The organism is Plantactinospora sp. BC1 (assembly GCF_003030345.1).
Taxonomy (GTDB): Bacteria; Actinomycetota; Actinomycetes; order Mycobacteriales; family Micromonosporaceae; genus Plantactinospora.
Window position 1 is genome coordinate 6,261,856 of sequence record NZ_CP028158.1, and the last position, 57,671, is coordinate 6,319,526.

At 72.8% G+C, this 57,671-nt stretch carries 47 protein-coding genes (2 of these 47 only partly in view); 20 read left to right on the forward strand and 27 right to left on the reverse strand.

Annotation, left to right across the window (positions count from 1 at the left end; translation table 11 throughout):
- A protein-coding gene (locus C6361_RS27540; protein ID WP_234359037.1) for an ABC transporter permease crosses the window boundary here: on the forward strand, positions 1-758 show its 3' portion. It extends 67 nt beyond the left edge of the window; 758 of the gene's 825 nt are visible here — the last part of the coding sequence; its start codon lies beyond the left edge, outside the window; it ends in the stop codon at positions 756-758.
- Positions 755-1,840, forward strand: coding sequence for an ABC transporter ATP-binding protein (locus C6361_RS27545; RefSeq protein WP_107269478.1), 1,086 nt, complete (start codon positions 755-757; stop codon positions 1,838-1,840). The genes C6361_RS27540 and C6361_RS27545 overlap by 4 nt, the downstream gene beginning before the upstream one ends.
- A gap of 78 nt (positions 1,841-1,918) precedes the next feature.
- Here the strand turns inward: C6361_RS27545 and C6361_RS27550 are convergent, their stop codons facing one another.
- Positions 1,919-3,505 carry a bifunctional NAD(P)/FAD-dependent oxidoreductase/class I SAM-dependent methyltransferase gene (locus C6361_RS27550; RefSeq protein WP_107269479.1) on the reverse strand — a complete coding sequence of 529 codons (1,587 nt, stop codon included), beginning with the start codon at positions 3,503-3,505 and terminating at the stop codon, positions 1,919-1,921.
- A gap of 75 nt (positions 3,506-3,580) precedes the next feature.
- On the opposite strand from C6361_RS27550, the gene C6361_RS27555 reads away from it, so the two are divergent.
- Complete coding sequence (locus C6361_RS27555; protein WP_107269480.1) at positions 3,581-4,162, forward strand: helix-turn-helix domain-containing protein; 582 nt, start codon at positions 3,581-3,583, stop codon at positions 4,160-4,162.
- Positions 4,163-4,177: 15 nt separating this feature from the next.
- On the opposite strand, the gene C6361_RS27560 is transcribed toward C6361_RS27555, so the two are convergent.
- Positions 4,178-5,377 carry a low temperature requirement protein A gene (locus tag C6361_RS27560; RefSeq protein WP_107261146.1) on the reverse strand — a complete coding sequence of 400 codons (1,200 nt, stop codon included), beginning with the start codon at positions 5,375-5,377 and terminating at the stop codon, positions 4,178-4,180.
- A gap of 199 nt (positions 5,378-5,576) precedes the next feature.
- Between C6361_RS27560 and C6361_RS27565 the strand changes: the two genes are divergently transcribed.
- Positions 5,577-6,572, forward strand: a complete 996-nt coding sequence (locus tag C6361_RS27565; RefSeq protein WP_234359038.1) for an LLM class flavin-dependent oxidoreductase — start codon at positions 5,577-5,579, stop codon at positions 6,570-6,572.
- Positions 6,573-6,837: 265 nt separating this feature from the next.
- Here C6361_RS27565 and C6361_RS27570 read toward each other — a convergent pair whose 3' ends face one another.
- The gene (locus C6361_RS27570; RefSeq protein ID WP_107271216.1) at positions 6,838-9,123 is read right to left on the reverse strand and encodes a cellulose binding domain-containing protein; all 2,286 of its coding nucleotides are present in this window, start codon (positions 9,121-9,123) and stop codon (positions 6,838-6,840) included.
- Positions 9,124-9,448: 325 nt separating this feature from the next.
- Between C6361_RS27570 and eis the strand changes: the two genes are divergently transcribed.
- Positions 9,449-10,648, forward strand: a complete 1,200-nt coding sequence (eis, locus tag C6361_RS27575; protein WP_234359039.1) for an enhanced intracellular survival protein Eis — start codon at positions 9,449-9,451, stop codon at positions 10,646-10,648.
- A 154-nt stretch (positions 10,649-10,802) separates the two neighbouring features.
- Here eis and C6361_RS27580 read toward each other — a convergent pair whose 3' ends face one another.
- Both C6361_RS27580 and C6361_RS27585 read right to left on the reverse strand, forming a co-directional pair.
- On the reverse strand, positions 10,803-11,276 hold the full coding sequence (locus C6361_RS27580) for a hypothetical protein (RefSeq protein WP_234359040.1): 474 nt from the start codon (positions 11,274-11,276) through the stop codon (positions 10,803-10,805).
- Between the two features lie 32 nt (positions 11,277-11,308).
- A complete protein-coding gene (locus C6361_RS27585; protein ID WP_234359041.1) occupies positions 11,309-13,384 on the reverse strand; it encodes a beta-galactosidase in 2,076 nt (691 codons plus the stop codon).
- 75 nt (positions 13,385-13,459) lie between these two features.
- Between C6361_RS27585 and C6361_RS27590 the strand changes: the two genes are divergently transcribed.
- Complete coding sequence (locus tag C6361_RS27590; protein ID WP_159079502.1) at positions 13,460-15,757, forward strand: glycoside hydrolase N-terminal domain-containing protein; 2,298 nt, start codon at positions 13,460-13,462, stop codon at positions 15,755-15,757.
- A 99-nt stretch (positions 15,758-15,856) separates the two neighbouring features.
- Positions 15,857-18,202 (forward strand): TIM-barrel domain-containing protein, encoded by a 2,346-nt coding sequence (locus tag C6361_RS27595; RefSeq protein WP_107261153.1) that lies wholly within the window; start codon positions 15,857-15,859, stop codon positions 18,200-18,202.
- Positions 18,203-18,262: 60 nt separating this feature from the next.
- Here the strand turns inward: C6361_RS27595 and C6361_RS27600 are convergent, their stop codons facing one another.
- The 5 genes from C6361_RS27600 to C6361_RS27620 form a co-directional block, all read right to left on the reverse strand.
- Positions 18,263-19,735 carry a DHA2 family efflux MFS transporter permease subunit gene (locus C6361_RS27600; RefSeq protein ID WP_234359042.1) on the reverse strand — a complete coding sequence of 491 codons (1,473 nt, stop codon included), beginning with the start codon at positions 19,733-19,735 and terminating at the stop codon, positions 18,263-18,265.
- A gap of 75 nt (positions 19,736-19,810) precedes the next feature.
- Positions 19,811-20,299, reverse strand: coding sequence for a MarR family winged helix-turn-helix transcriptional regulator (locus C6361_RS27605; protein WP_107269484.1), 489 nt, complete (start codon positions 20,297-20,299; stop codon positions 19,811-19,813).
- 82 nt (positions 20,300-20,381) lie between these two features.
- On the reverse strand, positions 20,382-21,317 hold the full coding sequence (locus C6361_RS27610) for a carbohydrate ABC transporter permease (protein WP_107261156.1): 936 nt from the start codon (positions 21,315-21,317) through the stop codon (positions 20,382-20,384).
- Positions 21,314-22,525, reverse strand: coding sequence for a sugar ABC transporter permease (locus C6361_RS27615; RefSeq protein WP_234359043.1), 1,212 nt, complete (start codon positions 22,523-22,525; stop codon positions 21,314-21,316). Before C6361_RS27615 ends, C6361_RS27610 begins: the two co-directional genes overlap by 4 nt.
- Positions 22,522-24,201 (reverse strand): extracellular solute-binding protein, encoded by a 1,680-nt coding sequence (locus tag C6361_RS27620; RefSeq protein ID WP_107269485.1) that lies wholly within the window; start codon positions 24,199-24,201, stop codon positions 22,522-22,524. The genes C6361_RS27615 and C6361_RS27620 overlap by 4 nt, the downstream gene beginning before the upstream one ends.
- A 274-nt stretch (positions 24,202-24,475) precedes the next feature.
- Between C6361_RS27620 and C6361_RS27625 the strand changes: the two genes are divergently transcribed.
- The 4 genes from C6361_RS27625 to C6361_RS27640 all read left to right on the forward strand — a co-directional run bounded on the left by C6361_RS27625 (position 24,476) and on the right by C6361_RS27640 (position 31,927).
- Complete coding sequence (locus C6361_RS27625) at positions 24,476-25,885, forward strand: ROK family transcriptional regulator (protein ID WP_234359044.1); 1,410 nt, start codon at positions 24,476-24,478, stop codon at positions 25,883-25,885.
- Positions 25,886-26,225: 340 nt separating this feature from the next.
- The gene (locus C6361_RS27630; RefSeq protein ID WP_107269486.1) at positions 26,226-29,273 is read left to right on the forward strand and encodes a glycoside hydrolase family 3 protein; all 3,048 of its coding nucleotides are present in this window, start codon (positions 26,226-26,228) and stop codon (positions 29,271-29,273) included.
- Between the two features lie 77 nt (positions 29,274-29,350).
- Positions 29,351-30,400 carry a LacI family DNA-binding transcriptional regulator gene (locus C6361_RS27635; RefSeq protein WP_107261162.1) on the forward strand — a complete coding sequence of 350 codons (1,050 nt, stop codon included), beginning with the start codon at positions 29,351-29,353 and terminating at the stop codon, positions 30,398-30,400.
- Positions 30,401-30,469: 69 nt separating this feature from the next.
- Entirely contained in the window at positions 30,470-31,927 is a 1,458-nt protein-coding gene (locus tag C6361_RS27640) for a pyridoxal-dependent decarboxylase (protein WP_234359045.1), read from the forward strand.
- Between the two features lie 60 nt (positions 31,928-31,987).
- Here the strand turns inward: C6361_RS27640 and C6361_RS27645 are convergent, their stop codons facing one another.
- The 6 genes from C6361_RS27645 to pyk form a co-directional block, all read right to left on the reverse strand.
- Complete coding sequence (locus C6361_RS27645) at positions 31,988-32,905, reverse strand: MerR family transcriptional regulator (RefSeq protein WP_107269487.1); 918 nt, start codon at positions 32,903-32,905, stop codon at positions 31,988-31,990.
- A 248-nt stretch (positions 32,906-33,153) separates the two neighbouring features.
- Positions 33,154-33,978: an ABC transporter permease gene (locus C6361_RS27650; RefSeq protein ID WP_107269488.1), complete on the reverse strand. Its 825-nt coding sequence runs from the start codon at positions 33,976-33,978 to the stop codon at positions 33,154-33,156.
- A gap of 8 nt (positions 33,979-33,986) precedes the next feature.
- Positions 33,987-34,970 (reverse strand): ABC transporter ATP-binding protein, encoded by a 984-nt coding sequence (locus C6361_RS27655; protein WP_234359046.1) that lies wholly within the window; start codon positions 34,968-34,970, stop codon positions 33,987-33,989.
- A gap of 108 nt (positions 34,971-35,078) precedes the next feature.
- The gene (locus tag C6361_RS27660) at positions 35,079-35,624 is read right to left on the reverse strand and encodes an Rrf2 family transcriptional regulator (RefSeq protein WP_107261168.1); all 546 of its coding nucleotides are present in this window, start codon (positions 35,622-35,624) and stop codon (positions 35,079-35,081) included.
- 23 nt (positions 35,625-35,647) lie between these two features.
- Positions 35,648-36,541: an acyl-CoA thioesterase gene (locus C6361_RS27665; RefSeq protein ID WP_369930591.1), complete on the reverse strand. Its 894-nt coding sequence runs from the start codon at positions 36,539-36,541 to the stop codon at positions 35,648-35,650.
- On the reverse strand, positions 36,538-37,989 hold the full coding sequence (pyk, locus tag C6361_RS27670; RefSeq protein WP_107261170.1) for a pyruvate kinase: 1,452 nt from the start codon (positions 37,987-37,989) through the stop codon (positions 36,538-36,540). Before pyk ends, C6361_RS27665 begins: the two co-directional genes overlap by 4 nt.
- A gap of 604 nt (positions 37,990-38,593) precedes the next feature.
- Here pyk and C6361_RS27675 point away from each other — a divergent pair.
- The 3 genes from C6361_RS27675 (at position 38,594) to lepB (ending at position 41,267) form a co-directional block, all read left to right on the forward strand.
- Positions 38,594-38,893 carry a hypothetical protein gene (locus C6361_RS27675; protein ID WP_107261171.1) on the forward strand — a complete coding sequence of 100 codons (300 nt, stop codon included), beginning with the start codon at positions 38,594-38,596 and terminating at the stop codon, positions 38,891-38,893.
- Positions 38,893-40,617 carry an amidase gene (locus tag C6361_RS27680; RefSeq protein ID WP_199853103.1) on the forward strand — a complete coding sequence of 575 codons (1,725 nt, stop codon included), beginning with the start codon at positions 38,893-38,895 and terminating at the stop codon, positions 40,615-40,617. The genes C6361_RS27675 and C6361_RS27680 overlap by 1 nt, the downstream gene beginning before the upstream one ends.
- Positions 40,618-40,724: 107 nt before the next feature.
- The gene (lepB, locus tag C6361_RS27685; RefSeq protein ID WP_107269490.1) at positions 40,725-41,267 is read left to right on the forward strand and encodes a signal peptidase I; all 543 of its coding nucleotides are present in this window, start codon (positions 40,725-40,727) and stop codon (positions 41,265-41,267) included.
- Here the strand turns inward: lepB and C6361_RS37200 are convergent.
- Together C6361_RS37200 and C6361_RS27695 are read right to left on the reverse strand one after the other, a co-directional pair.
- Positions 41,260-41,643, reverse strand: coding sequence for a hypothetical protein (locus C6361_RS37200; RefSeq protein WP_159079503.1), 384 nt, complete (start codon positions 41,641-41,643; stop codon positions 41,260-41,262). The genes lepB and C6361_RS37200 overlap by 8 nt on opposite strands.
- Before the next feature lie 213 nt (positions 41,644-41,856).
- A complete protein-coding gene (locus C6361_RS27695; protein ID WP_199853104.1) occupies positions 41,857-42,615 on the reverse strand; it encodes a glycoside hydrolase family 11 protein in 759 nt (252 codons plus the stop codon).
- A 375-nt stretch (positions 42,616-42,990) separates the two neighbouring features.
- Here C6361_RS27695 and C6361_RS27700 point away from each other — a divergent pair, with 375 nt between their 5' ends.
- The 4 genes from C6361_RS27700 (at position 42,991) to C6361_RS27715 (ending at position 46,584) form a co-directional block, all read left to right on the forward strand.
- The gene (locus tag C6361_RS27700; RefSeq protein ID WP_107261177.1) at positions 42,991-43,350 is read left to right on the forward strand and encodes a hypothetical protein; all 360 of its coding nucleotides are present in this window, start codon (positions 42,991-42,993) and stop codon (positions 43,348-43,350) included.
- A 150-nt stretch (positions 43,351-43,500) separates the two neighbouring features.
- Positions 43,501-44,040 (forward strand): PadR family transcriptional regulator, encoded by a 540-nt coding sequence (locus C6361_RS27705; RefSeq protein WP_107269492.1) that lies wholly within the window; start codon positions 43,501-43,503, stop codon positions 44,038-44,040.
- Complete coding sequence (locus C6361_RS27710; RefSeq protein ID WP_107269493.1) at positions 44,037-44,819, forward strand: ABC transporter ATP-binding protein; 783 nt, start codon at positions 44,037-44,039, stop codon at positions 44,817-44,819. The genes C6361_RS27705 and C6361_RS27710 overlap by 4 nt, the downstream gene beginning before the upstream one ends.
- Position 44,820: 1 nt before the next feature.
- On the forward strand, positions 44,821-46,584 hold the full coding sequence (locus tag C6361_RS27715) for an FtsX-like permease family protein (protein WP_107269494.1): 1,764 nt from the start codon (positions 44,821-44,823) through the stop codon (positions 46,582-46,584).
- Positions 46,585-46,612: 28 nt separating this feature from the next.
- Here C6361_RS27715 and C6361_RS27720 read toward each other — a convergent pair whose 3' ends face one another.
- From C6361_RS27720 to C6361_RS27750, 7 genes are all read right to left on the reverse strand, one after another.
- Positions 46,613-47,074: a hypothetical protein gene (locus C6361_RS27720; RefSeq protein WP_107269495.1), complete on the reverse strand. Its 462-nt coding sequence runs from the start codon at positions 47,072-47,074 to the stop codon at positions 46,613-46,615.
- 22 nt (positions 47,075-47,096) lie between these two features.
- Positions 47,097-48,002 (reverse strand): arginase family protein, encoded by a 906-nt coding sequence (locus C6361_RS27725; protein WP_234359047.1) that lies wholly within the window; start codon positions 48,000-48,002, stop codon positions 47,097-47,099.
- 112 nt (positions 48,003-48,114) lie between these two features.
- A complete protein-coding gene (locus C6361_RS27730) occupies positions 48,115-49,161 on the reverse strand; it encodes a hypothetical protein (protein ID WP_159079504.1) in 1,047 nt (348 codons plus the stop codon).
- The gene (locus C6361_RS27735; protein ID WP_107269498.1) at positions 49,158-49,658 is read right to left on the reverse strand and encodes a SigE family RNA polymerase sigma factor; all 501 of its coding nucleotides are present in this window, start codon (positions 49,656-49,658) and stop codon (positions 49,158-49,160) included. The genes C6361_RS27730 and C6361_RS27735 overlap by 4 nt, the downstream gene beginning before the upstream one ends.
- Positions 49,659-49,900: 242 nt before the next feature.
- On the reverse strand, positions 49,901-50,362 hold the full coding sequence (locus tag C6361_RS27740; RefSeq protein WP_107271224.1) for a tetratricopeptide repeat protein: 462 nt from the start codon (positions 50,360-50,362) through the stop codon (positions 49,901-49,903).
- A 150-nt stretch (positions 50,363-50,512) separates the two neighbouring features.
- Positions 50,513-51,448, reverse strand: coding sequence for an NADP-dependent oxidoreductase (locus tag C6361_RS27745; RefSeq protein WP_107269499.1), 936 nt, complete (start codon positions 51,446-51,448; stop codon positions 50,513-50,515).
- 122 nt (positions 51,449-51,570) lie between these two features.
- The gene (locus C6361_RS27750) at positions 51,571-52,209 is read right to left on the reverse strand and encodes an HD domain-containing protein (RefSeq protein ID WP_107269500.1); all 639 of its coding nucleotides are present in this window, start codon (positions 52,207-52,209) and stop codon (positions 51,571-51,573) included.
- A 589-nt stretch (positions 52,210-52,798) separates the two neighbouring features.
- Here C6361_RS27750 and C6361_RS27755 point away from each other — a divergent pair.
- Positions 52,799-55,519: a glycoside hydrolase family 3 C-terminal domain-containing protein gene (locus tag C6361_RS27755; protein WP_107269501.1), complete on the forward strand. Its 2,721-nt coding sequence runs from the start codon at positions 52,799-52,801 to the stop codon at positions 55,517-55,519.
- 154 nt (positions 55,520-55,673) lie between these two features.
- Positions 55,674-56,333, forward strand: a complete 660-nt coding sequence (locus C6361_RS27760) for an SRPBCC family protein (RefSeq protein ID WP_107269502.1) — start codon at positions 55,674-55,676, stop codon at positions 56,331-56,333.
- A 21-nt stretch (positions 56,334-56,354) separates the two neighbouring features.
- On the opposite strand, the gene C6361_RS27765 is transcribed toward C6361_RS27760, so the two are convergent.
- Together C6361_RS27765 and C6361_RS27770 are read right to left on the reverse strand one after the other, a co-directional pair.
- A complete protein-coding gene (locus C6361_RS27765) occupies positions 56,355-57,095 on the reverse strand; it encodes an SDR family oxidoreductase (RefSeq protein WP_107269503.1) in 741 nt (246 codons plus the stop codon).
- Positions 57,096-57,211: 116 nt separating this feature from the next.
- Positions 57,212-57,671, reverse strand: the final stretch of a protein-coding gene (locus tag C6361_RS27770; protein ID WP_107269504.1) for a tetratricopeptide repeat protein. Its footprint extends 2,147 nt past the window's final position; the window shows 460 of its 2,607 coding nt (coding positions 2,148-2,607); its start codon lies off the right edge, out of view; the stop codon is at positions 57,212-57,214.

The following is a 57,671-nucleotide window of genomic DNA, read 5'->3' on the forward strand; positions in this document are numbered from 1 at the left end:
TCGGGATCTTCTTCCTGCTGCCGCTGGTCGCGATGTTCGAGTTCACCACCCGGGGCGCGGGCGGCGGGTTCACCCTGGCGACCTGGCGCCTGCTGGTCGACTGGCCGCAACTGCGGCAGACCCATCCCGACCTCTCCACCGGGATCCGGGCCTCGGCCGGGCTGGTCCTGCTCACCGTGGCGCTCACCCTGGTGCTGCTGGTGCCGACCGTGATCTGGGTCCGGCTGCGGCTGCCCCGGCTGCGCCGGCTGGTCGAGTTCCTCTGTCTGCTCCCGCTCACCATTCCGGCGATCGTGCTGGTGGTCGGGCTCGCCCCGGTCTACGCCTGGGTGACGTACCTGCTCGGCGGTTCACCGCTGACGCTCAGCCTGGCCTACACGGTGCTGGTGCTGCCGTACGCGTACCGGTCGATCGACGCGGGGCTGTCGGCGATCGACGTCCGTACCCTCGCCGAGGCGGCCCGGAGTCTCGGCGCCGGCTGGCCGACGGTGATCTGGCGGGTGGTGCTGCCGAACATCCGCTCGGCGCTGCTCTCCGCCGCCTTCCTCACCGTGGCCCTGGTACTCGGCGAGTTCACCGTCGCCTCCCTGCTCAACCGGACCAACCTCCAGGTCGCGGTCAACCTGCTCGGCAAGAGCAGCGCGACGATGTCGGTGGCGGTCTCGCTGGCGGCGCTGCTGCTCGCCTTCGTGCTGTTGCTGCTGCTCTCCCTCGTCGGCGAGGGCCGGCGCCGCACACCCGGAAAGGGAATCTCGTGACCGCCTCCCCCGTCGCCGCCCCGGCCACCGGCCCCGCCCGCCGGGGCGTCCCGGTACGCCTGGAGGCGTTGCGCCGCAGCTTCGGTGACACGCCCGCGCTGGCCGGGCTCGACCTGGAACTCGCACCCGGCGAACTGGTCGCGCTGCTCGGCCCCTCCGGCTGCGGCAAGACGACCGCGCTGCGGGTACTCGCCGGCCTGGAGGAGGCCGACTCCGGCCGGGTACTGGTCGACGGCGAGGACGTCACCGACCGGCCGGTCAACCGGCGCGGCATGGGGATGGTGTTCCAGGCGTACAGCCTCTTCCCGCACCTGACCGCCCGGGAGAACGTCGAGTTCGGGCTGCGGCTGCGCGGCCGGCCCGGCGGGCAGCGGCGGCGGCGCGCCGACGAGATGCTGGAACTGGTCGGCATCGGCTCGCAGAGCCGCCGCTATCCGCACCAGCTCTCCGGCGGCCAGCAGCAGCGGGTGGCGCTGGCCCGGGCACTGGCGATCGAACCTCGGGTGCTCCTGCTCGACGAGCCGCTCTCCGCGCTGGACGCCAAGGTGCGGGTGCAGTTGCGCGACGAGATCCGGCGGATCCAACTGGAGGTCGGCACCACCACGCTCTTCGTCACGCACGACCAGGAGGAGGCGCTCGCCGTCGCCGACCGGGTCGGCGTGATGCGCGCCGGCCGGCTGGAGCAGTTGGCGAGCCCGGCGGAGATCTACCTGCGCCCGGCGAGTGCGTTCGTCGCCGACTTCGTCGGGCTGAGCAACCGGATCTCCGGGTACGCCGGGCCGGGCGGGACCGTCCGGGTGCTCGGCCAGGAGCTGCCGCTGGTCGAACCGGCCGCCGCACCGGCCGGCCCGGACACCCCGGTCACCGCCCTGGTCCGCCCGGAGGCGGTCGAGCTGCTTCCGGACGGCGACGCCCGGGTGCTCGCGGCCAGCTTCCTCGGCCCGATCAGCCGGGTCACCGTCACGCTGCCGGACGGCACGCCGCTGGTCGCGCAGGTCGGCAGCGACCGGCTGGCCGAGCTGGCCCCGGGCACTCCGGTCCGGGTACGCCTGCGCGGCGCCCCGGTCGCGCTGGCCGGCTGACCGGCCGCCGGGGAGTCGTCCCGGGCCGACGCACCCGCGAGGACTCCCCAGGCCGGTCTCCCGCCGCCGGTGCCGCCGCTACCGCTGGCGGCGTGCCACCACCACCGCGTCGGCGATGTTGATCTCACGCCCCTCCTGGTCCAGCACCGACCTGGGCCGGGACTCGGCTACCAGTACCGTCCAGTCGGTCGGGTCGAGCGCGGCGGCCACCTCCTCGGCGGTGAACATCATGTCCGGGAAGTGCATCCGGTGCGCCGAGGTGTGCAGGTCGGACGGGTGGTGCCCGACGATCAGCAGGGTGCCGCCGGGCGCCACCGAGGCGGCCAGCCGGGCGAAGAGTTCCCGCCGCGTCTCGCCGGGCAGGTGCATGTACTGCGCCGTCACCAGGTCGTACCGGCCCTCGGCGGGCGGCTGCTCGCGCAGGTCGGCGTGGTGCCACTCGATCCGGGCGGCGACCTCGGCACCGGCCGCCTCGGCGTGCTCGGCGGCCCGGCCGAGTGCCGTGGTCGAGATGTCGACCCCGGTCACCTGCCAGCCCCGCTCGGCCAGCCAGATGGCGTCGGCGCCCTCTCCACTGCCGACGTCGAGGGCCCGGCCCGGTGCCAGCCCGGCCGCCTCGGCCACGAGTTGCGGGTTGGGGCGCCCGCTCCAGATCGCCGGGCGGGCCCGGTAACGCTCCTCCCAGCCCTCCTGCTCGAACATGGTGCGCACCTGGTGCCGGTAGGACTCGACGGCCTCCCGGGTCTCCTCGGCGACCAGGTCGGCGTTGATGCCCGCACCGGCGAGCAGGCCGGAGGCGGCGGCCGAGATCACCTGGGCGCGTACGTCCGCCACGTTGCCGGCCACCCAGACCCCGGGGGCGGCCAGTCCGCCCGGGTCGGCCGGGATCTGGCTGCCGACGACGTGACCGCCCAGCTCCACGTCGACCGGCTTGATCCCGAGCGACTCCAGCACGCCGGCCCGGGCGGTGAACCGGGGCGCCACCACGAGGGCGTCCAGCGCGACGACCTCGCCGGAGGCCAGGCGTACCCCGGTGAGGGTGTCGTCGGCGATCTCCAGGCCGGTGACCCGGCCGGGTACCACCGGGATGGTGCGCGCGGCCAGCAGTTCGGCGTCGGCCGGCTCCAGGGCCGGGGCGTCCTGGGTCAGCAGCAGCACGTGCGGGCTCAACTGCCGCCACAGGTTCACCTGGTGCAGCGCCAGCGCCGTCGGCCCGGCCACGAGTACGCCGATCCGGCGGTCGCGCACCTCCCAGCCGTGGCAGTACGGGCAGTGCAGCACGTCGCGGCCCCACCGCTGGGCCAGCCCCGGCACCTCGGGCAGCTCGTCGACCAGCCCGGTCGTCACCAGCAGCCGCCGGGCCCGCAGTTCGGCTCCGCCGTCCAGGGTCAGCCGGAACCCGTCGCCGTCCCGGGTGGCCGCCTCGACCCGACCGCCGAGGGTCTCGCCGCCGTACCGGGCCAGCTCGGCACGCCCGTCCGCGACCAGTTCCGCCGGTGGGCTCCCCTCCCGGCCGAGGTAGTTGTGCACCCCGTCGGCCGGTGCGTTCCGGGGTGCTCCGGCGTCCACCACCAGCACCGAGCGCCGCGCCCGGGCCAGCGCGACGGCTCCGGCCAGCCCGGCGGCGCCACCGCCCACCACCACTACGTCATATGTCCTGTCCATGCCGCGCTCCCCTTCGTCCGTGGTACGCCTCCACGGTGCGGTGCGGGCGGTCGAACGGCAACTATCCTTGCCGGTATGGCAAACGAGGAGTTCGCACTGGCGTCGGTCGGCCCCCGGCTGCGCGCGCTGCGCAACCAGCGGGGCACCACGCTGACCCAGCTCGCCGAGGTGACCGGCATCTCGGTGAGTACCCTGTCCCGGCTGGAGTCCGGCGGCCGCAAGCCGACGCTGGAGCTGTTGCTGCCGCTCGCCCGGGCCTTCCAGGTCTCCCTCGACGAGCTGGTCGACGCGCCCGCCACGGCCGACCCGCGGGTGCACCCGCGCCCGATCGTCCGGCACGGCGTCACGTTCCTCCCGCTGACCCGCCGGCCGGGCGGTCTACAGGCGTTCAAGCAGATCCTCCCGCCGAACACCCCGAGCGGCGACGGGGAACAGCAGACCCACGAGGGCTACGAGTGGCTCTACGTGCTCTCCGGGCGGCTGCGGCTGCGGCTCGGCGAGCACGACCTGATCCTCACCCCCGGCGAGGTCGCCGAGTTCGACACCCGGATCCCGCACCGCGTCTCCAACCCCGGCCCGGGGGTCACCGAGGTCCTCTCGCTCTTCGGACCGCAGGGCGAACGGCTGCACGTACGGGCCCGCCCGAGCACGAAATGATCTCGACCGCCGCGCTCAGAGCGGCGAGGCGGGTGATCTCGGCCGCCGGCCCCGAGTCCGGAGCAGGTCGTGCAGGGTGATGCCGAGCAGGATGGTGCTCACCGTGCCGGCGACGGCCAGCGGCGGCACGAAGAGCATCCCGGGGGCCACCGCCACCAGCACGGCGATGCCGACCAGCCGGGACGGGAGCAGCGTGCCGAAGATCTCGTACCCGAACCGGGCCCGGCCGGCCAGGAAGAGCGCCGGGCCGCCGACGATGACCCCGACCCAGGCGCCGTCGGTGTGCCCGAGCGGGCGGGCCACCACGAGTTCGTACCCGACCGCGGAGGTGACCACGCCGGCCACGATCACCAGGTGGGTGTAGGTGGCCGACCAGGCGAACCGGGTCGGGTCCCGGGCGGTGGCGAACCCCTCGGCCAGTTGGAACCCGGCCTGGAAGAAGTAGATCCGCCAGAGCAGCACGGTGGTGCTGAAGGCGATCAGGAACGCGGCCGACTGGGCGGTGGTGAACTCGCCGCCGCTGAAGGCGAAGCCGGTGACCAGGATCGACTCGCCGAGGGCGATCAGGAAGAACTGCTGGTACCGCTCGGCGATGTGTTCGCCCGCGAAGACCCACTCCTGACTCGCCGACGAGCCCAGTCTCGGGGTGGGCCAGCGCAGCCGGTGCCCCAGGTAGTCGGCGATCAGCGCCACGCCCCAGAGCAGCAGCCGGAGGTCGCCGACGACGAAGGCTCCGCCGATCCAGAGCGGGGCGGTGCAGAGTGTCCAGAAGACCAGCCGTACGGAGATCCGCTGCCGGGGGTCGCCGCGCAGCGTGAGTCCCAGCACGAACGGCCGGCCGAACTGGAGCCCGACGTAGGCCAGCGCGAACATCAGCCCGTGCTCGCCGAACGCCCGGGGCACGGCGACCGCCATCACCATCGAACCGAACATGGTGACCACCACGACGGCCTGTACCAGCGGCCGCTCCGGATCGAAGCGGCTGGTCATCAGGGTGGTCATCGACCAGAGCAGCCAGAGGGTCAGCAGCAGTACCAGTGCGCGGAGCGCCTCGACGAAGACCGCCTGGTCGAGTGCGGTGAGGTCGTGCACCAGCCGCTGCGACACCCGGGTCAGCGCGAAGACGTAGACCAGGTCCAGGAAGAGTTCCAGGAAGGTCGCCCGTGGCGAGCTTTCCTCTCTTCGCAGCAGTTCCGCCCCGCCACCGAGTACCATCCGCCGCCCGATTTCCCCCGCTGCGCGCCGCTGCTACCGAATGCTCCACGTCCCTGAGCGAGGAATACCACGCCGGCGCCGGCTACCGGAGCGGTGCCGGACAAACCCGCCCGGAAGATCGGGAAAATCGCCGGTCGGGGCCGCCGCCCGGAAGAAATCGGGGCCGTGGCGGGTTGCCGCACGTGTGATCGACGTACCGTTGTCTGTCCTTGACCTCGCACCGGTCGCCGCCGGCACCACCGTCGGCGCGGCCCTGCGGCACACCACCGAACTCGCCCGGCGCACCGAGGAGCTCGGCTACCACCGGTTCTGGGTGGCCGAACACCACAACATGCCGGCGATCGCCAGCTCCGCCCCGGCGGTGTTGATCGCCCACGTGGCGGCGGCCACCTCGACCATCCGGGTCGGGTCCGGCGGAGTGATGCTGCCCAACCACGCGCCGCTGGTGGTGGCCGAGCAGTTCGGCACGCTGGAGGCGCTGCACCCGGGCCGGATCGACCTGGGCATCGGCCGGGCCCCCGGCACGGACCAGCCGACCGCGCTGGCCCTGCGCCGCACCATGGCCGGGCTCTCGGCCGAGAACTTCCCGGAGGAACTGGACGACCTGGTGAACTACTTCACCGGGGAACGGCCCGGTCCGATCACCGCCACCCCGGGCCTGGGCGACCGGCCGGCGATCTGGCTGCTCGGCTCCAGCGGGTTCAGCGCCCGGCTCGCCGGGCTGCTCGGCCTGCCGTTCTCCTTCGCGCACCACTTCAGCGCCGCGAACACCCTGCCGGCGCTGGCCCTCTACCGGCAGAGTTTCCGGCCGTCGCGCTGGCTGGACCGGCCGTACGCGATGGTGGCGGTCAACGCGGTCTGCGCCGAGGACGACGAGCGGGCGGCCTGGCTCTCCGGGCCCGCCTCGCTCTCCTTCCTGCGGCTGCGTACCGGCCGGCCGGCCCCGCTGGCCAGCCCGGAGGAGGCGGCGGCGTACCCGTACACCGAGGCGGAGCGGCAGTTCGTGCTCGAACGGCGGGCGGGGCAGGCACTCGGCTCGCCGGAGACGGTACGCGGGCAGCTCGCCGAGCTGCTGGCCCGGACCGAGGCCGACGAGCTGATGCTCACCACCATGGTCTACGACATCGCCGACCGGGTCCGCTCGTACGAGCTGATCGCCGAGAAGGTCGCCGGTGGGCTCCACCGCCAGGGCTGATGTTCTCCACCGGCAGCGCCGGTCGCGGCGGTGGCCGTGACCGGCGTCACGCCCTCCGGATGTCGTGAAACACACTCTTCACCGTGCCGTCATCGCCGCGCACCGCAGACCGCCTAATGTTCTTACCGGTGGTGGTTCGACAAGCGCGATCGGGACGGGTCGCGTGATGTCGCGGTGTGTGCCGCACCGGCACGTGGGGAGATGAGCGACCCCACGGGCCGGTGCGGCTTCGCGTTTCCGGACCCACCGAAGGTTCCGCGGGCCCCTAGCGGAGATAGATCGACGGGGCGGGCGGGCTGGACATGCCGTTGCCGATGAAGAAGCTCGGGTGCGGCGGCTGGTTGTAGGCGGTGTTCTGCCAGGCGATCGCCACCCGGTACATCGGGTCGTGCATCAGGGTGTGGATCCGGGTGCTGGTCTGGGTCGGCGTGCTGTAGATCCGCAGTGCGCTGTTGTCACTGGTCCGCCAGATCACCTCCTCGCGCCAGTCGCCGAGGATGTCCGCCGAGAGCGCCGGAGTGGCCTTGGTGCCGTTGTTCGACGCCACCCCGCTGCCGGTGAGCAGCCGGGTGTCGGAGCCGGTGCCGTACTTGTCGATCCGGGTCTGGTCGAGCAGTTCCCGGACCGGGTCGCCGTCCCACCAGATCAGGAAGTTCGCCGACGACGGCTTGCGGCCGACGTTCGACCCGCTCGGGCTGCGCAGCCCGTCGACCGCCGACGACCACGACTCCGCCCCGGGGCTGCCGGCGTGCACGTCCCCGGCCACGCCCCGGCCGTTGTCCCCGGCCGCCGCCGTCGACCAGTAGATCTGCCCGGTACGCGCGTTGGCGAACCAGGACGACGGCTTGGACGAGTCCTCACTGACCTTGAAGTACTCCAGGCCGGCCCGGCTCGGGTCGAGATCGCCGAGGTGGGCCGCGTCGCCGTGCCCGTGCCCGGTGTTCCAGAGCGCGGAGCCGTTGTCGTCGATCGCCATCGCCCCGTACAGGATCTCGTCCCGGCCGTCGGCGTCCACGTCGCCGACGGTCAGCGAGTGGTTGCCCTGTCCGGCGTACTGCGAGCCGGCGGAGTTGGAGTCGAAGGTCCAGCGCCGGGTCAGCGAGCCGTTCCGGAAGTCCCAGGCGACGACGACGCTCCGGGTGTAGTAGCCGCGCGCCATGATCAGCGAGGGCCGCTGCCCGTCCAGGTACGCCGTGCCGGCGAGGAACCGGTCCACCCGGTTGCCGTAGTTGTCGCCCCAGGACGAGACCGTGCCCCGGGCCGGCTCGTAGTTGACCGTGGAGCGGACCGCGCCGGTCTGCCCGTCGAACATGGTCAGGAACTCCGGCCCGGCCAGCACGTAGCCGCTGGAGTTGCGGTGGTCGGCCGAGGCGGAGCCGATCACCTGACCGGTGCCGGAGCGGCTGCCGTCGGCGGTCTTCATCGCCACCTCGGCCCGGCCGTCGCCGTCGTAGTCGTAGACCTGGAACTGGGTGTAGTGCGCGCCGGCCCGGATGTTGCGACCCAGGTCGATCCGCCACAGCCGGGTGCCGGTCAGGGTGTACGCGTCGACGTAGACGTTGCCGGTGTAGCCGGACTGCGAGTTGTCCTTGGCGTTCGACGGATCCCACTTGAGGACGATCTCGTACCGGCCGTCGCCGTCGAGGTCACCGACGGAGGCGTCGTTCGCCGCGTAGCTGTACGCCTCCCCGGAGGGCGTCGTGCCGCCGGGCGGCACCTGGAGCCGTACGTCGAGATAGCCGTTGCCGAACTGGAGGGCCGGCGCGGACGCCGCCTGCTCGGTCCCGTTCACCACCGCCCGCACCGTGTACGCCGAGCCGGCGGCGGCGCCGGAGTCGAGGTAGTTGGTGGCGCCGGTGATCGGGGTCGGGTTGACCCGGGTCGAGCCCCGGTAGAGGTTGAACGACACTCCGGAGGTCTCGGTGCCGAGCAGTCGCCAGGAGACCAGGTTGGCGCTGCCGGAGCGGACGCTGACCAGGCCCCGGTCGAGGTTCTCCACCTGCTTCGCCCCGGCCGGCGGAGTGGTCGGCGGCGGGGTGGTCGGCGGCGGCGTGGTCGGTGGTGGGGTGGGTGGCGCGGTGGTGGCCGGAGGGGTGCCGGTCGGCGGTCCGCCCGGCGTGGTCGCGGTCGGCGCCACCCCGCCGGTGCAGGTGGTGCCGTTCATCGCGAAGCTCGTCGGTACCGGGTTGCCGGAGGTCCACGAGCCGTTGAAGCCGAAGGTGACGCTGGCGTTGGTGCCGAGCGCGCCGTTGTAGCTGACGTTGCCGGCGGTCACCTGGCTGCCGCTCTGGCTGACCGTGGCGTTCCAGGCCTGCACGACCTGCTGGCCGGCGCCGTACGTCCAGGTCAGGCTCCAACCGGTGACCGGGTCGCCGAGGTTGGTGAGGCTGACGCTGGCGCCGAAGCCGCCCTGCCATTCGTTGGTCACCTGGTAGTCGACCCGGCAACCGGCGGCGGCGGCCGAGGCCATCACCGTGAAGGTGCCGGTCGCGGCGAGTACTGCCGCGGTGGTCGCGGCGAGCAGGGTATGGCGACGTGCTGAGGTACGCATGATCAACTCCGTTGGGGGCGGGGAGCGCGGTACCGGATGTCGACAGCCCGTCAGGACTGGCGGTGCCGTACCGACCCTGCCCGGGGTCGGCCGGACGCGGACCGCGGGAGGGTGGCCGAAATGGAACAGTTCAACGGCAACCCGACAACGGGGGTACGGCTTCCTGCGCACTTGAATGCTAGGGCAACCGCTTTCCGCGACACAACATCGACGGCGCTGGGTTTAAAGGTTTCAGTCGACCGGCGCGGCCCGGTTCCCGACGCCGCCCCCGGGGTCGGACCCCACTCGGTGCAGACGCCACCGACCGGCTGGCTAGGCTCGGCCGGTGCACCCCACCACCGTGATCCGGCGGCTCGAAGCCGACGACCTGGCCGCAGCGGGTGAACTGGGCCGGCTGGCCTTCGGCGGCGGCCCGCCCACCGCGCCGCCACCCCGGGATCCCCCGCCCGGCCGCACCGGCTACGGCGCCTTCGACCCGGACGGCCGGTTCGTCGGCAAGGCCGTCGACCTGCACCACGAGCAGTGGTGGGCCGGCCGCCGGGTGCCGGCCGCCGACGTCGCCGGAGTCGCGGTACTGCCCGAGGCGCGCGGCCGGGGCGTGGCACTGGCGCTGCTCCGCGAGCTGCTCCGGGGCGCCCGGGAGCGGGGCGCCGCGATCAGCGCCCTCTATCCCACGGTGACCGGGCCGTACCGGCGGGCCGGCTGGGAGGTGACCGGCGCGCTGCGCGCCGTCGACCTGCCGACCGTGGCGCTGCCCCGGCACCGGCCGGCGGCCGGGCTGACGGTCCGGCCCGGCGGTCCCGCCGATCTCGACGCCGCCACCGACCTCTACGAGCGGATCGCCCGGCACCGCTGCGGCCTGCTCACCCGCCGGGGCGGCGCCTTTCACCGGGACGGGGCCCCGACGGCGCTGCCGGACGGGGTGGACGGGCTCACCCTGGTCGAGCAGGACGGCCGGCTGGTCGGGTACGCGAGCTGGCAGCGCGGTCGGGGTTACGACCGGCAGGCCGTACTGACCGTCGAGGAGGTGCTGGCCACCACCCCGGAGGCGGCCCGGGAGCTGGTCGGGGTATTGGCCAGCTGGCAGAGCGTCACCCCGACCGTCCGGCTCTGGCCGCTCGGCTCCGACGCGATCGCCGCAGAGCTGCCGCTGGAACAGGCCCGGGAGCACGAACAGCGGATCTGGATGCACCGACCGGTCGACGTGGTCCGGGCGGTACGCGGTCGGGGCTGGCCGGCACACGTCCGAGGTCGGGTCGACTTCGCGGTGACCGACGAGATCGCACCGTGGAACACCGGCGCCTGGCGGCTGGAGGTGGACGGCGGCGATGCCGAACTGCACCGGATCACCGACGAACCGGCGGCCCGGCTCTCGGTACGCGGTTTCGCGCTGCTCTACACCGGCGCCGCCGACGGGTACGCGGTCGCCGAGGCCGGCCTGCTGCACTGCCCCGCCGGCACCGACCCGGGCGCGCTCGACCTGCTCGGCGCCGGTCCCCGGGCGGAACTGCTCGACTATTTCTGACGGTCGACTATCTCTGATCCGGAAGTCAGCTCGCGCCCGGACCGGCCGGGGCCGGCTCGCGTCCTCACCGGCCTGCACCAGGAGCCGGGCGTGGGAACCATCGGCTACCACACCGCCGCATGGTGGCACAGCCGGGAGACGAGCGGTGGGGCGGTCAGCTCGGGCCCGAGCTGTCCAGCATCGCGAGCAGGCCCAGTCCACCGCAGCAGACGACGCCGATCACCGCGGAAGTGATCAGCAGGAGGGTGTAGTTCGACCACATGCCGAACTTCGTCACGTCCGTGCCCGCGCCGTCGTAGACCCGGTTGCGCCACCCTCCGAACCGGAACGACAACCGGTGCCCGGTGCCCGGCTGCACCACCACCCTCGTGGTCATCGCCGGGACTCCCAGCAGGTCGGTGAACCGGACGTCGTGCTCACCGGCCGGTACCGGGATGTGGAAGGTGCCCTCGGCCATGCCGGGGACGTCGCGCCCGTCGATCTTCAACCTGTAGCTGCTCGGCGCGGAGACCAGATAGGGGCCCCGGTTGGCCGAGATAACCAGCGCACCCCACCCCGGCGGCAGCGGCACCGGGTACGGGCTGGCGGCCAGCGTCATGCCGGGCGGCGGAGTCGGCGGGTAGGACACCGGAGCATCCTGGCACAGCCGGCGATCCGCGGTCAGCCCTGCCCAACGGCATGCTCGACAGCGGTTTCCCGGAGCACCGCGCAGCCGCCGGCCGGCAGCCGCACCGGGTCGACGTACTCGCCGCTGAGCAGGTCCAATCCGGACACCTCGACGGTCTGCGCCGCGTCGGTGTGGTTGAGCAGGAACAGCCAGCTCGTCCCGGCGGCGCAGCGGCGGACCGCCTCCACCCCGGCCGGCGCGACCGGGCAGGTCGGTTCCGCACCGGCCGCCGCCGCCACCCGGGCCAGCAGGTCGCGGTACGGGTCGTCGTCGAGCCGGGTGGAGAGATACCAGGCCACCCCGTCGCCGTACCCGTGCCGGGTCAGCGCCGGCTGGCCGTCGAGTGCTCCGCCGAGGTAGCTGACCGACGGCGTCGCACCGGTCAGGCGTACCGTCTCGGCCCAGAGCCGGCCGGTGCCGCCGTCCGAGAGCGGCAGCCGGGTGGCCGGGTCGAGCGGATGGAACTCCTCCACCCGGATCCCGAGCAGGTCGCGCAGCGCTCCCGGATAGCCGCCGACCCGGACCCGGGCGTGTTCGTCGGCGATCCCGCTGAAGTAGCTGACCAGCAGGTGACCGCCGGCCGCCACGTAGTCGCGGATCCGCGAGGCGTACCGGTCGGAGACCAGGTAGAGCGCCGGAAGCACCAGCAGGGCGTACCCGAAGAGGTCGTCGCCGTCGGTGACGAAGTCGCTCGGAACGCCGGCCCGGAACAGCGCCCGGTGCGCCGCCGCCACCTCGGCGGCGTAGTCGAGCTGCGCCGAGGGGAGCATGGTGGCCTGCAACGCCCACCAGCTGGCGGCGTCCCAGGCGATCGCCACCGGCGCCCGTACCGTTCCGGCGTCCACTTCGGAGATCCGGTCGAGCAGCGCGCCGAGCGAGACCGCCTCGCGGAACGCCCGGCTGTCCGGGCCGGCGTGCGGGACGAGTGCGGAGTGGAAGACCTCCGCGCCGCCCCGGGAGGCCCGCCACTGGAAGAACATCGCCCCCCGGGACCCCCGGGCGACGTGCGCCAGGCTGTGCCGGGTCATCCGCCCCGGCTCCTTGGCGTGCATCCGGCCGGGGGTGAGGATCAGGTTCGGCGCGCTCTCCATCAGCAGCCAGGCCGGACCGCCGGGCGGGTTCCGGCCCTCCGGCGGGCCGGCGGCGCTCCGACCGGCCCGGCCGGTCCGCTGCCCGTGCCGGGCCCAGGACCGGGCCAGGTCGGCGGCGAACGCGGTCTGCTCCTCGGCGCCCGGCCCGACCTCGGCCGGATAGTGGTCGATCGCCACCAGGTCCACCTCGGCGGACCACCGGGCATGGTCCACCGGTACCCAGCCGCCGAGGACGTAGTTGGTGGTCACCGGTACGTCCGGGGTGGCGGCCCGGAGCAGGTCCCGCTGCTCGACGTACGCCGCCAGCAGCTCGTCGGAGACGAACCGGCGGAAGTCCAGCAGCTGGCTCGGGTTGCCCAGGTATTGCGTGGCCCGGGGCGGCCGGATCTGTTCCCAGCCCGAGTAGTGCTGGCTCCAGAAGCTGCCGGTCCACGCCTCGTTCAGTCGGTCGAGGTCACCGTAGCGGGCCCGCAGCCAGGCCCGGAACGCGACGGCGACGTGCTCGCAGTGGCAGGTGGTGCCGTACTCGTTGTGCACGTGCCAGAGCGCCAGCGCCGGATGGTCCCGGTAGCGGTCGGCGAGCGCGGCGGCGATCTCCCGGGCCGCCGCCCGGTACGCCGGGGCGCTGGCGCAGTAGGTGTCCCGGCTGCCGTGGCTGAGCCGTACCCCGTCGGCGGTGACCGGCAGCGCGTCCGGGTGCCGGAGCGAGAACCACGGCGGCGGGGAGGCGGTCGGGGTGGCCAGCGCCACCCGGATGCCGCCGTCGTGCAGCAGGTCGAGCACCCGGTCGAGCCAGTCGAAGTCGTACCGGCCGGGCTGTGGTTCGAGTCGGGACCAGGCGAAGACCCCGACGGTGACCAGGTTGACCCGGGCCCGCCGCATCAGCTCGACGTCGGTGGCCCAGACCTCCGCCGGCCACTGCTCCGGGTTGTAGTCACCGCCGTAGCAGAGCCCGGTCAGACCCTTCGGCCAGCGCACCCCGCCCCGCCTCTCCCGGCACACCCGCAACCGTCGCCGTTGACCTTTGTTTGGGCTCCCGCCAAAGTAGGCGGGGTGCATCCCCCTGTCAACGGCCTCGTCTCGACCAGCCGGACCGACGACTGGGAGGCGGCGCTGGTCAGCGGCAACGGCCGGCAGGGCGCGCTCTGCTACGGCGGGCCGGACGCCGTCCGGATCACCGTCTCGCACGAACGGCTCTTCCTGCCGCTGACCCCGCCGCTGGACCCGCCGCCGACCGCGCGGATCCTCGCCGAACTGCGGGCGCTGCTCACCGCGGGCGAACACCGGCGGGCCGCCGAGCGGGTGGCGGAGTTCGCCGCCGCGCACGATCCCGGGTACGCCGAGACCCGCTGGGTCGACCCGCTGGTCGGCGCGGCCACCCTCACCTGCACACCGGTCCCGGTCGACGCGGCGGGCGCGCGGTCGGGCAGCGCTGGGCCGGCGACCGGCTACCGGCGGAGCACCGACTTCGACACCGGGGTGGTGCGGCAGTCCTGGCGGTCGGCCGACGGGCCGGTCGAGGTGGCCGCCTTCGTGTCCCGCCCGCACGACGCGCTGGTCGTCCGGCTGACCGGGCCGACCGGCTGGCGGAGCACGCTCGCCCCGATCGACGGGGACCCGCCGGTACCGGTGCAGCGGCGGATCGCCCCCGACGGGCTGGGCCTGCGGGTGGAGTTCCCGGCCGCCACCGGCCGGCAGGTGACCGGGTACACGGTCCGGTGCCGGATGGTCGACGACACGCTCCTGCTGCTGCGGACCACCGTGGACGGCGTACCGTCGCCGGGGCCGGACCTGGCGGAGCTGCCGGCGGACTTCGACGCGCTGCTGGCCGCACACGTCGCGGTGCACGGTGAGCTGGTCGGCCGGGTCCGGCTGGACCTCGACGGGTCGCCGGCCGCCCGGACCGCCACCTCCGAGGAGCTGCTGCGACCGTTCCGGCCGGAGGGCTCCGACGGCTCCGACGGCCCGGCCGAGCCCGCCGCGCCGGTCGGCAACGCCCTGGTGGAACGGCTCTTCGCGGCCGGCCGGTACGCGATCGTCTCCGCCAGCGGCGACCTGCCGCCGACCCTGCTCGGCGTCTGGAGCGGCAGTTACCGGCCGGCCTGGAGCGGCGGCTACACGCTGAACGGCAACCTGCCGGCCGCGCTGGCCGCGCTGGCGGTCACCGGCACCCCGGAACTGGTCGTCCCGCTCTTCGACCTGCTCGACTCGGTCGCCGACGACCTGGCCGGGAACGCCCGGCGGCTCTACGGTGCCGGCGGCATCCTCACCCCGACCCACCTGACCGGTCACGGCCGGCAGAACCACTTCGGTCCGGTCTGGTGCCAGACGTTCTGGACCGCCGGGGCGGCCTGGTTGGCCCGGTTCTATCACGACCACTGGTGCCACACCGGGGACCGGACGTTCCTGCGGGAGCGGGCGCTGCCGTTCCTGCGCCGGGCCGCCGAGTTCTACCTCGACTTCGTGACCATCGACCCGGACGGCCGGGCCCGGTTCGTGCCGTCGTACTCCCCGGAGAACGCCGCGGCGAACACCGGCGCGCAGGCCAGCCTGGACGCCACGATGGACGTCGCGGCCGTCGCCGACCTGCTGCGCAACCTGCTGGCCGCGACGGCGGTGCTGGGCGAGCCCGACCCGGCCGAGCCGCGCTGGCGGGCCCTGCTGGCGGCGCTGCCGCCGTACCGGATCGCGCCGACCGGGGAACTCGCCGAGTGGATCGCCCCGGGACTGGTCGACAACCACGCGCACCGGCACGCCTCGCAGCTCTATCCGCTCTGGTACGAGATCGATCCGGCGTTCGCCGCCGATCCGGCGCTGCGCCGGGCCGCCGCGCTGGCGATCCGCCGCCGGCTGGCCTGGTGGCAGGGGGCGGAGTCGGACGAGATGGGGTACGGGCTGGCGCAGCTCGGCCTGGCGGCGGCCCGGCTCGGGCTGGCCGAGGAGGCGTACCGGACGGTGCTGCTGATGGCCGGCCGGTACTGGCGACCGAATCTGGTCTCCACGCACAACCGGGATGCGATCTTCAACCTGGACCTCTGTGGCGGACTGCCGGCCGTGGTCGCCGCCATGCTGCTGCGCAGCACCCTCGGTCCCGGCGACGAGCCGGCGATGCCGTCGGTCCGGTTGGACCTGCTGCCGGCGCTGCCGTCGGCCTGGCCCCGGGGCAGCGTCTCCGGCCTGCTCGCCCGGGGCCCGGTGACGGTGGCCCGACTGGCCTGGACATCGACACAGGTCGAGGCGTTGCTGATCTCCCCGGTCGACCGGACGGTCACCGTCGAGCTGCCCGGCGCGGCGCCGGTCCGGATCGGGCTGACGGCCGGCCGGACGCATCGACTACGGTCGCGCCGTTGACAGTTTGTTGGGTTACCAAAGAAACTAAGGGGAGTCCATGCGCCGGCCGGCACCGTCGGCGGTGCGCGGGACCCGCGTCCCGGGAGCCGAGGAGACCGCATGCCGTACCGCCCGCCCCTGGTGCCGCACGAGACGTTCGTCGCCGACCCGCCCGACCTGCCGGTCCGGGCCCCGGGCGAGCACGGGCTCTCCGCACTGCACCGGGCCGAGGTGCTGAGCACGGACGGCCAGGGCGTGACCCTCAAGGCGTCCACCTCGGACGGCGGCTCGCTCGCGGTCCGGATCACCGCCGCCGCCGAGGGCGTCATCCGGGTACGGCTGAGCGAGGACCCGCTCGCCCGGGGCCGGGCCAGCCGGGCGCTGCCCCTGGTGCACCCCCAGCCGCACCGGGCCGAGGTACGCGTCGACGGCGACCGGGTCCGGGTCGACGCCGGGGCGGTGGTCGCCGAGCTGAGCCTCGACCCGTGGCACCTGCGCTTCGTCGACCCGACCGGCGCGGTACTGGTCAGCCAGAGCCGGGGCGAGCAGGACATCAGCGGCCGGCTGCGCACCCTGCCGTTCGGCCGGTCGCTGGTCGACGGCGCGGTCGCCGCCTACCACGAAAGTTTCGTGACCCCCGGCGACGAACGGTTCGTCGGGCTCGGCGAGAAGTTCACCCCGCTGGACAAGCGCGGCCAGCGCGCCCTGATGTGGAACTTCGACGCCTTCGGCAGCGAGTCGGACCGCTCGCACAAGAACGTCCCGCTCTACCTCTCCAACCGGGGCTACGGGGTGCTGGTCGACAGCGGCATGCCGGTCGAGTTCGACATCTGCCAGTCCACGCACAGTTGCGTGCAGATCCTGGTGCCGGACGACCTGATCGACTACTACGTGATCGCCGGACCCACCCCGACGCAGATCCTGGACCGCTACGACCGGCTGACCAGCCGGCCGGCGCTGCCGCCGAAGTGGGCGTTCGGCGCCTGGATCTCCTCCGGCTTCTTCCGGGACAGCCAGCAGCGGGTGCTGGAGCGGGCCCGGAAGATCCGCGAGCGCGGCATCCCCTGCGACGTGCTGCACCTGGACTGCTACTGGCAGGTCGCCGGGGCCTGGTCCGACCTGCGCTGGGACGCCGAGCAGTTCCCCGACCCGGCCGGCATGCTGGCCGAGCTGGCCGGACAGGGCTTCAAGGTCAGCCTCTGGATGAACCCGTACGTGATGACCGGCAGCCCGCTCTACGCCGAGGCGGCCGAGGCCGGCTACTTCCTGCGCCGGGCCGACGGCTCGGTCTACGTCGCCGACACCTGGCACGGCAGCCACCCGGCCGGCGGGATCGTCGACTTCACCAACCCGGCCGCGGTCGACTGGTTCACCGGGCTGCTCCGGCCGCTGCTGGAGCAGGGCGCCAGCGTCTTCAAGACCGACTTCGCCGAGGGGGTCCCGGCGGACGCGGTGGCACAGAACGGGATGACCGGCGTCGAGCTGCACAACGTCTACTCGCTGCTCTTCAACGACGTGGTGGTCAAGGTGACCCGGGAGGTGGCCGGGCACGGCACGGTGTGGGCCCGCTCGTCGTACCTGGGTGGGCAGCGGCACTCGGCACAGTGGAGCGGCGACGTGAACGCGACGTACCCGGCGCTGGCGAGCACGTTGCGCGGCGGGCTGAGCCACGGACTCTCCGGGGTGCCGTTCTGGAGCCACGACAGCGGCGGTTTCCACGGCACGCCGACGCCGGACCTCTACGTACGCTGGGCGCAGTTCGGGGCGTTCTCCCCGCTGGTCCGGTTCCACGGCACCACCAGCCGGCTGCCCTGGGACTTCCCGGCCGAGGCGGAACGGCTCGCGGTCGAGGCGCTGCGGCTGCGCTACCGGCTGATGCCGTACCTCTACTCGGCGGCAGTCACCTCGGCCCGGACCGGTGCGCCGATGATGCGGGCCCTGCTGGTCGACTCCCCCGACGACCCGGCCGCCTGGACGGCCGAGCTGGAATACCGGCTCGGCCCGGACCTGCTGGTGGCGCCGATGACCACTCCGGAGAACCGCCGGCACGTCTATCTGCCGGCCGGCGACTGGGTGGACTTCTGGACCGGCCAGGTGCACGCCGGTGGCCGGCACCTGCGGGTGCACCGGCCGCTGGACCAGGTCCCGCTCTTCGTCCGGTACGGCGCGCTGATCCCGGTGATGCCGCTGGCCGACCGGGTCGGCGACGGGGCCTTCTCCGACGTCACCGTGCTGAGCTTCGGCGCCACCGACGGCAGCACGGTGGTGCACGACATCGACGGCGACACCACGATCCGGGCGAGCCGGTCGGGCGACGAGTTCCGGGTGGAGGCCGACGGGCCGCTGCGGGTCAGCGGCGTCGCCCTCGCCCCGGTCGAGGGTGCCCGGCTGCCCGGGCGGCTGCTGCTGGGCGGTACCGCGACGAGCGCGGTGCCGCTGGACGGACTACCCACCGTGCGGGGTTGAAGGTCGGGGCGGGGTGCCCAGGTGGGGGGCGCCCCGTCCCCCTTCAGGTGAGCGTCGAGGTCAGCGCCGGGCGGGCTGGCGCAGTACCGTGAACGCCACGACGAAGGCGGCGACCAGCAGCCCGGTGGCGACCGCGAAGGCCAGCCGGAACCCGCCGGTCAGCGCCGCCGGCTGGCTCGCACCGGCCGCGAGCAGTGCTTCGGTACGCCCGGCGGCGAGCGTGGCGAGCACCGCGACGCCGACCGCCATCCCGAGCTGCTGGGTGGTGTTGAAGAGTCCGGAGGCGAGCCCGGCGTCGTCGGAGCGGGAGCCGGACATGCCGAGGCTGGTCAGCGCCGGCAGGGCGAGTCCGAAACCGGCGGTCAGCAGCATCACCGGCAGCAGGTCGGTGAGATAGTCGGCCCGCACCGGGACCCGGGCCAGCAGCCCGAGCACCCCGACCAGCAGCACCAGCCCGGCGAGCAGGACGTTCCGCTCGCCGAACCGGGTGTTGAGCCGGGCCGAGACGCCGAGCGAGACCGCGCCGATCGTCACGGCGGCCGGCAGCATCGCCAGCCCCGTCCCGGCGGCGCCGTAGTCGAGCACCTGCTGGAGGTAGAGCGCGACCAGCACCTGGAACGCGAAGCACGCCGCGACCATCAGCACCTGCACCAGGTTGGCTCCGGCGACGTTGCGGGACCGGAGGATCCGCAGCGGCATCAGCGGGCTGGCCGCGGTGACCTGCCGGGCGACGAAGGCGGCGAGCAGCAGTACGGCGATTCCGCCGAAGCCGAGGGTGGCCGGCGAGGTCCAGCCGCGCGACTCGACGCTGACCACGGTGTGCAGGCCCAGCCCGAGGCCGGTGGTGACCAGCAGGGCGCCGAGGACGTCGGCGCCGGCCGCCCGGCCGAGTCCCCGGTCCGCCGGCAGTACGGGTCGGGCGATCGCCAGCGCCGCCAGCCCGATCGGCAGGTTGACGAAGAAGATCCACTGCCAACTGAGCAGGTCGGTGAGGACCCCGCCGAGTACCGAGCCGAGCGAGGCGCCGGCCGCGCCGGTGAAGGCGAAGACCGCGATGGCCCGGGCCCGCTCCCGGGGCTCGACGAAGAGCGTCACCAGGATGCCGAGGGCGACCGCGGTCGCCGCCGCGCTGCCGACGCCCTGGCCGAATCGGGCGATGATCAGCACCGCCGGGGAGTTGGCCATCCCGGCCAGTACCGACGCGCCGGTGAAGACCGCCGTGCCGGCCAGGAACATCCGCTTGCGGCCGAAGAGGTCGCCGAGCCGGCCGGCGAGCAGCAGCAGGCTGCCGAAGGCGAGCAGGTAGGCGTTGACCACCCAGCTCAGGCCGGCGGCGGAGAAGCCCAGGTCCCGCTGGATGGCCGGCATCGCCACGGTCACGATGCTGCCGTCGAGGATGGTCATCAGGGTTCCGGACGCGATCACCCCGAGGGCGAGCCAGCGCTGCCGGTACGCGGATCCGCCGGGTTCGGGCGGCGCGGCCGTCGCCGGGGCGGCGGCCGTGGGGGTGGTGGGAGCGGAAGTCTCGGACACGCTGTCCTCCTGTCAGGTGACACCGACAGGAGGGACCGTAACAGATAGTTCCGTTACAGACTATCTGTTTGCGATCTAGCTCTCGCGCTGGCGCGCCCGGCGTACCGGCCCGGGCGTCTCGACCGGCTCGGCCAGGTGACCCGTGACCAGCCCCTCCATCACCCGCAGGAAGACCTGCCGGTCCCGCTCGCCGAGCGCCGCCAGGACCTCCGCGTGCACCCGGTCCACGATCGCCTGGCTCTCCGCCGCCACCCGCGCCCCCTCGGCGGTGACCGCGATGATCCTGGCCCGCCGGTCCGTACTCGACGGCCGCCGCTGCGCCAGACCGGCCGCCTCCAGCGCGTCGACCGTGACCACCATGGTGGTCTTGTCCATGTCACCGATCTCGGCGAGCTGGGCCTGGGTCCGCTCCTCCCCGATGGCATGCACCAGCACGCAGTGCATCCGGGCGGTCAGCCCGATCTCGGCCAGCGCCGCGGCCATCCGGGTACGCAGCACGTGGCTGGTGCGGTCCAGCAGGAAGGAGACGTCCGGAACGGTCCGGGCCGGTGCCATGGCGGTCATGCCACCAGCATACCAATCCGTTCCGTTACGGATTATCTACCAGCAGTCATACTCGCCCGTCGCGCGCTCCCCGTGCCCGCGCTCAGCCCTTCACGGCGCCGATGATCACACCCTTGACGAAGTGCCGCTGCACGAAGGGATAGACCAGGACGATCGGCGAGACCGTGACCACCACCACCGCCATCTTGATCGCCAGCGTCGGCGGCATCGAGACGCCGAGCGTACCGGCGTTGTTCGGCGACTGGCCGGCCAGGATGAAGCTCTGCAACACCCGCTGGATCGGGAACTTCGAGTTGTCGTCGATGTAGAGCAGGGCGTTGAACCAGACGTTCCAGTAGCCGACCGCGTAGAAGAGCCCGACCACCGCGATCACCGCCCGGGAGAGCGGCAGCACGATCCGGGCCAGGATCCGGAACTCGCCGGCACCGTCGATCCGGGCGCTGTCCAGCAGCTCCGCCGGGATGTTCTGGAAGAACGCCCGCACCACCACCAGATTGAAGACGCTGATCGCGGTCGGCAGGATCAGCGCCCAGATCTGGTCCTTCAGGCCGAGCCCGGTGACCACCAGATAGCTCGGCACCATGCCGGGATAGATCAGGAAGGTCAGCAGGAAGTAGAAGAGCAGCCCTCGGTGCCCGACCGACCCCGGCCGGGACAACCCGTACGCGGCCAGCACGGTCAGCACCAGGCTCACCGCCGTACCGGCCAGGGTGACCAGGGTGCTGATCCAGAGCGCCTGGGTGACCAGTCCACCGGCGAAGATCGCCCGGTACGCCGAGAAGTCGATCTCCCTCGGCACCACCACCAGTCCCCCGGTGGCGTTGATCGTCTCCCGGGACGCCAGGCTGGTCACCAGCACCACCCAGAGCGGGATCAGCACCGCCAGCACCACACCGGTGAGTACGCCGCCCCGGAAGACCTGGCCGACGGTGCTCGGCTTCTCCTCCCAGGCCGGCCGCCGGTTCCGATCCCGGCGCCGCTGCGGCGGAGTCGTTCGCAGGGAATCCGTCACAGTCATGATCTTGAGTACACTCCCCGCTCGCCGAGCGCGTGGGCGAACCGGTTGGCCGCCAGGATCAGCACCAGCCCGACCACGGCCTTGAACAGCCCGGCCGCCGCGCCGTACCCGTAGTTGCCGGTGGTGATTGAGTTGTAGTAGACGAAGGTGTCCAGCACCTCGGCCGCCTGCCGCCCCACCGCGTCGCGTTGCAGCATGAACTGCTCGAAGCCGACCGAGAGCGCGTCACCGAGCCGCAGGATCAGCAGCAGTACGATCACCGGCCGCAACCCGGGCAGCGTCACGTGCCAGAGCCGCTTCCACCGGCTCGCCCCGTCGACCGCCGACGCCTCGTAGAGGTGCGGGTCGATGGTGGAGAGCGCGGCCAGGAAGACGATCGTGCCCCAACCGACGTCCTTCCACACCGTCTCGGCGGTGACCAGCACGATGAAGGTGTCCGGATTGGACATGATGTTCCAGGGTTCCAGCCCGACGTCGCGCATCTCCTGGGCGAGCAGCCCCGCCCCGCCGAACATCTGCACGAAGAACGTGACCACCAGTACCCAGCTGAAGAAGTGCGGCAGATAGACCACGGTCTGCACGAATCCCCGCAGCCTCGGCGAGAGGATGTTGTGCAGCATGATCGCCAACATGATCGGCAGCGGGAAGTAGAAGACGAGCTGGAACGCGGTGATCGCCAGGGTGTTGCGCAGCGCGTCCCAGAACGCCGGGTCGCCGAAGAGCGTCTCGAAGTGCGCCGTGCCGATCCACGGGCTGTGCAGGAAGGCCGCCAGCGGGGTGTCCCCGGCGTACGGGTTGTAGTCCTGAAACGCGACGACGTTGCCCAGCGTCGGCAGGTAGTGGAAGACCAGCAGCAGCAGGGCCGCCGGGGCCACCATCACCAGCAGCGGCCAGTCCCGGCGCAGCCGGGCCCGCAGCGGTGCCCGGTCGCGCCGCCGCGTCCGGGCCCGCCCGTGCCGCACCGGCTCCCGCCCCGGCCGGCCCGCCGGATCGGGGACCGGCCGGTCCGCCGCACGGCCGTCCCGGGACTGCTGCGGCAGGCTCCGCGGACTCTCTGCGGGGCGGGGCGGCGCGGCGGTGGGACCGGCGAGCGCGGTCGGCTCGTCGAGCCGGCCGCCGGCCTTCGGGGTTGTCGGGGCGTACCCGCCGGGCGGGCGGCTCCGGTCGTCGCCGGTGCCACCCGCCCGGGCTGTTTCGCGGGTACTCATCGCCCGGCGTCGGCCAACGCCTTGGCGCGGAACTCCCGGGCCTCGTCACCGCCGCCGTTGCGCCACTCGGTGATGATCGTGTCGAGGTCGCTCATCGGCCGGCGACCGCGCAGCAGGTCGGTCACCTTGTCGTCGGTCGGCGACAGGCTCGCCTTGAACCGGGCCGGCATCTCCAGCTTCAGTCCCGACCAGGGGTCCTTCTCCAGGTACTTCACCATCTCGTTGGAGTAGGTCAACATGTCCCGGACGTAGTTCGGGGTCTGCGGGAACGGCTGCACCACCGGGCTGCGCCCGCTGATGAAGAAGTACTGGTTGACGATCTCCTTGAAGCCGAGGTCGGTCTTGACCGGGCCGGTCGCGGTCCGGTTGTGGTGCTTGCCCTCCACCCCGTACTCGCGCAGGTCGAACTCCTTGGTGCCGAAGGGTGCCGAGCACCAGTTGATCACCCGCAGCAGTTCCTCCACCCGGGCCTTGCCCAGCCCCTTCTTGATGAAGGTGTACGAGATCGGGTTGTCGTCGCCCCAGACCAGCGGGTCACCGCCGGTGGCCGAGAAGATCGGCACGGGCTGGATGTTGAAGCCGGGGGTGATCCGCTGCTGCTCGGCCTGCATCGCCTGCCAGGCGCCCGGACCGTCCTGGAAGAAGATGATCCTGCCGCTCTGGATCAGCTGCTTGGAGTCGGCGCCCTTGCTGGCCACCAGGTCGGGGTGGACCAGACCGGCCTGGTAGACCTTGGCCATGAACTCGACGGACTGCTTGTATTCCGGCGTCTCGTACTTGAACTCCGGGGTGCCGTCCGACTTCAGCCGCCAGCCGTCGTCGGTGCCCGGCACCTTGTGGAACATCTGGACCATCGCGAAGATGTCGTTGAACGCCCAGACCCCCTTGCCGGGGTCGGTCACCTTCTTGCCGACCTCGAAGAGTTCCTCGATCGTCTTCGGATAACCGAGCCCGGCGGCGTCGAGCAGGTCCTTGCGGTAGAAGAGCGCCCAGGGGAACGGCCCGTCCTTGGGGCAGGGCACCGCCATCAGTCGCTCGTTCCAGAACGCGTTGCGCCAGGCCCCGGCCGGGAAGGTGGCCAGCATCGGGTACGGGTCGATCCCGGCGCCCTTGAGGTGGTCGGTGAGGTCCTCGAAGAGCGCGGCGGTGGCGTCGGCGAACCGCGGCAGCTTGGAGACCTCCCACTCCGGTACGCAGAGCAGGTCCGGTACGTCGCGGGCGCCGAGCATGGCGTTGAGCTTGTCGGCGTACGTGTTGCCGTCCTGGACGCTGAAGTTGACCTCGACGCCCAGCTCGGCGTTCACCGCCGCGAGGTACTGGCTCTGGCCGAGTCCGGGCGGAGCCGGCCCCCAGGCCGGGGTCATCGCGCTGATGCGCTGGCCGCTGGTGCCGGGCTTGTCGGTGATGGCGTCGACCAGCGTGCTCGGGAACTCGGTGTAGCCGTCCGGCACCGGGCGGGTGCCGACGATGCTCGGCTTGGGGATGCCGGGCGGCAGGTCCTTCTGGTTGGGCAGCAGGCCGGCGAGCTTGTCCAGGTTCTGCGCGCTGCTGGTGGAGGCCACCTCGCCGCCGCAGCCGGCGAGCAGGCCACTGCCGACGGTCGCCGCGGCACCGAGGCCCACCAGGCTCAGGAAGTTCCTACGGTTGGTGGCGCTGCCCGGGCCGGATGGTTGCACGGGGGCGCTCCCTTCGATATCGCCGACCGGGTCACGGACCCGCGTGGGACGCGGGAAAGTAACCCGTTCGGTTGCTGGGTGGATATGGGGTAGAGTTAGTTCGTCGGTTGACTAAACAAACGTAATCGACGGTGACCGGTGCCACAAGACACCGGAATCATGGCGCGGCGGGCGAGCGTGGCCCGGCGCGTGGCGGTGCGGCATGATGGGCGCACCGTCGGCAACCGGCGCGACACGGGGCCCGGAGACCGAAACGCGGGGAGCGGGGCTGATCTTGTTCACGACGCAGACCGGGCCACAGCCGGCCGATCTCGCCGACGTACGGGCCACGAATCTCGCCGTCGTCCTGCGCTTCGTCCGGACGCACGCGCCCTGCTCACGCGCTGACATCGCCGCCTCGACCGGGTTGAACAAGGCGACCGTCTCCAGCCTGGTCGCCGAGTTGCTCGACCGGCGTCTGGTCCGGGAGACCGGCCTGGCCGAGAACCGGATCGGCCGTCCCGCCACCATGCTGGTGGTCGACGGCGCCCCGTACGCGGCGATCGGCATCGAGGTGAGCATCGACGAGCTGACGGTGGTCGCCGTCGACCTCGCCGGCACCGAACTGCTCTCCTGGCGACGCGCCTTCGACGGCTCGTCCGCCTCCCCCGGCCGGGCGGTCAGCGCGATCGCGGCGCTCGCCGGCCGGGCCGTCAACCGGGTCGGCGGCCAGGGCCGGGAGGTGCTCGGCCTCACCGTCGCGGTCCCCGGCCTGGTCGACGCCGGTGGCACCGTCCGGCTCGCCACCACCCTCGGCTGGCGTGACCTGCCGCTCGGCGCCGACCTGCGCCGTGCGCTGCGCGACCCCGGCTACGAGGTGGTGGTGGACAACGACGCCAACCTCGCCGCCCTCGCCGAATACCGGCACGGTCCGCAGGCCGGCACCGCCAACCTGGTGCACCTGACCGGCGGCGCCGGGCTCGGCGCGGGGGTGGTCGCCGACGGCCGGCTGCTGCGCGGCGGACGCGGCTTCGCCGGCGAGCTGGGGCACGTACCGGTCGAACCGGACGGTCCGCTCTGTCCGTGCGGCCGGCGCGGCTGCCTGGAGGTGGTGGCCGGCATTCCGGCGCTGATCCGCCGGGCGCTGCCGGACGCGGCCGAGGACGGCCCGGTCACCGACTTCGCCCCCGAGGTCGACCGGATCCGCACCAAGGCCCGCCGGGGTGACCGCGCCACCCTCGACGCGCTGGCCGAGATCGGCCGGCACCTGGGCCGGGGCGTCGCGTTGCTGGCGAACCTGGTCAACCCCGAGGTCGTCCTGCTCGGCGGCTATTACGCGACGCTGGCACCGTGGCTGCTCCCCGCCGCCGAGGCCGAACTGCACGCCCACACGCTGGCTCCGGAGGCCGGCGGGGCCCGGCTGCTCGCCTCGGCCCTGGGCACCGGCGCGGCGGCGTCCGGTGGGGCGGCCCGGACGCTGGAGACCGTGGACGCCGGTCGGTTGCCGCTGCGCGACCCGGACCGTGGCGCCGCCCGTGAGCCGGGCCCGTCGGCCCGGGTCTCCCGGAAGACCCCCACCCGGTCCAGTACCGCACCCGGCGACCCGGAGCCGGAGGCGAAGGCCGATCCGGCCGCCGCGCAGGCGTCCGCCCCGCCGGAACCGCAGCCCACCGACCCGCCACGGCAACCGGCCGCCCAGCGCTGACCACCCACCACCGCTGACGGCGCGTCCACTGCGGGAACCCGTGCAGATTCGAGCGGGAACCGCCGTGGAAACCGATACCCACCAATCCGTTCGGCGCAACCCCTTGACCGGTACGGCGGCTGGTGGAAGCCTCGAAATGCTCCCTCGTGACCAGCGGGAAACCGCTATCCACGGTGGAGTATCTTTTCCCTGGCCGTCGAAGCGCTTCGAGCTTCCCGGGCTGACGGCCGGGCACCCGCCGCTCCATCCCGTCCCCGCCGGATTCGAAGCGCTTCGACTCGCCACCACCCCGGTTCCCACCGCCGCCGCGCTAGTCGAAGATCATGGAAGGTGATCGACCATGACCGACCCGACGTTCCGCGACCCCGACCAGCCGCTCGACGTACGCGTCGCCGACCTGCTCGGCCGGCTCAGCCGGGCGGAGAAGATCGCGCTGCTGCACCAGCACCAGGCCCCGGTGCCCCGACTCGGGCTGCCGGCGTTCCGCACCGGCACCGAGGCGTTGCACGGGCTGGCCTGGCTCGGCCCGGCCACGGTCTTCCCGCAGGCGCTCGGGCTCGGCAGCACCTGGAACCCCGAACTGATCCGGGCCGTCGGCGCGGCGGTCGGCGACGAGGTGCGGGGCCTGCACCAGAAGGACCCGACCCGGGTCGGGCTGAACGTCTGGGCGCCGGTGGTCAACCCGCTGCGCGACCCCCGCTGGGGCCGCAACGAGGAGGGCTACGCCGAGGACCCCTGGTTGACCAGTTGGCTCGGCACGGCGTACGCCCGGGGACTGCGCGGCGACCACCCCGACTACCTGAAGACCGCGCCGACGCTGAAGCACTTCCTCGGCTACAACAACGAGACCGACCGGTGCACCACGTCGAGCAACCTGCCGCCCCGGGTGCTCTACGAATACGAGCTGCCCGCGTTCCGGGCCCCCATCGCCACCGGGGCGGCGGTGGCCGTGATGGCCTCCTACAACCTGGTCAACGGCCGGCCGGCACACCTGAGCCCGTTGATCGGCACCGAGCTGCGCCGCTGGACCAGTGACGAGATCCTGGTGGTCAGCGACGCCGGTGCGGTCTCCAACATCGCCGGTGCGCAGGGCTACCACCCCGACCACCCCAGTGGGTACGCCGCCGCGCTGCGGGCCGGCATCGACAGCTTCACCGAGGACAGCGAGGACCCCGGGCCCACCGTCGAGCGGCTCACCGAGGCGCTGCGGCGCGGACTGCTCGACGAGTCCGACCTGGACACGGCGGTACGGCGGATCCTCACCGTCCGGTTCCGGCTCGGCGACCTCGACCCGCCCGAGCGGAACCCGTACACGGCGATCACGGCAGACGTGATCAACTGCCCGGCACACCAGGAGCTGGCCCGGGAGGCCGCCCGGCAGTCGCTGGTGCTGCTCCGCAACGTACCCCGGCCCGGCACCGGGGCGCTGCTGCCGCTGGACCCGGGCCGGATCGGCCGGCTGGCCGTACTCGGGCCGCTCGCCGACACGCTCTACGAGGACTGGTACAGCGGCACCCTGCCGTACGCGATCACCGCCCGCGACGGGCTGGCCGCCCGGTTCGCCCCGGCGAGCACGCCGCACCACTGCGGTGCGGACCGGATCGCGCTGCGCACCGCCGACGGCTACGTCCGGGCCGCCGGTGACCCGGAGGGCGCGCCGCTGCGCCTGGCGGTCGGCCCGGAGCCGGCGCCGGGCGGCGTCGCCATCCCGGACGGCAGGGTCGGGCCGCCGGAGGATGCCGCCGGGCCGCCCGGGGCCGGCGGCGGCACGGCCCAGGGCGACACGACCGGGCCGGTGCCGCAGGACGGCTGGTTCGAGGTCTTCGACTGGGGCCAGGACGTCGTCGCGCTGCGCAGCGTGGCCAACGGCCGGCACGTCGGCGCCGACGAGGCGGGCCTGCTGGTCAACGACCGGCCCGGCCCGGGCGGCTGGGTGGTCCGGGAGACGTTCCGGCTGGTCGACCGGGACACCGGCGACCGGGTGCTGCACCACCTGGCCAGCGGACGCTACGTCCGGGTCGGTCCGGACGGGGTGCTCCGGGCCGACGCGGTCGCCCCCGCCGACGGTACCGGTTTCACCGTCGAACTGGTCGCCGACGGTGCGGCCGAGGCGGCGGCGCTGGCCCGGGACGCCGACGTCGCCGTCGTGGTGCTCGGCAACCACCCGATGGTCTGCGGCCGGGAGACCGAGGACCGGGCCGACCTGGCCCTGCCGAAGGCGCAGGAGGCGCTGCTCCGGGCGGTCCACGCGGCCAACCCGCGTACCGTGCTGGTGGTCAGCAGCAGCTACCCGTACGCGCTGAACTGGGCCGACGAGCACCTGCCGGCGATCGTATGGTCGGCGCACGGCGGTCAGGAGTACGGCGCCGCGCTGGCGGCCGTGCTCGCCGGGGACGCCGACCCGGGCGGCCGGCTGACCCAGACCTGGTACCACGACGCCGCCAGACTGCCGGACCTCTTCGACTACGACGTGATAGCCACCGACACCACCTATCTCTACCATCGGGGCACCCCGCTCTATCCGTTCGGCCACGGGCTGAGCTACGCCGAATTCGCCTACTCCGACCTGCGGCTGAGCGCGGACGAGGTGGACGCGGCCGGGGAGGTCGAGGTCAGCGTGCGGGTGACCAACGTCGGTTCGCGGCCGGGCGACGAGGTGGTCCAGCTCTACACCCGACAGCGGCGGTCCCGGGTCAAGCAGCCGCTGCGCCAGCTCCGCGGCTTCGCCCGGGTGAGCCTGGCCCCGGGCGCGCAGACCACGGTACGGCTGCGGCTGCGCGCCAGCGAGTTGGCGCACTGGGACGTGACCCGGGGCCGGTACGTGGTGGAGGACGCCCGGCACACCGTCGCGGTCGGCCGGTCCAGTGCCGACCTGGTGTTGACCGCCACCCTGGCGGTGCACGGTGAGCCGGTGCGTCCCCGCGCGGCGCTGGCCGGCCCACTCCGCGCAACCGACCACGACGAGTACGCCGGCACCGAGCCGCTGCCGGACGGCCCGGACGGCGCGGCGGTGGTCGCCCGGGAGGCGGGCGGCTGGATCCGCTTCTCCCGGGTCGACTTCGGTGCCGGGGTACGCGGCGTCACCGCCCGGGTCGGTGCCGAGCGACCGCTGCCGGACGGGGCCGAGCTGCTGCTCCGGCTGGACGACCCGGTCCGGGGTCCGGTGGCCGGCACGGTCGCCATCCCACCGGTCGTCGACCCGGAACCGGGCGACGGCGCGGCGCCGAACGGCGAGGTGACCGGCGACTGGCGCGGCGGGGCGACCGGGGTACGGGATCTGTACCTGCTCTTCGACTCCCCCGGCGCTACGGTGAGCTGGTTGACCTTCGTGGCCGGTGCGGACGGCCCGGACGCGGACGCTGCCGGGACGGGAAGTGGAGGCGCCTAGTGTCCGAGTCGTCGCCTCCCACCGCCCCGCGACCGGCGCCCCCGCAGTCCGCCGAGGGCCCCGCCAAGCGGGCCGACATGGTGACCATCGCCGACGTGGCCCGGCACGCCGGAGTCGCGGTCAGCACCGTCTCCTACGTGCTCAGCGGCAAGCGCGCCATCTCGGCGTCGACCCGGGAGCGGGTACTCGCCAGCGTGCGCGGCCTCGGCTACCACCCGAACGCCGGGGCCCGGGCGCTGGCCAGCAGGCGGGCCAACGTGATCGCCCTGGTGCTGCCGCTGCGCTCCGGCATGCACCTGCCGGTACTCATGCAGTTCGCCACCGCCGTGGTGACCACGGCCCGGCAGTTCGACCACGACGTGCTGCTGATGACCGCCGACGAGGGACCGGCCGGGCTGCGCCGGATCGCCGCCAGCGCGATGGTCGACGGCATCGTGCTGATGGACGTGGAGATGCACGACCCCCGGGTGCCGCTGCTGCGCGACCTGGAACGACCCAGCGTGCTGATCGGCTTTCCGGCCGACTCCTCCGGGCTCACCTGCGTCGACCTGGACTTCTACCGGGCCGGTCAGGCCTGTGTCGAGCATCTGGCCGGGCTCGGGCACCGCTCGATCGCGCTGCTCGGCGCCCCGGCGGTGGTCTACGACCGGGACACCGGTTTCGCCCACCGCACCCGGGCCGGTTTCGCCGAGACGGCACAGCGGCACGGGATCGCGGCGGTCGCCCAGCCCTGCGAGGAGAACTTCGACGCGGTCGCCCAGGAGCTGGCCGGGCTGCTGGAGCGCCAGCCGGAGCTGTCGGCGCTGGTGGTGCACAACGAGGCGGCGGTCGGCCAGGTGCTCGCCGCGCTGCCGTCGCTCGGCCGGCGGGTGCCGGAGGACATCTCGGTGGTGGCGATCTGCCCGGACGAGGTCGCCGAACGGGCCAGCCCGGCGCTCACCTCGGTGCTGATCCCGGCCGAGGAGGTCGGCCGGCAGGCGGTGTCGCTGCTGATGCGCAAGCTGGAGGAGGAGCCGGTCCCGGAGGGCACCCTGCTGCCACCCCGGCTCACCGTCCGGGCCAGCACGGCGGCCGCGCCGCCGCCGGTCCAGGCCGGGCGGGTACGCACCGGCTCGCCGGCCGGCTGAGCGCGGGGGCCGGCTTCCCCGGCGTACGGCTTCTTGATCGGCAACGGTCGGGCTGGTCGACTCGGGGGCATGGCCAACCACATGACCCCGGACGAGTTCCGCCGGCACGGGCACCAGGTCGTCGACTGGATCGCCGACTACTGGGCCACCCTGGACCAGCGGCCGGTCACCTCCGCCGATCCGCCCGGCACGGTCGCCGCCCGGCTGCCGACCGGCCCGCCCGAGCGGGGTGAGCCGTTCGACCGGCTCCTCGCCGACCTGGACACGGTGATCACGCCCGGTCTCACCCACTGGCAGCATCCCCGGTTCTTCGGCTACTTTCCGGCGAACACCTCCGGCCCGAGCGTGCTCGGCGACCTGGTCGGCGCCGGCCTCGGGGTGCAGGGCATGCTCTGGTCGACCGGTCCGGCCTGCACCGAGGTCGAGACGGTGGTGCTGGACTGGCTGGCCGAACTGCTCGACCTGCCGGCCCGGTTCCGGTCCACCGGCTCCGGCGGCGGGGTGATCCAGGACTCGGCCTCCTCGGCCATCCTGATCGCCGTACTGGCCGCGCTGCACCGGGCCGGCGGCGGGCGGTGGCGGGGGTACGGGGTGCGGCGGGCGTACCGGGTATACACCTCCACCCAGGGGCATTCGGCGATCGAGAAGGCGGTCCGGATCGCCGGACTCGGCGACGCGGGGCTGCGTACGGTCGCGGTCGATCCGCAGACCCTGGCGATGGACCCGGCGGCGCTGCGTACGGCGATCGAGGCGGACCGGGCCGCCGGACTGGTCCCGGCGGCGGTGGTGGCGACGATCGGCACCACCTCCACCAACGCGGTCGACCCGATCCCGGCGATCGGCGAGCTGTGCCGGGAGTACGGCCTCTGGCTGCACGTCGACGCCGCGTACGCCGGTGCCGCGGCGGTCTGCCCGGAACTGCGCCACACCCACGCCGGGCTGGAGCACGCCGACTCGTACTGCTTCGACCCGCACAAGTGGCTGCTCACCGGCTTCGACTGCGACGCGTTCTGGGTGGCGGACCGGGCGGAGCTGGTCGAGGCGCTGACGGTGCTGCCGGAGTACCTGCGCAACGCGGCGACCGACTCCGGCGAGGTGCTCGACTACCGCGACTGGCAGGTGCCGCTCGGGCGGCGGTTCCGGGCCCTGAAACTCTGGTTCGTGCTGCGCTGGTACGGCGCCGAGGGGCTGCGGGCGCACATCCGGGAGACGATCGGGCTGGCCGGCTGGTTCGCCGAGCAGGTCCGGGCCGACCGGCGCTTCGAACTGGTCGCGTCGGGCCCGTTCGCGCTGGTCTGCTTCCGGCTGCGGTCGACCGGTGACGATGCCGCCGACGACGAGGCCAACGCCGAACTGCTGGCCCGGGTGAACGCGACCGGCCGGGCGTACCTGACGCACACCCGGGTGGCGGGGCGTTACACGCTGCGGCTGGTGCCCGGTTCGCCGTACACCCGGCAGGAGCACGTGGCGCAGACCTGGCGGCTGATCGGCGAGACCGCGGCGGCGCTGCCGGATCGGCGGAACTGAGCTGGGCCGGGCGGCGGTCGGTGAGCGGACCGACCGCCGCCCGGTGGGCGCTGCTCCGGGTCAGGCGGAGGCGCGCAACGCGGCGATGAACCACTCGAACATCGGCACCCGGGGCGGGAACGGCGGCCGGTCGTTGAGCACGCCCAGCAGCTCCCAGTACCGCTCGACCCGGCGGTCGGTGAAGGTCGCCACCTCGTCGGCGACCCGGACCCGCTCCCGCGCCGGAAGTCCCGGATCCACGATCCGGTCCAGGACCGCCCGGCCCTGCGCCGAGTCCGGGGCGATCCCCTCCGCCAGCGCCTGACCGGCCTGCTCGATCACCACCGTCGGGTCGTACGGCGGCGGCCCGGTCGGGGCGCCACCCGGCTGCCCGCCGGCCACCGCCATCTGCCGGGTCCGCTGCGCGAACTCCGGGTCGCTGACGAGTTCGGCGAGTTCGAGCCAGGCGTCCACCTGCTCCGGGGTGGGGTCGTCGGGCAGCTCGGCGGGCATCTGCCGCATCGCCTCGGCGATCCTCGCCCCGGGCTCCTGCGGGTCGATGCCGGCGAAGATACGGTCCACGAATTCGTCGATCATCCGCTGCCGCTCCTGCGCGGAAAGTCGGGCCAGCCTGTTCATCACGCTCATCTCCTCGGTCGTACTGTTCCGTCGCGCGATCGACCGCAGCACGGCCCGACGCACCTGGAGCGTGCGGATCTCCGCGTCCAGGGCGCGCACGTGCGCCCGGGCCACGTCGGCCACCGTGCTCTGCCGGGCCAGGACCCGCTGCACCGTGCCGAGGTCGAGCCCGAGTTCCCGCAGCGTCCGGACCAGTTCCAGCCGGGCCACCGCCTCGGTGTCGTAGAGGCGATAACCACCCGCGGACCGGCCGGTCGGCGGGATGACGTCGATGTCCGACCAGAAGCGGATGGTCCGGACCGGCAGGCCGGTACGTCGGGCGAGCTGTCCGATCGTGAACAGCTCGGTACGGTCGTTCACGGGAAGAGCATCAACCTTCCAGTCGCTGGAGACTCAAATCCAATATCCCGCACCGGGCCGCCCGGCGGCGGCTGACGGTCGGTGTCGGGGCGTCAGGACCGCTACGGGCTGCGGGAGAATCACCACCTATCCGGCAGGCGGCACGCGCGTCAGCTCCGTGGGCGCGGCGCGCGGGCCGGGCTTCCGCCCGACCCGCGCCCGGTCCAGGTTCACGTCCCCGAGGCCGGGTGACGCGATCGCCGTCCCGATCATCCGTGCCGGGGCTCCCACCGGAAGTACCGGCCGGCGACGAGCAGCGACACCAGCAGCCAGACCAGCAGTACCCCGAAGGAGGGCAGCGTCTCGACGAAGGTGCCGGCGAAGCTCAGGGTCTGACCCTCGTCGGTGCGGCCGAGCCAACCGACGCGCATCACCTCGGTGAACGGGCCGTTGGGCAGGAACCAGAGCACCCGCTCCAGCGACTCCGGCAACGCGCCGAGCGGCAGCAGCGCACCCGGCGTGGCCAGGAAGATCACCACGGTCGGCAGGGTGGTGAGCATGGCCGCCTCGGAGCTGCGGGTGATCGCGGAGAGCGCGGCCGAGAACGCCGCCATGATCGAGCAGCCGAAGAGCAGCGCCACCACCATGACCACCGGGTTCCTGGGCATCGGCAGGTCCAGGACCAGGACCGCGTAGGCGGCCAGCGCGACGAACTGGGCGAGGAAGATCGCCACGGTACTGCTGGCCGTGCCGAAGAGGATCGTGCGGTCCGAGGCGAGCCCGGCGCGCAGCCGCTTGAGCACCAGTTCCTGGCGGCGTGCGGCGTACACGGTGGTCAGATGGTGGTGCACCAGGAAGACCATGACCAGGGTGGTGACGCTGACGACCCGGCGCACCCCGGGCACCGGCTGGCCGCCGTACTCGCTGACCAGCAGCAGGGCGATCATCAGCGGGGTCACCACGGACATCGCGGTGGAGGTCCAGCTACGGCGTAGCGCCAGCAGCTCCATCTTGAGCATCGCGGCCATCTGCCAGAACGGCCTGCTCGCGCGGTCGCCCGAGGTGGCCTCGGGGAGGGGGCTCGGCGTCGTCATCGTCCCGCTCATCGGGCGGCCTCCGATTCCGCGTACCGGTCGGTCGGGTCGTGGTCGGCGGCGATGTCCAGGAAGACGTCCTCCAGGGTGGCGGGTCGGGCCGACAGGGAGGTCAGCCGGATGTTGCCCGCGCTGGCCCATTCGAGCAGCCGGGTGAGGTCGGTCTGGAGCTGGCGGGACTCGTAGCTGACCCGGTCGCCCTCGACCAGGCGGGCGGCGTGCGGCAGGTCGGGCAGCGCGTCCGTGGCCGGCGGCCGGAAGCTGATCCGGGCGGGCAGGGTTCGCACGACGTCCTCCGGTGCCCCGGTGGCGACGATGCTGCCACCCCGCATGATCGCCACCCGGTCGGCGAGGACCTCCGCCTCCTCCAGGTAGTGGGTGGTGAGCAGGATGGTGGTACCGCCCCGCTGGAGTTCCCGGACGACGTCCCAGGTACGGCGGCGGGAGGCCGGGTCCATGCCGGCGGTGGGCTCGTCGAGGAAGAGCACCTCCGGGCGGCCGAGCACGGCCAGCGCCAGCTCCAGCCGCCGGCCCTCGCCGCCGGAGAGCTGCTCGACCGCGACGTTCCTCCGGCCGCCGAGGTCCACCAGGTCCAGCACCTCCGCGGTGGTCTGCGGCCGGACGGTGAGGGACCGCCAGATCTCCACCGTCTCTCGGACGGTAAGCGCCCCGGTGAATCCGCCGTGCTGGAGCATCACCCCCGTCCGGGGGCGCAGCGCGTTCCGGTCCCGGACCGGGTCCAGCCCGAGCACCCGGACCCGGCCGGCGGTGGCCGGTTGCAGCCCCTCCAGCACCTCGATGGTGGTGGTCTTCCCGGCACCGTTGGTGCCCAGCAGCGCGAACAGCTCACCCCGGCGGATCCGCAGGGAGATGCCGCGCACCGCCTCGAACTCCCGGTAGCTGCGGCGCAGCCCGTTCACTTCGATCACGACGTCATCCATGCTGACCAGGTTGTCGTCGGCGGGCGACAGTTCCCACCCCCGTCGCATCATGTCCCGACCGTGTCGTTCGCATGCCCGACCCGTGTGTTTCCCACGGCAGGGGCATGCCGGTTCACGGCCAGGCGACTCGGGCCCAGAGGCGAGTCGGGTGCAGGCGGCTCAGGTCCAGGCGGCCGGGTCGGCGGCGAGGTCCCGGACCCGGTCCGGCAGCTTGCCGTTCGCCACGTCGGCGATGGTGACCAGCTCCAGGATCTCCCGCTCGCTGGCCCGCAGCGCGATCCAGACCTCCTGGAGGGCCCGCGCCGCGCCGGAGTAACCCAGGTCCTCCGGGCGCTGCCCCCGGATGTTGGCCAGCGGGCCGTCGATCACCCGGATGATCTCGGCCAGCGAGATCTCCGTCGCCGGGCGGGCCAGCCAGTAGCCGCCCTCGGGGCCGCGCTGGGCGTGCACGATGCCGCCCCGGCGCATCTGCAACAGGATGCTCTCCAGGAACTTCGGCGGGATGTCCTGGGCCCGGGCGATCTGCTCGGCGGTCAGCGGCACCGGCCGCCGGTGCGCCCCGGTCGCGGCGCCGTCACCGGCCGGGCCGGCGGAGCGGAGCCGGCCCCCGCCGGCCGGCCGCGGATCCGCCCCGCCCGCCTCCGCGCGTGCGGCGATTTCGGCAACCGCGCGCAGCGCGTAGTCGACCCGGGCGGAGAGACGCATGCCGGAAAGGTTATCCGGCCCGGTCAGGCGCCGACCCGGCGGAGCAGGCCTTCCTGCACCGCACTGGCGATCTGCCGGCCGTCGACGGTGAACATCCGGCCGGTGGCGAGCCCCCGCCCACCCGAGGCGGAGGGGCTCCAGCAGTCGTAGAGGAACCACTCGTCGGCCCGGAACCGGCGGTGGAACCAGAGCGCGTGGTCGAGGCTGGCCCCGACCAGGCCGCCTGGCCCCCACACCTCGCCGTGCACCGAGAGGACCGAGTCGAGCAGGGTCAGGTCGGAGGCGAAGGTGAGCGCGCAGGCGTGCAGCAGCGGGTCGTCGGGGAGCTTGCCGTCGATCCGCATCCAGACCCGCTGGTGCGGGTCGGCGGGCCGGTCACCGGGGCGTACCCAGCCGGGCTCGCCGACGTACCGGACGTCGATCGGGCGCGGGATCATCGCCCAGATGCCCAGCCGTTCCGGATAGCGGGCCAGCCGGTCGGACATGGTCGGCAGCTCCTCCGGCGGCGGCACGTCGACCGGGACCGGGGCGTGGTGGTCGAGCCCCTCCTCCTCGCGGTGGAAGGAGGCGGACATGAAGAAGATCGTCTTGCCGTGCTGGAGTGCGACGGAACGGCGTACCGAGAAGGAGCGGCCGTCCCGGATCTTCTCCACCTGGTATTCGATCGGCTCGGCCGGGTCGCCGGGCCGGACGAAGTAGCCGTGCAGGGAGTGCACGAACCGGGTGGGCTCGACCGTCCGGCCGGCCGCGACCAGGGCCTGGCCGGCGACCTGGCCGCCGTAGACCCGCTGCGGGCCGACCGGGGGACTCATCCCCCGGAAGGTCATCTCGTCGAGCTGGCGGAGATCGAGTACGTCCAGGAGCTGGTCGACCGCCGCCTGCCCGACGACCACCTCGCCGGGGCTGTCCGGGCTCACTGTCCGGTCCGAGCCACCGCCGCCGGGTCGACCAGCGAACCGAGCTGGTGCACCCGCAGCGTGTTGGTGGAGCCGGGGGTGCCGGACGGGGTACCGGCGACGATCACCACGTAGTCGCCGGGGTTGGCGTGGCTGAGCCCGATCAGCGCCTGGTCGACCTGCCGGAACATGTCGTCGGTGTGCTGCACGAACGGCATCAGGAAGGTCTGCACGCCCCAGGAGAGGGCGAGCAGGTCGCGGACCTCGGGTACCGGGGTGAAGGCGAGCAGCGGCAGGTCGCAGTGCAGCCGGGAGAGCCGCCGCACGGTGTCACCGGTCTGCGAGAACGCGACCAGCGCCTTGGCGCCGATCGCCTTGGCGATCTGCGAGGCGGCGACGGTGAGCGCCCCGCCGTGGGTACGCGGGTCGTGCTGGAGCCGGGGCACGCCGATCGACCCGGACTCCGTGGTGGTGACGATCTTGGCCATCGTGCTGACCGTGAGCACCGGGTATTTTCCGACGCTGGTCTCGCCGGAGAGCATCACCGCGTCCGCGCCGTCCAGCACCGCGTTGGCGACGTCGGACGCCTCGGCGCGGGTCGGCCGGGAATTCTCGATCATGGAGTCGAGCATCTGGGTGGCCACGATGACCGGCTTGGCGTTCTCCCGGCAGAGCTGCACGGCCCGCTTCTGCACCAGCGGCACCTGGTCGAGCGGCAGCTCGACACCGAGGTCGCCACGGGCCACCATGATGCCGTCGAAGGCGTTGACGATCGCCTCCAGGTGGGTCACCGCCTCGGGCTTCTCCACCTTCGCCATCACCGGCCGGTGCACCCCGACCTCGTGCATGATGTTGTGCGCCAGCTTGATGTCGTCGGGCGAGCGGACGAAGGACATCGCCACCATGTCGACCCCGAGCCCGAGCGCGAAGCGCAGGTCCTCGCTGTCCTTGTCCGACATCGCCGGCACGCTGACCGCGACGTTGGGCAGCGAGACGCCCTTGTTGTTGGAGACGGCGCCACCCTCGGTGACCAGTACCCGGATGTCGTTGCCCTGCACGTCGCTGACCTCGACGGCGACCCGGCCGTCGTCGATCAGCAGCCGGTCACCCGGCCGCACCTCGGCCGGCAGCTTCTCGTAGGTGCAGGAGACCCGGTCCCGGGTGCCCAGGACGACGTCCCCGGTGATCACCACGGAGTCGCCGGTCCGCCACTCGTGCGGGCCGTCGGCGAACCGGCCGAGCCGGATCTTGGGGCCCTGGAGATCGGCGAGGACCGCGACGGCCCGACCGGTGGTCCGGGCGGCCTCGCGGACCAGGTGGTAGACCTGCTCGTGGTCGGCATGGCTGCCGTGGCTGAAGTTGAGCCGGGCTACGTCCATGCCCGCCTCGACGAGCCCGCGGATGCGCTCCGGTGAGGAGGTCGCGGGACCAAGGGTGCAGACGATCTTCGCTCGGCGCGTTACGGCCATCAGGCTAGTCTCTCTCTCGGATCGGCCCGCCGGACCCTCGGGATGCCGAAGTCTTGACCAACGTCACGCGGCTGGTGGGTGACCGGCGGGTCGTCACACCGGGACGTCGTTGGCGGGCGTCAGCGACCGCGCGGCGCCGAGCCTACTCCCGCCGCGCCAGCGCCGTGCTCCCGGCCGGCGAAGGTCCGGGTCCGTGCGCGGGCGGCCAGCGGCGCCCGAGCAGAAAGTCTACGCCGCCGGCCGCCAGTTCACCGCGACGTGATCTTGCTGTTATCACCCCGATACCGTCCGGCCGGACAGTCGTGCTCGATGTAGTTGATCAAGATCCGGAACCGCCGGTGGCCCGGCCACCCGGCTCCCGGTCGGAACCGCCGACCGGGACATCCGGTCGGAACCCGCCGACCCGGACACCCCTGGTCGGAACCCGCCGACCGGACACCGCTGGTCGGAACCGCCGACCCGGACACCGCTGGTCGGGGCCGCCGACCGGGGAAGCCGGTCGGAACCCCGACCAGGACCGTCGGTCGGAACGCCGACGATCGGTCCCGGACCGCCCGGTCGACGCATCACCGTCCGAGTCGCACCGATCGTCGCGAGGAGCGCCATGGCACCGACCCCGCCCACCGACGCCGAACTCAACACCCTGATCCGGGCCCGACTGGCCAGCCTGGGCATCGACCTCGACCAGCTGCCACCCGGCACCACCGCCGACCCCGAGACCGGATCGCCCGGCCGGGACTCCGTACTCGCCTCGCTCCGCTCCTTCGTCCGGGGCACCGTGGCCGAACTGGCCGCCTACCAGTTGCCGGCCCCGGCCGGTACCGACCCGGCACTGGCCAAGGCGCTCTCCCAGCAGGCGGCCCCGATGCTCTACCCCTCGATCAGCACGGAATGGCGGCGGTGATGACAGTGAGCTTCGAACCGCAGGACCGGGCCGTCGACCGGCGCGCCTTCCTGGCCCGGGCCGCCGCGCTGGCCGCCGCCGGGGCGGTCGGCGGCGCCGTCGCGCTGCCCCAGGTGGCCGGCGCCTTCTCCCCCGGTGCCAGCGGCTCAACCGGTGCCACCTTCTCGCCCGGTGCCACCGGCCCGGCCGGGCACGGCGGCGGCTCCGGCCGGCCGGACCCGGCGCTGGACCGGCCGGAGGCGTACCGGCGGCCTCGCCCGGAGGCGCTGGCCGACCCGACCGAGCTGACCATCGCCGAGGCGGCCTGGCTGATCCGGGCCCGCCGACTCAGCCCGGAAGAACTGGTCGAGGCGTACCTGGCGCGGATCGGGGCGTACGACCGGACGTACCAGGCCTTCAATCTGGTACTCGCGGACGCGGCACTGGCCGCCGCCCGGGCCGCCGGCCGGCAGCGGCACTCCGGAGCCCTGCACGGCATCCCGTTGGCGATCAAGGACAACTACTACACCGCCGGGGTGCCGACCACCGCCAACTCGTACCTCTTCCAGGACTTCGTGCCGCCGTTCGACGCGACGGCGGTGGCCCGGCTCAAGGCGAGCGGCGCGATCGTGCTCGGCAAGACCCAGATGGGTCCGCTGGCCACCACCCGGGCCACCACCCCGGCCGGGATCGTCACCACGGTCAACGCCTGGACGCCGACCAACCCGGGCACCGACCCGGGCGGCTCGTCGACCGGTACCGCCACGGCGGTCGCCGGCCGACTCGCCACCGCCGGCACCGGGACCCAGACCGGCGGTTCGATCACCGCGCCGGCCAACGCGCAGAACCTGACCGGGCTCAAACCGACCATGGGCCGGGTCTCGCTGAACGGGATCATCCCGCTCAGCTACACCCGGGACCATCCCGGTCCGCTGGCCAGGGATGCCCGGGACGCCGCGATCATGCTGACCGCGATGACCGGTGAGGACCCGGCCGACCCGCGCAGCCAGGGCCTGCCGCCAGTGCCCCGACTGATCGAGGCCGCCACCCCGGTGTACGCCGGCAGGCGGGTCAAGCTGCGCTGGAAGACCCGGATCGGGGTACTCCCCAACTACGCCACCGGCACCTCGGCGACCGCGCTGGCCCGGCAGGCGTTCCTGGCCGAGCTGGCGAAGATCTCCGGGGTGACCCTGGTCGACGTGACCCTGCCGGAGGAGTGGGACCGGCTCGGCGGCAACACCTTCAACAACATCCGGCTGCCGGAACGCAGCGAGCCGTTCATGCCGTACCTCCGGACCGACCTGCGCGGCTTCGGAGTCTCGGTGACGAGCTGGTTGCAGGGGGCGCTGCTCGGCGGCAACGAGTTCCTCACCGGACAGCGGGCCAAGCTGGTCTTCCTGGAGCGGGTACTGGACCAGCTCTTCGACGCCTGCGACGTGGTGGTGCAGACCGGTCCGGTGCCGTTCGACATCCTCGGCCTGCCGGAGATCGGCTTCCCGATCGGCTTCACCTCGGCCGGGGTGCCGATCGGCACCATCCTCGGCGGCCTCCCGTACGGGGAGGAGCGGCTGCTCTCCGTCGTGGCCGCGTACCAGGAGGTCACCGACTGGCACTGGCGCCGGCCGGCGGATCCGCCGGCCGTGGCGGCGGACGCCCGCTCCGCCCGGGGCATCCTCGCGGCGCCGGAGCCGGACGAGTCCCGGGGCCGGCTCACCGCCGAGCAGGTGGCCGAGCTGACCCAGTAGCCGACGAGATCGCGTGGAGGGCCTCCGGCATCGCTGCCGGAGGCCCTCCACAGTGGTGGGACGGCGACCGCCCCCGTCTCGTTGAACGTTCTGGCAAGATCTGCCGGATGAGGAGACCGCTGTCGCTGCTCGTCGTCGCCGTGCTGACCGGAAGTGCTGCGCTGACCGGGCTCGCCGGTTGCGGGACTGCCACCGCGAGCGGCGAGACCGAGCAGTTCACCCAGGGCGGCGTCAGCATGGAGCCGGCGGTCAGGTCCGGACAGGTCATCACCGTCCGGAAGGTCGGGGATGGTTACCAGCCACGGCACGGCGACGTCGTCCTGTTCCAGCGCGACGGCGGTCGATGGGGTGACGGCACGGCACCGCTGCTCAAGCGGGTCGTGGCGGTCGGCGGCGAAACCATCGCCTGCTGCGACCCCGCCGGGAAGGTGACGATCGACGACAGGCCGCTGGACGAGCCGTACGTGGCCGACGACGCACCACTCGACATGCCGTCGAATCCGCAGGACTGCGGACCACGTCGGTTCGCCCCGGCCGAGGTGCCGACGGGCAGCGTTTTCGTCATGGGCGACAACCGCGCGAACTCGAACGACTCCCGGTGTGCCGGGCCGATCCCGACCTCGTCGATATCCGCCGTGATGGTCAGCTGACCGCCCTCGCCGAGACTACGGGGATGGCATGACGCACCAGCACCGTACGTTCCACAATCCTCCACCGGCACGGCCGGCCGACGTCCGGAACGCTCTCGATCGCGGAGACCTCGCGGGCGCCCTCGACGCCATGGTGGGATGCGCGTTGTACGGCGACGGCGACTGGAGGCAGTCGCAGCAGCTCTACCTGGCCCTGCTCGACCATGACGATCACCAGGTCCAGGCGCTCGCCGCCACCTGCCTCGGGCATCTCGCGAGGGTTCACCGTCGACTCGACGAGGATCGTGTCGTCGTCGCGTTGCGCCAGGCGCGCCGAAGGCCGCACGTCCGAGGGACCGTGACCGACGCGCTGGAGGACATCGAGTTGTTCCTGCACCCTCGGCGGGCACGCTGGCGTGGGCGGCTGTGGCGACTCGTCCGCCCCTGGACCTGGTTCTGACGCCGTCGGGGCGAACCGATTGACGGTTCAGCCGGCCAGAGCGGCGGGCGGTTCAGCCGGCCAGAGCGGCGGGCGGTTCAGCCGGCCAGAGCGGCCGGTGGACGGGGCGCGGCGGGTGTCCGGCGACGTCGGGGTCGTGCCCGCACCTGCTCACGGGGTCGACGGCGGGCCGGTGGTGCACCGGGGCGGCCTGGTGGCGGCGCTCTCCACCGTGATGTCGGACCACCCACTACTCTGGTAGCCCTCGGTAGCCATGATCATGTAGCCCATGGTGCTGCCGAGGTCCATGCCGACCCGGGCCCAGGCGTCGAAGTGCTCACCGGTGTTGATCGTCCCGCCGCTGCGCTTCTGCTGCCGGACGCTGAAGTACTGGTGGTACGGCGTGCTGCCCGGAGTACCGATCCGCTGTACCCGGTAGATGTCGTACGTGCCGTCGGCGCTGACGACGGCGCCCATCCGGGTACCGGTCGGCCGGTAGCTGCCCCAGTTCTCCAGGATGTAGTACTCGATGTACGGCTCCCTGGTGAAGCCGAGGAGCGCCAGGTAGGAATCGCCACCCGGGTGGAACGTGCCGCAGTAGTCGAAGGTCCGACGACCGCCGGTCGCCCAGCCCTTGCCGCCGAACCAGTTGTTCACGCCGCTCCACCGGGCGCTGTAGTGACCATGCGGGCCCAGGGTCAGGGCGGCATCGCCGGTGTCCTGCCAGAAGGCATAGAAGTAACCGTCGTGGGTGCCGGTCTGGTTGGTGGTGATGACCGGGCGGCTCAGGGTCGTGTCGGCGTGGGCGTGGGCGTCGGTGACCGTCATCGTCGCGGCGGCCAGCAGTACCGTGCCGCAGGCGGCGCCGACCAGCATCCTGATCCGGCCGCGCCGGCCGCTCGTCGAGCCGGCGCCGGGTGTCTTCCGCATGCCCGCACCTCCTGGGGATAGTCCGGTTCCTGGGGATAGTCCGGTTCCTGGCGGCAGTCCGGTTCCTGGGGGTGGTCCGGTGCTGCGTCCGACCGTTCGACGCCGCGCACCGGCATCGCGCGAACGTCCACCACGGGCACTCCACAATGACATCGATGTCTATCAATGCTGCGGCCTCAAGTGTCAGTTGAACTCCGACGACCTGTCAACGGGCCACGGAGCCGGCAGGCAGCACCAGCCCGGCCGGGGTGACGCCTTCCGGCGACGTCGCCGGTGTTTGATGGACCCGGTGTCCGGGCGGACCGCCGCCGCCGACAGGCTGTGGCCGCCGACAGGCTGTGCCAAGAAGCAGGCTGTGCCAAGAAAGGAAAACCGATGGCATCGGAACGAGTACTCGTGATCGGCCTCGACCCCGCCAGGATCCCGGGCTGGGATCCGGAGCCGGTCGTGGCGGCGATGGAGCGCGGTGCGGCCCGGTTCGGCGAGTACGGGATCGAAGCGGACTACTGCCTGGTGGTACCCGACGACGACGTCGAAGGAACGATCGTCGAGGCACTGACCCGCAGGGAGTACGCCTGCGTGGTGGTCGGTGGCGGCATCCGCAAGCACGAGCCGTTTCTCGAACTCTTCGAGAGGGTGGTCAACCTAGTGCGGCAGCACGCTCCAGGCGCGGCCATCGCGTTCAACAGAAGCCCCGAGGACACCGCCGACGCCGCACTCCGCTGGCTGCGGTAGTCCGGAAGGTCGCAACGGCCGACACGTCAGCACGAACACGGCGATGCAGGAGGCGTGGCCCGTCCGGTGTCGTCCCGACCTGGCGGACTTGACAGTCCTATAGCTACCGGTTATCTAATAGCGGTCTGTCGGTCGAAGGGGTGTGCCTGGGTGCAGGACGTGGTGCTGGCCATGCTGGCGAAGGAGCCGGCGTACGGGTACGACCTGCGCGGCCGGCTGCGTGACGCGCTCGGCCCGGTCGGCGACGCGATGAACGCCGGACAGATCTACGTGGTGCTGGCCCGCCTGGCCAAGGCCGGGCTGGTGACCTCGGAGCGGACCGAGGGTCTGCCGGACCGGCCCGACCGCCGGGTCTACGCGCTGACCCCGGCCGGACAGCAGCGGGTCACCGGCTGGCTGGCCGAGGTGAGCTGGCCGAAGCCGGACCTCACGGAGTTCCACCTGAAGCTGGTGGCCGCCTCGGCGGGCCGGCTGGCCGACCCCGTGGCGTTGATCGACGCGCAGCGGCGGGAGCTGTTACGCCGGCTGCGCGACACCCAGCGCGCGGTGCTGGACCGGTCGGTGGATCCGGTCGCCGGAGTACTGCTGGAGGGCGTCGTGCTGCGGCTGCGGGCCGACCTGGAGTGGCTGGAGGCATGCGAGCGGATGTGGGCCGAGCGTGACCGGACTGGGCGGAAGGCGGAGGCATGACCGGATCGACGGCGTTGCGGGCACGCGGGCTGACCAAACGGTACGGCTGGAACAACGCCCTGGTGCGCGCGGTCGACGACGTCGACCTGGAGGTGCCCGCCGGGCAGACGCTGGCGGTGATGGGGCCCAGCGGCTGTGGAAAGTCCACCCTGCTGCACCTGCTCGGCGGGCTGCAACGCCCCACCGGCGGAGAGGTGTGGCTGGCGGACCGCCGGCTCGACACGATGAGCGAACGGGCCCTGGCCCGGCTGCGCCGGGACAGCCTCGGGTTCGTCTTCCAGTCGTTCCACCTGATGGACGAGCTGACCGCGGTGGAGAACGTCGAGCTGGCCGCGCTGCTGGCCGGGCAGCCGCCCCGCCGGGCGCGTAGGCGGGCGCTGCACCTGCTCGACCGGATCGGGCTCGCCGACCGCGCCGGGCACCTGCCCTCGGCGCTCTCCGGCGGCCAGCGCCAGCGGGTCGCCATCGCCCGCGCCCTGAGCAACGAACCGCTGGTCGTACTCGCCGACGAACCCACCGGCAACCTGGACAGCGCCGCCACCCTGGAGGTGCTGCGGCTCTTCGAGGAGCTTCGCAGCACGGGACAGACGCTGGTGGTGGTCACCCACGACGCCCGGATCGCCGCGGTCGCCGACCGGGTGATATCGATGCGCGACGGGGCGTTCGCCGACGACAGCCTGTTCGCCACCGCCACCGCCACCGCCACTGTCAGCACCAGCGCCAGCAGTGGCACCGGCAGCGGCAGCGGCAGCGGCACGGTCTACGGCGGGTGGCGCTGAGGTGGTCGGCCGCCTGCTGCTCGTCTGCCGGCTGCTGGTCCGGGACCTGCGGCGGCGCCGGACCGAGACCGTCCTGCTCCTGGTCGCCATCACCGCCGCCACCGCCACGCTGACCCTCGGCCTCACCCTCACCGAGATCGCCGACCGGCCGTACGAGCAGACCCGGACCGCCACCGCCGGCCCGGACGTGATCGTCACACCCCGGACCACCGGCCAGGCCGCGTTGGACGAGCTGGCACCGATGACCAGCGCGGCCGGCGTCACCGACCACAGTGGCCCGTTCCCGATCGCGTACCTGACGATGACGGCCGGCGGCACGTCCGCGCACGCCGTCGTCGAGGGCCGGGACACCGCACCCGTGTCGGTCGACCGGCCCGCCGTGACCGACGGCACCTGGGTACGCCCCGGCGGTGTGGTCGTCGAGCGTGCCTTCGCCGACGCCCTCGGCATCCGCACCGGCGACACGGTCAGCGTCGACGGCCACCCGCTGCGGGTGACCGGCACGGCGGTCACCGCCGCGAGACCGACCTATCCGTACGCCGGGTGGCACTACCCGGGCAGCGTCCTGGTCGAGCGCGGCGGCCTGGTCTGGGTCGACCGCGGCGACCTGGCCACGCTCGCCGGCAACCGGCCGCTGTCGTACACCCTCAACCTCAGGCTCGCCGACCCGGCCGCCAGCACGGGGTACACCGTCGGCGACCAGCTCACCACCTGGCAGGCGATCGGCCACCTCAACGGTCGGCTGTACAGCGACGCGCAGAGGGCGCTGCTCGTCGGCAGTTGGCTGCTCAGCGGCCTTGCGCTGGCCGGCGTCGCCGGTATCGTCGCGGGCCGGATCATCGGGCAGCGCCGCCGGGTGGGACTGCTCAAGGCCGTCGGCGCCGGACCGGCCATGATCGCTGCCGTGCACCTCGCCGAGTACCTCGTGATCGGGCTCGCCGCCGCCGCCACCGGCCTGGCCGCGGGCTGGTTCGCGGCGCCGGTGCTGATCCGGCCCAGCGCCGGGCTCATCGGCTCCGTCCACGCCCAGCCACCCGCGCTGCGCACGATGATCGCCGTCACGGCCCTCGCCGTCGTGATCGCGGTGGCGGCCACCCTGGTACCGGTGCTGCGCGCCGCCGCCACCGACACCGTGCACGCCCTGGCCGACGCCGCCACGCCGCCGCAGCGCCGACGGTGGCGCATCTGGCTGTCGCGGCGGCTGCCCACCGCCCTGCTGATCGGGGTACGCATCAACGCGCGCCGCCCGCGCCGGGCCCGGCTGGTCACCGTGAACACCCTGATCACCACGACCGCACTCGTCGCCATGCTCACGGTCAACGCCCGGGTGGTGCGCTTCGACCTCGGCTACACGGAGCTGGTCAATCCCCGCTGGGAACGGGGCGAACGGGCCACCCTCCTGCTCACCGTCGTACTCTGCGTACTCGCGCTCATCAACGCCGTGGTGAGCACCTGGACCGCGGTCCTCGACGCCCGACAGCCGCTGGCCGTCGCCCGGACGCTCGGTGCGACGCCCGCGCAGGCGGGTGTGGGCCTGGCGGTGGCGCAACTGCTGCCCGCCGTACCCGGCGTCGCGGTGGGGATCCCGGCCGGCCTCGGGCTTGTCGTGTCCGTCAGCCTCGGCGAGGTCCAGTACCCGCCCGCTTCCTGGCTGCTCGGCGCCGCACTCGGGGTCCTGCTCGCCGTCGCCGCGCTCACCGCCATCCCCGCGATGACGGCCGCCCGGCGCCCGGTCGCGGAGAGTCTCCGGTCCGCACCGACCTGACGGGCGTAGACGGCGTCACCGACGACGATCAGTACAGCGGGGAGAAGTCCGGTCCGTCGGCCGTCGTCACCACCTCCCACCCGAAGGCGGCCAGGGTGATGTCCTGCCGGGCGCCGAACCTGCGCAACAGTCCGGCGACGTGGCCGTCGGGCAGGTCGTCCGCGACCGCCGCGAACTCCGTGGCCGGGGAGGCCCCGAGCTGCTGGGCCACGACCCACGGCAGGGCCAGGCCGACCATGACGTCCCGGTCGTCGTCGTCCCGCAGGCAACGGCCGAGTCCCGTTGCCAGCAGGGACCGTCGGAGCAGCGCCACCGACCGCTCCCGCAGCGCGGTCGTCGCGAGGCGGACACCGTATCGGCCGAGGGCCAGCGCGGTGGGGGGATCGAGGGAGGCGAGGAACCCCGGGTCGACGGGGCGGGGTGCCCGGGCCAGGACGGCCTGGGCAACCGCGTCGCGGTCGCCCGGGATTCTCGCCAGGTTCGGCCTCATGGCCACAGGGTGGGCACCCTGGTCAAGCCGCGCCCTCCAGCCGCTCGGCAGCGTCGCCGTCCAGCACGGCGGCCAGTGTCGCGATCAGGCCGGCAAGGCCGTCGCGGTCGGCGCTGCCGTCGCGGTCGGCGCTGCCGTCGCGGTCCGCGTTGCCGTCGTCGTGTGGTTCGTACTCGGCGAGGCACACTCCGGCGACGGTGAACCGCGCGGCGAGGCCGCGCACGGCGCTGTCGAGCTGTTGGAAGGTCAGGCCACCCGGCTCGGGCGTGCCGACGGCGTCGAACACCTCCGGGTCCAGCACGTCGAGATCGATGTGCAGGTAGACGGCCTCGGCACCGGTGGCGGCGACCTGGTCGATCAGGACGGTCGGGTCGGCCAGCCGTGCCGCCGCGACGTGTCGGATCCGGTGCTCGGCCACGAACTCCCGTTCACCGGGATCGAGCGCGCGTACGCCGGCCAGCACGACCTGGCTCGGCCGCAACGCCCTGGTCGGGGCCAGCTCGTGCGGGCCGTCGCCGAGCAGGGTCCGCAGAATCATGCCGTGGAACGCGCCGGACGGTGACGAGGCGGGGCTGTTCAGGTCGCCGTGTGCGTCGAACCAGACCACGGCGAGCCCGTCGCCGTACGCCGCCACGGCCGCCTCGATCGGGGCGAGGTCGACAGCGCAGTCCCCACCGACGGTCACGACCCCTCGCCCGTGCGCCAGGGCGTCGGCGTGGGCGGCGCGTACCGCGTCCAGGTTCGCCGAGAGCGTGTCGAGGGCGGCGACGCGGTCCCGGAGCCCGGCCGGTCGGCCGTCCGCGTCGACCCGGATCCGTTGCCCGGCGGGAAAGAACCCGGCCAGCACGGACGCGCCGTGCCGCAACCGGTACGCGCCAGGTGAACCCGATCCCTGCCATTGCGGTACTTCCAGGACGGTGACCGTCAACGTTCCACCCCTCTCTCGACATGCCTCCTCCATGGTGCTCCGGCTTTCTCCCATGGTGCTCCGGGGACCAGCCAACGGCCGGTCCCCGGAGTGTCGGCGGAGTGTCGGCGGACTAGGACCAGGTCAGCCCGGCCACGAACGCCTCGACCTCCTCCCGGGTGAAACTTCCGGTGATGAGCACCAGGACATTGCGACCGCCGGGAAGGTCGACGGTGAGGATGTCACCCGACACGCCCTGGACATCCCCGGTTCGCCAGTTCGCGGGATGACCCGCCACCTCGGCGTTCGGGGTTTCCCGGGACGGCTCCCCGCCACGGTCCCGGATGTCCAGTGTGGAGCCGTCGGCCCGGCGGTAGACCAGCCGACCGCCACTGGCGATGCCCTCGTCGGTCACGTTCGTGTCGCAGCGCGACAACGCCGCCGCAGGTGGCGGGGCAGGGGACGCGAACCGCACCGCACAGGAACTGACCCGGTCGAACCGGAGCCCGGCGGCCGCGGCGGCGAGCACCTCCTCGGTGGTCCCGTTGATGCCCCGGGCCGCGACCGAGACGCCGGGCACAGGTTCCCAGACGATCAACCGCTGCCTCGCGGCGACGTAGACCTCGGCCGGCTTGCCGTCGACGGTGACCGCACCCTGCCGGGTGAAGCCACGCTTCTGTTCGAGCGCCCAGGGACCGGCCCAGAAGTCCACCGCGATCGGGCTGCCGAGGCTGAGGTACTCCGAGCCGGCCGTACTGGCCCAGCCGGTGGCCGGGGCAGGGCCGCCGACCGATGACGCCGGCTGGAGGGCGGCCAGCACGGAGGGCTCGACCTCGACCGAGAGGTGCAGGAGCGTCGGATCGCTGCCGAGCACGCCCGGGTCCTCCAGAACCGTCGGTCTGCCCGCTACGGAGGGTGGCATCGGAACGCCTGCCAGCCCCTGCCCGTCCACCCCGGTCCCGCCGACGATCTCACCGGGCTGACCCGATGTCGGCCAGGCCAGCACCGAGCCACCGACCCCGACGCCGAGTACGGCCAGCACGGCGGATGCCACCGCCAGACGGCGATACCGACGCAGCACCCGGCCCCGGCTCGTCGACCGGCTCAGGAGGGATCCGACATCCACCAGACCGTCGGCCTGGACGGTCATGCTCCGACGCAGTTCGTCATCCATGCTCATCGTGTCCCTCCGAACTCGTTGGCCAACTCCCGCGCCCTCAGGTCACGGAGCTTGCCGAGTGCCCGCATCGCGTGGGTACGGACCGTGGGAAGGGAGCAGTCGAGAATCTCCGCGATCGCGCTGTCGTCAAGATCCTCGTAGTACCGCAGTACCAGTACGGCCCGTTGCCGATAGGGCAGGGTCAAGACCATCTGCCACAGGTGATCCCGTTCGACCACCATGGAATCCTCACCACCGACCACCTCCGGACGGGTCGGGGCGGCGTACGGCAGCTCCCGGTTCCTACCCAGCCGCCACCACGACCGGTTCGCGTTGACCAGCATCTGTCGTACGTACGCCTCCGGGCGACCGGTCGCGGAGATCCGCCGCCAGCGGACGTACGCCCGGGCCAGGACATCCTGGACCAGGTCCTCGGCCCGGTGCCGATCACCGGAGAGCAGCCGGGCAAGCCGGACCAGGCTGGCACCTCTCGTCGTCACGAACTCCTCGAACGTCACACGGGGCCTCCTCAATCGTTCGCGTCACCGGAAGCAACGCCGCGGACCCGCCGGTGTGTTGACACCGACCACGGAGACGACCGGCCGGCGCCGGAGCCCCGTCCGGAATCGCATACGCCGGATCACCACCTCGCAGCCGGACGGGTTCACCCGCCCGGCTGCGGTCGGTGGTCCAGCGGGATCGATGGTGGCGAGCAGCGATCCGGCCGCTCCGGGACGGACCGCCCGTCGGCAGTGCGCGGCTACGCGGCGGAGAGCTGCTGGGCCAGCCGCTCCATTCCGTCCTTGATCAGCCGCCCGTACTCGTCGTCGCCGAGCGCGCCGATCCCCGCCCGCGCATGCTCAAGGTGCTCGCGGGCCCGGTCGAGATCGCCGAGCCTGCGGTAGCACTCACCGAGGTTGAGGTGCAACGACGGATACAGGCCGGCCACCGGCAGCGGCACCCCCGCCGCCGTCACCCGGTCCTCGGTGAGCAGGTCGGCCGCTGCCAGCGCGCGCTGGTCCCAGACCAACTCCTGCCGGACGTCGTCCTGGACATCGGCCATCGAGTGGGCGAGGACGCAGACGTGCAGTGGATCGCCTTGTTCCCCACCGATCTCGTCCCAGATCTGCACGAACAGGTCGCGGGCCGCCTCGCGCTGGCCCTGATGGTGGTGCAACGCCACCGCTTCGCCGATCCGGACGAGTGTCGCATCGCTGATCATCGGCACTCCCGGATGGCTCGTCCCGCGACGGTGGCATGGATCGTACTTGCCCCCGACGTCCGCGGCACAGCCCGCACTGCGTGGAGTTCCGGTCCTACCCGTACGGCTCCCCGGCGATGCTCAGGTCGACCACGACGGCCGTACCGGTGCTCAGTGCTGCGCTTCCTCTTCCTCAGCGACCCGGATGATCGTCTTGCCCGGCGTACGGCGGTGGCGGGCGAAGGCGGACGCCGTCTCGGAGAGCGGTCGCACGGCACCGACGATGGGGTTGAGCCGTCCGGCCCGGAGGCGCTGGGCGAGATCGATCAGTTGGGCGCGATCGGGTTCGACGACGAAGAAGATCGCTCGCCCGTCCCTGGGCTGCACGGTCGGCGGCATGGCGACACTGACGACGACGCCGCCCGGGCGGACCAGTGCGGTCGATCGCTGGAGAATCTCGCCGCCGATGACGTCGAACACCACGTCCACCTCGCCGGCCTGCCGAAGGTCGTCGGCGTCCAGGTCGAGGAAGGTCTGCGCGCCGAGGCCGAGCGCGACCTCACGATCGTCGGCTCGACCGGTACCGACGACGTGCGCGCCCACCTCCCGGGCGAGTTGCACGGCGATCGAGCCGACGCCACCCGCAGCGCCGTGGATGAGGACGGTCTGTCCCGTCCTGAGCTGTCCGTGCTCGAAGAGTCCCTGCCAGGCGGTCAGTCCGGAGATGGGCAGCGCGGCGGCGACGGTGTGGTCGATGTCGGCCGCGAGCGGGGCGAGGTTGCGCGCCTCCACCGCGACGTACTCGGCCAGCGATCCGTTCCGGGCCCAGTCGGTCAGCCCGAAGACCCGCTGGCCCACGCTGAGGCCGGTGGTCCCGTAGCCGAGTTCGACCACCGTTCCGGAGAGTTCGTGCCCGGGGATGCTCGGCGTCCGGTCGCGGCCGGCCCGATCGGTCCAGGTCGCCGGCCAGTCGAGTTCGCCGGGCGTGAAGCCGGCGGCGTGTACCCGCACGATGACGTCGTTCTCCGCGGCGTGCGGGTAGGGCATGTCGGTCAGGGTGAGGCCGCTGACACCCGCGTCACGGTCTCGTACGGTGATCGCTCGCATCCTCGAATCCTTTCAAGAACATTCTTCGGTACGGGCCGGTTCTGCCGGACCCGCAGGAGGGTCCGCTCGTGGCACGGTGGCGGCTCCGCCGGCCCCAGGCTCGCGTTTCGGGTGCTGCCCGGTCAGCTCGGCCAGGCCGAGCCGAGGACGCGCTCGACCATTGTCGTGCGCTGGAAGCCGGGGACGAAGTGCTCGAGTACGTCGGAGTTCACGGTGCCGTTCGTGGTTTCGGGACGATTCCTGAGCCCGTCGGCGTACGTGCGCAGGAACTCGTGCTTGAAGTCCCCTCGCGGGTGTACGGCGAGGATTTCGTCCAGCTGATCGCGTGCTATTCCGTCCAGCCCGAACCCGAGAACGTCGGTCAGGACGCCGAATTGCGTGGTGGCGATCTCCGGGGACATCCGCTCGGGGATGCCCGGAGTGGTGTGCAGCGCGATCGCCGTCCAGACGGTCTCGGCGGCGGCCGCCGGGAATCCCCGTTCCAGGAGGAATTTGCGCGCATGGTCGGCGCCGTCGACCTCGAAGCGCTGCTCGACGTCGGAAAAGGGGGTCAGCAGGCCGCTGTCGTGGAAAATGGCCGCCAGGTAGAGCAGTTCCGGGTCCGGCTTCACGCCGAGCCGGTCGGCGTGGATCTGGCTGAAGAGGAAGACCCGCCGGGAGTGGTGGTAGATGAGCGGGCTGGTCGTCTGCTGGATGCGCCTGGTCGCCTCGGCGACAGCCGCCGTCTCGGGAATCTCCAGTCCCGCGATTACCTCTGGCATGATCCTGGCCTTTCGGAACTGTGTGGGCTGTGCATTGTTCGGTCGACTTCCATGCTGCCCAACGAGCGGGCTGCGGCGCCGCCTCCGTCCAGCCAGAAAGCCCTTGTATCCGGACAGCCGAGATCCCGGCGGTCCGCTCCGTCAGGGACCACCCTCAACCCCTGCGGTCGCGGTCGAGCGCCTGCGGTGCCATTTCGCGACGTCCGTCACACCTGGTGGTGTGCCATGCCGGCTGTCGGGTTCGCCGCGTCGCGTCGAAACCGGACACCGATTGCGTACGCGCATTTCGGAAGGCGGCTTGCGAGGGCTCCGCGTCGGTTACCCCCCGCCACGGGATCCCCGCCGTCGCCGTTGACGGTGTGTTACCAATGAACCGTGCCCGTGCCTCCTGCGTCGCCGATCCGACGGCCATCGTGGCACCGGGGTCCAGTCGGGTGTCGCCCGGTCCCGGCTCCGGAGATTCCGCAATCGTAATCCGACACCGGCGGCGGTACGCCGTCACCGCGCGATGCCCAAATACCTTGACGGTCATCGATATCCGTCCTACCTTCGCCCGGGGTCCACCGGACCGGCGGAGGGGGATGGCGGGATGCGAGCGCGTGCCTGGACGGCGACGGCGGTCGCCGTCGTACTGGTCAGCGGCGGCGGATGTGCGACGGGGCCGGAGGCGGCGGTCCCCACCGGGACCAGCGGCGACGGCAGCGCCATCTACCTGGACCGGTCCTACTCGGCACGGGAACGGGCGGTCGACCTGGTCTCCCGGATGACCCTCGCCGAGAAGGCCGCCCAGATGGTCAGCAGCCAGTCCGCGGCGCTGCCCCGGCTCGGCATCGCCGCCTACGGCTGGTGGAACGAGGCCGGGCACGGGGTCGCCCGGGAGGGCACCCTGCACAACGCCAACCCGCCGATCCTGGTCAACACCACCTCGTACCCGGTCGACCTGTCCCTCGGCGCCACCTGGAACCCCGACCTGGTCCACCGGGAGGCCACCCTGATCTCGGACGAGGCCCGGGAGGTGGTCCGGGACAACCGGCTGGACCTGAACTTCTACTCCCCCACCGTCAACCTGGCCCGCGATCCGCGCTGGGGCCGCAACGACGAGGCGTTCAGCGAGGACCCGCTGCTCACCGCCGCCCTCGCCGCGCAGTTCGTGAACGGGATGGAGGGCAAGGACCGGTCCGGCCGGATGCTGCCGGAGAGCGGCGGATATCTGAAGACCAGCACCACGCTCAAGCACTACGCCGCCAACAACAGCGAGTTCGACCGGCTGCGCGGCACCGCGAACATGGACGACCGGACGCTGCGGGAGTATTACACCGCGCAGTTCCGGGAGGTGGTCGAGCGCAGCTCACCGGCGTCCATCATGACCTCGTACAACCGGCTCAACGGGGTACCGACCTCGGCCAGCGGCTATCTGATGGACGAGCTGGCCCGGCAGACCTTCGGGTTCGACGGCTTCTTCACCTCGGACTGCGACTCGATCCGGGAGATCCAGCACGGCCACCGCTGGCAGCCGCCGGGCCACCCGGCCCCGCTGGACCACATCGAACGGCACGCCTGGGCCAACGCGGCCGGTGAGGACTTGAACTGCCAGCAGGGCTACCACGACGAGTGGAGCTACGCCAACACCATCCCGGAGGCGATCGCCCGGGGCGTCGACACCCCCTACGGGCGCTACACCGAGGAGCACGTGGACGCCTCGCTGGTCCGGCTGCTGACCACCCGGATCCGGCTCGGCGAGTTCGACCGGCCCGAGGACGTACCGTGGGTGACCGCCGCCCGGTCCCGGGTCGCGCCGGGGACTTGGACCAACTCGGACGCCAACGGCGCGGTCACCCAGACCCCGGCCCGGCTGGCGACGGCCCGCGAGGTCGCCGCCGAGAGCATCGTGCTGCTGAAGAACCAGGCCCCGAGGACCCGGCCGACACGTGCCGGCCGGGCCGCGCTGCTGCCGCTGCGGGTACCGGCGTCCGGGCCGTACCGGGTGGCGGTGCTCGGCTACTACGCCAACCCGCCGACGATGTACCTCGGCGGCTACTCCAGCATCCAGGCCAGCGCCGGGCAGGCCAACGAGGTCAACGGTTACCAGGGGCTCAGGGCGGCGATCCAGCGGATCAACCCCGGCGCGGTCGTCGACCACCTGCCCGGGGTCACCCCGGGCAGCCTGGCCGAGGTGGACCCGGCCTCGGTGGCGGCCGTCGCCGACTACGACGCGGTGATCGTGTACGCCGGCACCGACGATCGGCACTCCCGGGAGGACGTCGACCGGTCCACACTGGCGTTGCCGGGCGCGCAGGCGTCGCTGATCAGTCAGGTGGCGGCCCGCAACCCGAACACCGTGGTCTATCTGGAGACCGTCGGCCAGGTCGACGTGGCCGGTTTCGAGGCGGCCGTGCCGGCGATCCTGTGGAGTTCGCACAACGGGCAGCGAAAGGGCGAGGCGCTGGCCGACGTACTGCTCGGGGCCCGCAACCCGAGCGGGCACCTGCCGTTCACCTGGTACCGGGACGCCGGGCAGCTCCCGCCGATCGACGACTACGCGATCCGCGGCGGCGACGGGCGCCCCGGGCGGACGTACATGTACTTCGACGGCGAGGTGTCGTACCCGTTCGGCCACGGCCTCGGCTACAGCGGCTTCGGCTACTCGAAGCTGCGGGTGGACCGCCGGACGGCGCACGCCGACGACACCGTCCGGGTCGGCGTGGACGTCACCAACACCGGTCGGGTGCCGGGTGCCGAGGTGGTGCAGCTCTACGTCTCCACCCCGGGTGCCCCGGCCGGCCTGGAACGCCCGGCCAAGCGGCTGGCCGGCTTCGAGAAGGTCTCGCTGCGCCCGGGGCAGACCAGGCGGGTGGAGTTCCGGGTACCCGTCGCCGACCTCGCCTTCTTCGACGAGCGTGCCGGCCGGTACGTCGTCGACCCGGGGGCGTACGCGTTCCAGGTCGGACGCTCCAGTGCGGACGCCGACCGTCGGCTGCGGGCGGTGGTGAGCGTCCGAGGGGCGTTGCGCCCGGCGTTGTCGGTCGTCACCGCGACCGCGCCGACGCTGGTCTCCCCGGGCACCGTCCTCGCCCCGAAGTTGACGATCGCGATGACCGACGACACCCGGTACGGCCACCGCGCCGAGGGTGCCAGCACGCCGCTGCCGGCCGGCGCGACCGTGCGGTACCGCAGCAACCGCCCGCAGGTGGTCTCGGTCGACCGGTCGGGCGGCATCCGGGCCGAGGCGACCGGGGTCGCCACGATCACCGCCACCGTCAGCTATCGCGGCGTCAGCCGGTCCACCGAGTTCGTCGTCGGGGTGCGATAGGCCCGGGGGTGCGGTAGGTCCAGGTGCGGTAGGCCGGGGTGCGGTAGGCCGGACCGGCGGCAGCCACGCCGATGTCGCACAGGGTTGCGCTTATATAAGTTGAGCCTGATACACTCCCACCCGTTCCGGCACTGAAGGCCAGCTTGAGGGAGTGATGGTGGACATCGTCGACGAGATCAACGCGACCCATCGGACGGTCGGTCGGGCCGCGACGCCGGTCGGCGAGGCCCGGACCGTCCTGCTGCGCAGGACCTACGACACGTCGATGGACGACCTCTGGGACGCGGTCACCAACCCCGAACGGCTGCCCCGGTGGTTCGCACCGGTCACCGGGGAGTTCAAGCTCGGCGGCCGCTACCAGGTCGAGGGGAACGCCGGCGGCGAGATCATCCGCTGTGAGCCGCCCCGCCTGTTCAGGCTGACCTGGGTCTTCGGCGAGCCGGCCGAGGACGGGTTCAGCGAGGTCGAGGTACGGCTCTCCCCCGGCGACGGCGCCGAGCGGGTCGTATTCGAACTCGAACACATCGCGGTGACCGACCCGGAGCGGTGGACCGAGTACGGTCCCGGCGCGGTCGGCGTCGGCTGGGACCTCGCCCTGCTCGGCCTCGGCCTCTACCTGGGCGGTCAGGCCATCACCGACCCCAACGCCTGGGGCGAGTCCCGGGAGGCCCGCGAGTTCATGACGCTGAGCAGCAACGCCTGGGGTGCGGCCAACGTGGCCGGCGGCGAGCACCCGGACGCGGTGGCGACGATGGTCGCCAACACCACGCAGTTCTACGCCCCGGACCCGCCCGCCGGGCCGAGCGCCCCCTGAGGCAGCCCGCCGGCCGAGACGCTACGGTCCGCTCGGCCCCGACTGCGCGACGTCGGACTCCCCGACGAACTCGAAGTGGAACTCCCGGATGAAACAGTCCCGGGGCTGCCCCACCGCGAAGAGCACACACTCCACCACCGACCGGGCGGTGAGCGGGTCACCCGGCCCGCGCGGCCCGTCCGGCACGAAGTCCGGCGGATAGAGCGAGATCACCCGGATCCCCTCGGCGCGCAGCCGGTGCGACAGGATGCCGGCGAACCCGGCCTGGGCGTGCTTGGCGGCGTAGTACGCCGGATGCGCCGCCAGGCGGTGGTTGCCGACCTCGGCGGAGGCGGAGACGAGGTTGACGATGTCCGGCCGCTCCGAGGCGCGCAGCAGCGGCAGCAGGTGCCGGGTGAGCAGCACCGTACCGGTCGCGGCTCCGGCGATGGTGTCGACGATCTCGTCGTCGGAGGCGTCGCCGAGTTCCACCCCGGGCAGAAAGCCGGCGCCGTTGTTGACCAGGACGTCGATCCGGTCGGTCCGCTCGGCCAGCGCCGCCGCGAAGCCGCGTACCGAATCGGGGTCGGCCAGGTCGCAGCGGAACGCCTCGGCGGTGCCGGCACCGTCCCGGGCGATCAGGTCCGCGGTGCGGCCGGCCGCCGCCGGATCCCGGGCCGAGACGACGACGTGCGCGCCGCGCTCGGCGAACGCCAGTGCCAGGGTACGGCCGGTGCCCCGGCCCGCGCCGGTGACGACGACCCGCAGTCCGTTCGAGATCATGGCCCGAGTCCAGCACCTCAACCGGGCTTCAAGTCAACCCGTGCCCGCCGTCGACCGGTCCAGCCGCCGTCGACCGGTCCAGCCGCCGTCGACCGGTCCAGCCGCCGTCGACCGGTTCAGCCGTCCTCGTCGGAGAGCGCGGCGAGCGCGGTGCGGACGTGCTCGGCCTCCAGCGAGTCCAGCTCGGTGTAGCCGGTCAGCGCCTGTGCCAGGTGCCGCCGCGCCCGGGGCAGGTCACCGAGGTCCCGGTGGGCGTGTCCGAGGCCTGTGTGTGCCCGGGCCTGCGGCTCCCGGGCGCCGATCTCGGCGGCGATGCCGAGCGCCTCGGTGTGGTGAGCGACGGCGTCGGCGGGGCGGCCGGTGGCGCGGGCGGCCGCACCGAGACCGTTGAGCACCCAGGCCCGTACCTCCCGGTCGTCGATCTCGCGGCACAGCCCCAGCGCCTCGGTGAAGTACTCGACGGCCCGGTGCGGCTGCCCCAGGCTCAGGTGCACGCTGCCGAGGTTGTCCAGCGCGTTGGCCTGCCCCTGCCGGTGACCGAGCTGCCGGAACACGGCCAGGGCCCGCCCGAGATGG

What these genes read in the sequence shown, in the direction of transcription:
- C6361_RS27550 (WP_107269479.1), bottom strand. Translation starts at nt 3,505, where the DNA reads ATGGACAGGACATATGACGTAGTGGTGGTGGGCGGTGGCGCCGCCGGG.
- C6361_RS27555 (WP_107269480.1), top strand. Translation starts at nt 3,581, where the DNA reads ATGGCAAACGAGGAGTTCGCACTGGCGTCGGTCGGCCCCCGGCTGCGC.
- C6361_RS27560 (WP_107261146.1), bottom strand. Translation starts at nt 5,377, where the DNA reads ATGGTACTCGGTGGCGGGGCGGAACTGCTGCGAAGAGAGGAAAGCTCG.
- C6361_RS27570 (WP_107271216.1), bottom strand. Translation starts at nt 9,123, where the DNA reads ATGCGTACCTCAGCACGTCGCCATACCCTGCTCGCCGCGACCACCGCG.
- C6361_RS27595 (WP_107261153.1), top strand. Translation starts at nt 15,857, where the DNA reads ATGCCGTACCGCCCGCCCCTGGTGCCGCACGAGACGTTCGTCGCCGAC.
- C6361_RS27605 (WP_107269484.1), bottom strand. Translation starts at nt 20,299, where the DNA reads ATGACCGCCATGGCACCGGCCCGGACCGTTCCGGACGTCTCCTTCCTG.
- C6361_RS27610 (WP_107261156.1), bottom strand. Translation starts at nt 21,317, where the DNA reads ATGACTGTGACGGATTCCCTGCGAACGACTCCGCCGCAGCGGCGCCGG.
- C6361_RS27615 (WP_234359043.1), bottom strand. Translation starts at nt 22,525, where the DNA reads ATGAGTACCCGCGAAACAGCCCGGGCGGGTGGCACCGGCGACGACCGG.
- C6361_RS27630 (WP_107269486.1), top strand. Translation starts at nt 26,226, where the DNA reads ATGACCGACCCGACGTTCCGCGACCCCGACCAGCCGCTCGACGTACGC.
- C6361_RS27635 (WP_107261162.1), top strand. Translation starts at nt 29,351, where the DNA reads ATGGTGACCATCGCCGACGTGGCCCGGCACGCCGGAGTCGCGGTCAGC.
- C6361_RS27640 (WP_234359045.1), top strand. Translation starts at nt 30,470, where the DNA reads ATGGCCAACCACATGACCCCGGACGAGTTCCGCCGGCACGGGCACCAG.
- C6361_RS27650 (WP_107269488.1), bottom strand. Translation starts at nt 33,978, where the DNA reads ATGACGACGCCGAGCCCCCTCCCCGAGGCCACCTCGGGCGACCGCGCG.
- C6361_RS27655 (WP_234359046.1), bottom strand. Translation starts at nt 34,970, where the DNA reads ATGATGCGACGGGGGTGGGAACTGTCGCCCGCCGACGACAACCTGGTC.
- C6361_RS27660 (WP_107261168.1), bottom strand. Translation starts at nt 35,624, where the DNA reads ATGCGTCTCTCCGCCCGGGTCGACTACGCGCTGCGCGCGGTTGCCGAA.
- pyk (WP_107261170.1), bottom strand. Translation starts at nt 37,989, where the DNA reads ATGGCCGTAACGCGCCGAGCGAAGATCGTCTGCACCCTTGGTCCCGCG.
- C6361_RS27675 (WP_107261171.1), top strand. Translation starts at nt 38,594, where the DNA reads ATGGCACCGACCCCGCCCACCGACGCCGAACTCAACACCCTGATCCGG.
- C6361_RS27680 (WP_199853103.1), top strand. Translation starts at nt 38,893, where the DNA reads ATGACAGTGAGCTTCGAACCGCAGGACCGGGCCGTCGACCGGCGCGCC.
- lepB (WP_107269490.1), top strand. Translation starts at nt 40,725, where the DNA reads ATGAGGAGACCGCTGTCGCTGCTCGTCGTCGCCGTGCTGACCGGAAGT.
- C6361_RS27695 (WP_199853104.1), bottom strand. Translation starts at nt 42,615, where the DNA reads ATGCGGAAGACACCCGGCGCCGGCTCGACGAGCGGCCGGCGCGGCCGG.
- C6361_RS27700 (WP_107261177.1), top strand. Translation starts at nt 42,991, where the DNA reads ATGGCATCGGAACGAGTACTCGTGATCGGCCTCGACCCCGCCAGGATC.
- C6361_RS27710 (WP_107269493.1), top strand. Translation starts at nt 44,037, where the DNA reads ATGACCGGATCGACGGCGTTGCGGGCACGCGGGCTGACCAAACGGTAC.
- C6361_RS27720 (WP_107269495.1), bottom strand. Translation starts at nt 47,074, where the DNA reads ATGAGGCCGAACCTGGCGAGAATCCCGGGCGACCGCGACGCGGTTGCC.
- C6361_RS27730 (WP_159079504.1), bottom strand. Translation starts at nt 49,161, where the DNA reads ATGAGCATGGATGACGAACTGCGTCGGAGCATGACCGTCCAGGCCGAC.
- C6361_RS27740 (WP_107271224.1), bottom strand. Translation starts at nt 50,362, where the DNA reads ATGATCAGCGATGCGACACTCGTCCGGATCGGCGAAGCGGTGGCGTTG.
- C6361_RS27745 (WP_107269499.1), bottom strand. Translation starts at nt 51,448, where the DNA reads ATGCGAGCGATCACCGTACGAGACCGTGACGCGGGTGTCAGCGGCCTC.
- C6361_RS27750 (WP_107269500.1), bottom strand. Translation starts at nt 52,209, where the DNA reads ATGCCAGAGGTAATCGCGGGACTGGAGATTCCCGAGACGGCGGCTGTC.
- C6361_RS27755 (WP_107269501.1), top strand. Translation starts at nt 52,799, where the DNA reads ATGCGAGCGCGTGCCTGGACGGCGACGGCGGTCGCCGTCGTACTGGTC.
- C6361_RS27760 (WP_107269502.1), top strand. Translation starts at nt 55,674, where the DNA reads ATGGTGGACATCGTCGACGAGATCAACGCGACCCATCGGACGGTCGGT.
- C6361_RS27765 (WP_107269503.1), bottom strand. Translation starts at nt 57,095, where the DNA reads ATGATCTCGAACGGACTGCGGGTCGTCGTCACCGGCGCGGGCCGGGGC.